We start from the raw sequence: 57,501 nt of genomic DNA, 5'->3' as shown, positions 1-57,501 counted from the left end.
CGAGCTACGCGCTTTAGCACAACTCAACCCAGAAATTGAAGCCTTCTACCAAAAACATTGGGACGAAGACATTCTCCTTGGTTGTATCCTTCCATGGAAACCAGAAGCCTTTGAGAAATTGAAAGCATACGGTGATGGTCGCGAAGAACTTATGACTGACGTTCGTGGTACTAGCTGTTTTGTCATCAAGTTTGGTAAAGCTGGTGAACAGTTGGCTGCCAAACTTTGGGAAGAAGGCAAGATGGTCTACGCCTCATCAGCCAACCCGTCTGGAAAAGGAAACCGTGGTAAGGTAGAAGGAATCGGAGAACGTATTGAAGGAGCGGTGGACCTTGTCATCGAAGCAGACGACTATGTGGCATCTATCCAACCGGACAAAACGATTGAAACTCGCTACGAGCAAGGTGTGATGGTGTCTATGGTTGATAAAGACGGCAAACTAATCCCAGAACAAGGAGGAGCACGTTCAACTTCACCAGCGCCAGTTGTGATCCGCAAAGGGCTTGACATTGATAAAATCATGATGCATTTGTCAGATAGCTTTAACTCATGGGACTACCGTCAGGGTGAGTATTATTAAGATAAAAAAAGAAGTCTAGTGTTATGAGATATTTAAGCTCCTAACACTGGGCTTTTTCTTTAGAAATTCTTTTCATTTTCTATAGGATATGATATTCTATATATGAAATATATAGTTTTTTATTCGAACATTATTATAAAAGGAGTAAGATTGATGGATAAAAGAAAGGTTAGCTTGGAAGATTTTTATGCTTGGTATCAAGAAAATAAAATAAGATTAAGAGAAGATGCATTTAAATATAGTGTTCACAATGAACAATTACGTGAAGAATTTCTTAAAGAATGGCCACTTGATAGAATTTTAACCATGTCTATCGATGAATACGTCATTGGGAAAGGTGCTAAAAGTAATTCTTTTTGCTATGCTCTTGAGATAGGAAAGTACCAATCATTATTTATGGGAATTGGTGGAGGAGGTTCTTCAAAATTTGGTATTTATTGGAATGAGAATACCAAAAGCTATAAAAATCAAGCAAATAAAATCATTCCAGAATCAGAACTAGAAGACCGATTTAACAAATTAAAATCGGATTTGTATGAGATCATCCAAGCTGGAAGAATGTTAGATTTCAATAACCCTATTTTTGACATAAAAAACTCAAAGAATGAATTTATTGGGCGTTCTGCGGTGGTAACAAAACTACTTTGTATTTATTCTGAGAATCCTTCTTTTTTAGGAGTAAATATGAATAGTCAGAATGAATTTTGGAATAGGTTGATTCCCCAAAGCAATCAAGGAGGGCCCTATCGTCAGAATCATGAGATTTGTAAACTGTTTTCTAAAACATATCCTGAACTAGAATCTTCAATGTTGGGTAGTATTTTATTTGAGTATTCAAAAGATTTTATAGACAATGATAATAAGCAAGGAGAGAAAGAAATGTCTGAACAAAATAGTATTCATCATCCCTTGAGTAATATCTTATTACAATCCAAAAACCTTATCCTCCGAGGTGCGCCTGGTACAGGAAAAACTTATCTTGCTAAAGAAATAGCGGCAGAGCTAACGGGTGGTAATGAAGATCAAATCGGCTTTGTACAGTTTCACCCATCTTATGATTATACGGATTTTGTAGAGGGTTTGAGACCGGTATCAAATGGGGATGGAGCTATTGAGTTTAGGCTACAGGACGGTATTTTTAAAGATTTTTGTCAGAAAGCAAAAGAAGCCCAATTGATTGGAGGACAAGATAATTTTGATGAGGCTTGGGATTCTTACTTAGAATATATAAATGTTGCTGAAGAAAAAGAATATATAACAAAAACATCTTACTTATCTGTTAATAGTAGACAAAATTTGTCAGTAAATTATGATAGTGGTGTTCCAGGATGGTCAATACCTCGCAAATATGTTTACGAGTTGTATAAAGATAAAAATTATAATAAGCAAGAATACTACAAAAGTGGTGGAAGAACTGTCCTAGAAACATTGACAAAGAGATTTGGTCTGAAAGACTACCTTTCTCCAACAGAGGTTGATACAGACAAGAAATTCGTCTTCATCATCGATGAAATCAACCGTGGTGAGATTTCTAAGATTTTTGGTGAACTCTTTTTCTCTATTGACCCTGGCTATCGTGGTGAAAAGGGAAGTGTTTCTACCCAATATGCCAATCTACACGAAACTGATGAAAAGTTTTATATCCCCGAAAATGTTTACCTCATCGGAACTATGAATGATATTGACCGATCGGTTGATACCTTTGATTTTGCTATGCGTCGTCGTTTCCGCTTTGTTGAAGTTACTGCTGAAAGCCAAGTTGCTATGTTGGATAAAGAACTGGGTATCCATGCAGAAGAATCAAAACTTCGTCTAAGAAACTTGAACGCTGCTATCGAAAACGGTCAGGAGCTAAATAGTCATTATCATATCGGACCAAGTTATTTCCTTAAGTTGAAGGATGTGGACTTTGACTATGAATTACTCTGGTCTGATTACCTTAAACCGCTTTTGGAAGATTACTTACGAGGTTCTTATGAAGAGGCCGAAACTCTGGATACATTGAAAAAAGCATTTGATCTGACAAATAACGAGCAAACAAATCAGCAAGAGACTGGTGATAATGATGCGGATCACTGATAATCAGCATAGAATTGCTAAAGAAGACTTTGTCGCTGAATATCCCAAACTAAGTCAAGCTCTTCTTGATAGAACACTGGATAACCTTTCTAGAGAGGACCGTATCTTTATATTTCCAAATGACCTGCAATATTCTCCTGACTTAGATAAGGACCAAAAGATTTTTGAAACAGTCAATCAGAAAATCAAGACAGGCAATGTGATTGGTTTTCTGGGGTGTGATCAGGAAAGATTGACGATTTCCTCTCGTTTTTCTGATGAAAGTAACGACCATTTTTTGCATTATCTTTTACAAATGGTTCTTCATATCAATCTCACTAGTTTAGATGTAGCTTTGTCGCGTGAAGATAAGCTCTATCAACTTTTGATTTACCTCTTTCCAAAATATCTGCAAGTCGCTCTCCGAAAAGGTCTTTATAAGGAATACCAGAGATTTTCTCATAACGATAGTCATGTAAAGGGAGTGATTGATGTAAGAAATCATCTCAAGAAAAACCTTCCTTTTATGGGAAATGTTGCCTACACAACGAGAGAGTTCACCTATGATAATCCACTCACGCAATTGATTCGTCACACTATTGAATACATTAAAAACCAGAAAGGCATTGGTCAAGGGGTATTTGATAATCTCTTAACTAGTCGTGAAAATGTATCTGAAATCGTGCGTGTAACGCCCTCTTATAAACTAGCTGATCGTGCCAAGATTATTCGGGGAAATCAATCTAAACCTATACGTCATGCATACTTTCACGAGTACAGAAAGTTGCAAGAGCTTTGCCTGATGATCCTAAACCAAGAAAAGCACGGTTTAGGATATCAAGAGCAAAAAATTCATGGTATTCTTTTTGATGTTGCCTGGCTTTGGGAAGAGTATGTTTACACCTTGTTGCCAAAAGGTTTTGTACATCCCAGAAATAAGGATAAGACGGACGGAATTTCAGTATTTTCTAATCGTGAAAGAAAAGTATTTCCAGATTTTTATCATAAAGAGTTAAAAGTAGTTCTAGATGCTAAATATAAAAAACTTGAAGATACTGAAAAAGGAATCAACCGTGAGGACTTATTCCAGCTGATTTCCTATTCTTATATTTTAAAAGCTGAGAAAGGTGGTCTTGTTTTTCCGAGCAAAGACAAGGTTGTTGATAATGAAATAGGAAAGCTAGCAGGTTATGGAGCTTTGTTGAAGAAATTGTCTATCCAAATCCCTCAAAAGGTTTCATCTTATAATGAATTTTGTGAAATGATGGAAAGCTCCGAAGAAATTTTTAAAAAGAATATTGATAAGGAAGTGGGGAGAAACTAGTCTCTCCACTTTTTATATTTAAATCATAAAAACCGAACGTTATTGTTTTATAATTGAAATTATTTGACAAAAACTGTACTTTGGTTTATAATAAATCAAGGAAACGTTGCAAAAAGGCGTAGGGATGCGCAAGCATAGTTAGGTCATCACAAAAGAAACGAGATATCGATATGTTAAATGAATTTCCGATTTTTGATTACGAAGATATTCAGTTGATCCCTAATAAATGTGTCATTAAAAGCCGTGCAGAAGCGGATACAAGTGTCACACTTGGAAATCACACTTTCAAACTACCTGTTGTACCAGCCAACATGCAGACGATTTTGGATGAGAATGTTGCAGAGAAACTGGCTGAAGGCGGATACTTCTACATTATGCACCGTTTTGATGAAGCGGGGCGCATTCCTTTTATCAAGCGCATGCACAACCAAGGGCTCATTGCTTCCATTTCTGTTGGTGTTAAGGATTACGAGTATGATTTCGTTAGCCAACTCAAGGCTGATGCTCCTGAGTATATCACGATTGATATTGCTCATGGTCATGCAGATAGCGTGATTTCTATGATTCAGCATATCAAGAAAGAATTGCCAGATACTTTTGTCATTGCTGGGAATGTGGGAACACCAGAAGCTGTGCGTGAATTGGAAAATGCTGGTGCAGATGCTACCAAGGTTGGAATCGGCCCTGGTAAGGTTTGTATCACCAAGGTCAAGACTGGTTTTGGTACAGGTGGTTGGCAGTTGGCAGCACTTCGCTGGTGTGCTAAGGCGGCTCGCAAACCGATTATTGCTGATGGTGGGATTCGTACTCATGGCGATATTGCCAAGTCTATCCGTTTCGGTGCTAGCATGGTCATGATTGGTTCTCTCTTTGCAGGACATATCGAAAGTCCAGGAAAGACGATTGAAGTTGATGGGGAACAGTTCAAAGAATACTATGGTTCAGCTTCACAATATCAAAAGGGTGCTTATAAAAACGTGGAAGGAAAACGCATCTTACTTCCTGCCAAAGGACACTTGCAAGACACCCTTACTGAGATGGAGCAGGATCTGCAAAGTGCCATTTCCTACGCAGGTGGACGAAAGGTTGCCGACCTCAAGCACGTTGATTATGTGATCGTGAAAAACTCTATCTGGAACGGGGATGCTTCCCACTAATGGACGCATACTCCACCCATAAAAAACTTGTTATTAGAGCAAATTTCTGTTATAATAAGACAAGTTTCCACCCTTAGTGTAATGGATATCACGTAAGATTCCGGTTCTTGAGATGGGGGTTCGATTCCCTCAGGGTGGATGTAATTAGCCTATGAAAGCCTTTAAATAAGGCTTTTTTATTTGTCTCTCCCCAAGTTTTCCCCTAAAATTGAAAAGTTTGTTCTAAAAAATGCTCAAATCCCCTCCAGTTCCGTTTTAAAGTGACTCAGGGGGCTTTTTTTGATATAATAAGAGGGACTGTTATCAGTTAGAAAGAGGTTGGTATGAAAGAATTACAAACTGTACTGAAAGACCGTTTTGCAATCGAATTTGCGGATAAAAAGCTACTGGAGACTGCCTTTACTCATACGAGTTATGCCAATGAGCACCGCCTCTTAAAAATTTCACACAATGAGCGCTTGGAATTTTTAGGAGACGCTGTTCTGCAATTATTGATTTCAGAATATCTTTATAAAAAATATCCTAGGAAACCAGAGGGAGATTTGTCTAAACTCCGTGCTATGATTGTCCGTGAGGAAAGTTTGGCTGGTTTTGCGCGTGATTGCCAGTTTGATCAGTTTATCAAGCTAGGAAAAGGGGAAGAAAAGTCTGGTGGGCGCAATCGTGACACCATTCTTGGTGATGCCTTTGAAGCCTTTCTGGGAGCTTTGCTTTTAGACAAGGATGTTGTTAGAGTAAAAGAATTTATCTATCAGGTCATGATTCCCAAGGTTGAAGCAGGTGACTTTGAAATGATTAAGGATTACAAGACACACCTGCAAGAGTTGCTCCAGGTTAATGGCGATGTGGATATTCGCTACCAAGTGACCTCTGAAACAGGGCCTGCTCATGATAAGATTTTTGATGTAGAAGTTCTGGTTGAAGGAAAGAGTATTGGAAAAGGCCAAGGTCGTTCTAAAAAATTAGCAGAGCAAGAGGCCGCCAAAAATGCAGTTGAGAAGGGGCTGGATTCATGTATTTAAAGGAAATTGAGATTCAGGGATTCAAGTCCTTTGCTGACAAGACTAAGGTAGTCTTTGACCAAGGTGTGACAGCTGTCGTTGGGCCCAATGGATCTGGAAAGTCAAATATCACAGAAAGTCTGCGATGGGCCTTGGGAGAGTCCAGTGTCAAGAGCCTTCGTGGTGGCAAGATGCCCGATGTCATTTTTGCTGGGACAGAAAGTCGCAAACCACTCAATTATGCTTCTGTTGTCGTGACCTTGGATAATGAAGATGGCTTCATCAAGGATGCAGGGCAAGTCATTAAGGTAGAACGCCATATCTATCGTAGTGGTGATAGCGAGTATCGAATTGATGGCAAAAAAGTCCGTCTGCGCGATGTACATGACCTTTTCTTGGATACTGGTTTGGGACGTGATTCCTTCTCTATTATTTCCCAAGGGAAGGTTGAGGAGATTTTCAACTCCAAACCTGAAGAACGCCGAGCTATTTTTGAAGAAGCTGCTGGAGTTTTAAAGTACAAAACTCGAAGAAAAGAAACAGAGAGCAAACTGCAACAAACTCAGGACAACCTAGACCGTCTAGAGGACATTATCTATGAGTTAGACAATCAAATCAAGCCCCTTGCAAAACAAGCCGAGAATGCTCGTAAGTTTCTAGACTTGGATGGTCAACGCAAGGCGATTTACTTGGATGTACTGGTTGCCCAAATCAAGGAAAACAAGGCTGAACTAGAGCTAACAGAAGAAGAACTAACTCAGGTTCAGGAATTTTTGACTAGTTATTATCAAAAGCGTCAAGAGTTAGAAGAGGAAAATCAGACTCTTAAAAAGAAACGTCAGGATCTGCAAGCTGAAATGGCTAAAGACCAAGGGAGCTTGATGGATTTGACTAGTTTGATCAGTGACTTAGAGCGAAAACTAGCCCTTTCAAAACTGGAGTCCGAGCAGGTAGCCCTCAATCAACAAGAAGCACAAGCCCGTTTGACTGCTTTGGAAGACAAGAGAAAGACTCTAAGTAAAGAGAAATCTGAAAAAGAAGTGAATTTGGCACAGTTAGAGGAAAATCTAGCTGAAAATAACAAGGAACTCAATCGTTTAGAAGCAGAATTGCTATCTTTTTCAGATGATCCTGACCAGATGATTGAGCTCTTGCGCGAACGCTTTGTCGCTCTTTTACAAGAAGAAGCGGATGTCTCAAACCAACTGACTCGCATCGAGAATGAACTAGAGAACAGCCGTCAGCTATCTCAAAAACAAGCAGATCAACTTAAGAAACTGAAAGAACAATTGGCTACAGCTAAAGAGAAAGCAAGTCAGCAAAAGACTGAGCTTGAAACTGCCAAGGAGCAGGTTCAGAAATTATTGGCTGACTACCAAGCTAGTGCCAAGGAGCAAGAGGAGAAGAAAGTTTCTTACCAAGCCCAGCAGAGCCAACTCTTTGACCGTCTGGATAGTCTCAAAAATAAGCAGGCTAGAGCCCAAAGTTTGGAAAACATCCTTAGGAATCATAGTAACTTTTACGCAGGTGTTAAGAGTGTTCTCCAAGAAAAAGACCGCTTAGGTGGGATTATTGGTGCAGTCAGTGAGCATTTGACTTTTGATGTTCATTATCAAACTGCCCTAGAAATTGCGCTTGGAGCAAGCAGTCAGCACATCATCGTAGAAGATGAGAACGCAGCGACTAAGGCTATTGATTACCTCAAGCGCAACAGAGCTGGTCGTGCAACCTTCCTTCCGTTGACAACTATCAAGGCTCGTACGATTTCTAGTCAGAATCAAGATGCTATCGTAGCAAGTCCAGGATTTCTGGGTATGGCAGATGAGTTGGTGTCGTTTGACAAGAGACTAGAAGCCATTTTCAAGAATTTGCTAGCAACGACAGCAATTTTTGATACTGTAGAACATGCGCGTACGGCAGCTCGCCAAGTTCGTTATCAGGTTCGTATGGTGACACTGGATGGGACAGAGTTGCGCACAGGTGGTTCCTACGCGGGTGGTGCCAATCGCCAAAATAACAGTATCTTCATCAAGCCAGAGCTGGAGCAATTACAAAAAGAAATTGCTGAGGAAGAAGCGAGCTTGCGTAAAGATGAAGAGAGTTTGAAGAACTTGCAAGACGAGATGGCTAGATTGACCGAATCATTAGAAGCCATCAAATCTCAAGGAGAACAAGCACGTATTCAGGAGCAGGGCTTGTCCCTCGCTTATCAGCAGACTTGTCAACAAGTCGAAGAATTAGAAACGCTTTGGAAACTTCAAGAAGAGGAATTAAATCGTCTTTCTCTAGGAGATTGGCAAGCGGATAAGGAAAAATGCCAGGAGCGCCTTGCTACCATTGCCAGTGAAAAGCAAAATCTGGAAGCTGAGATTGAAGAGATTAAGTCTAATAAAAACGCTATTCAAGAACGCTATCAAAACTTGCAGGAACAAGTAGCGCAAGCACGCTTGCTTAAGTCAGAACTGCAAGGACAAAAGCGGTACGAAGTGACTGATATTGAACGCCTAGGTAAGGAACTGGATAACCTCAATCTCGAACAAGAGGAAATTCAGCGTCTTCTCCAAGAAAAGGTCGATAATCTTGAGAAGGTTGATACGGATTTGCTAAGTCAACAAGCGGAAGAGGCCAAAACTCAGAAAACAAACCTCCAACAAGGTTTGATTCGCAAGCAGTTTGAGCTGGATGATATCGAAGGTCAGCTGGATGATATTGCCGGCCATTTGGATCAAGCTCGTCAGCAGAATGAGGAGTGGATTCGCAAACAAACACGTGCTGAAGCCAAGAAAGAAAAGGTCAGCGAACGCTTGCGCCATCTACAAGGTCAGTTAACAGACCAGTACCAGATTAGTTACACAGAGGCGCTAGAAAAGGCTCATGAACTGGAAAATCTCAATCTGGCGGAGCAAGAGGTTAAGGATTTAGAGAAGGCTATTCGCTCACTCGGTCCTGTCAATCTAGAAGCTATTGACCAGTACGAAGAAGTCCACAATCGTCTGGATTTCCTAAATAGTCAACGAGATGATATTTTGTCTGCGAAAAACTTGCTTCTTGAGACCATCACAGAGATGAATGATGAGGTTAAGGAACGCTTTAAATCAACCTTTGAAGCTATTCGTGAGTCCTTTAAAGTGACCTTTAGACAGATGTTTGGTGGAGGTCAGGCAGACTTGATATTAACTGAGGGTGACCTTTTAACAGCTGGTGTGGAGATTTCTGTTCAACCACCAGGTAAGAAAATCCAGTCTCTCAACCTCATGAGTGGCGGTGAAAAAGCCCTATCGGCCTTGGCCTTGTTGTTTTCTATCATTCGAGTCAAAACTATTCCTTTTGTTATCTTGGATGAGGTAGAGGCGGCACTAGACGAAGCCAATGTCAAACGTTTTGGGGATTACCTCAATCGCTTTGACAAGGATAGTCAGTTTATCGTCGTGACTCACCGAAAGGGGACGATGGCAGCAGCGGACTCTATCTATGGAGTTACCATGCAAGAATCAGGTGTTTCTAAGATTGTTTCGGTTAAGTTAAAAGATTTAGAAGAAACAGTAGATTAGTTACCAAACGATAGCATCTCTTAGGAGGTGCTATTTTTAAAATTCATACCTTAAATAGTCTATCAAGGTCAGTTCAGGCGCAAAAAACGACATTTGGGATTTCCTCTTAGCGAAAAGGCTTTCTCTATGATATAATAGTTTCATGATTACAACAGTACCTATTAAGAACGAAAAAGATATTGCAGTACCGGGTAAAACAGTCCTTGTACTAGGTTATTTTGATGGCATCCACAAGGGGCATCAGAAACTCTTTGAAGTGGCCAGTAAGGCTTCAATGAAGGACTATCTGCCAGTTGTCGTGATGACCTTTACAGAGTCGCCAAAACTTGCCTTACAACCTTACCAACCTGAGCTCATGCTCCATATCGTCAATCATGAGGAACGGGAGCACAAGATGAAGTGGCACGGAGTAGAGGCTCTTTTCTTACTGGACTTTAGTAGCAAATTTGCTAGTTTAACGGGTCAAGAATTCTTTGATACCTATGTTAGAGCTTTAAAACCAGCCATTATCGTAGCAGGATTTGATTACACCTTTGGCTCAGATAAGAAAACCGCGGTTGACCTGAAGGACTATTTTGATGGAGAGATTATCATTGTTCCTCCGGTCGAGGACGAGAAGGGCAAGATCAGTTCCACACGGATTCGCAAAGCTATTCTTGATGGAGATGTCAAGGAAGTCAACCATCTACTAGGCACACCTCTCCCAACCCGTGGCATGGTCGTTCACGGAAATGCGCGAGGGCGTACTATCGGATATCCAACAGCAAACTTAGTTTTACGAGATCGAACCTATATGCCGGCAGATGGTGTCTATGTAGTCGATGTCGAGGTGCAACGTCAAAGATATCGTGGCATGGCGAGCGTTGGCAAAAATGTTACTTTTGATGGAGAAGAACCGCGTTTTGAAGTCAATATTTTCGACTTTTCAGACGATATTTACGGTGAGACCGTCATGGTCTACTGGCTGGACCGTGTCCGAGATATGGTCAAATTTGACTCCATCGACGAGCTAGTAGACCAACTCCAGAAAGACGAAGAAATTGCTCGGAACTGGAAGGATGGAGAATAGAAGAGTTAAAAAAGTGAACCATATTTTGCGTTTGCTTTTTTATTTTTGAAAGAAATTTTTATAGAGAGAAACATAATTGAAGCTTGATTGAAAATCTGTTAAAATAGTGATATTCATAACTTTAAAAACCAAAGAAAAGAGACTAGTATGATTACAGGCGAATTAAAAAATAAAATTGATCAGCTGTGGGAAATGCTGTGGACTGAAGGAAATGCAAATCCTAAAAAATCACTTATGCAGGGGTATTTCGGTTAAGATTTGGGATGAGATAGCAGTTTTGCACTATCATTGTAATTACCGTAGTTATTTATTATAATACTTCAAAGGAGGAAATCAGATGGTCGTAAAAACAAGAAAACAAGGAAATTCAATCACCATTACGATTCCAAGCGAATTCAATATTCCAAGTGGTGTTAAATACGAAGCGAAATTGTTACAAAGCGGTGAAATTATCTTTACTCCTGAAGAATTGGACCATCAGGTCTCTTATGTCTCTGATGATGCCTTTGACTTAAAATTGGATACAATTTTTGATGAATACGATGATGTTTTCAAAGCTTTGGTGGAAAAATGATAATCTATTTAACAGAAAAGCAAATTGAAAAAATCAATGCTTTAGCAATTCAACGGTATTCTCCAAATGAGCAAATTCAAACAGTTAGTCCTTCAGCGTTAAATATGATTGTGAGGAAGAAGCGGTTGATATGTGTATGACTATAGCGGTAGAAACTTTAACTGATGAAAAAATGACAAGCTATTCTAAATGGGTTTCTCAACATTCTGTCATAGAAAATATCAAAAAGTAAGATAGTATTCTGGATTGAAATGAGCATAAGAAAAAAATGAAGAGACAATATTAGAATTCTGTAATGCAGAAACTCTGATATTGCCTCTTTTTATTAAAACACACGATAAACATAAGGATTTTCTGGTTTGTCTACTTTGGTGAAACTCTCAACTTCCAGTGTTGGGAGTTTTTGTTTGAGTTCTTTATGGTAGTGGAGGGTCAGGGTTCCCCTAGCGGTAATCCAGGTATTGTCAGGATACTGGCGTGAGTTTCCTTTGGTCAAGAGTCCATATACACCAGAGTCTGCGATACAGTGGATGATTCCAAAGCGAAAGAGGAACTGGCTATCTGGATGACTAGGATCGTTATAGACAAAGCCTGTAAACTCGATTTGCTTTCCTTCAAACTCTTGTGGATAGTCATAGAGAACTTCCATGACCTCCATATAGTTTTCATCTGTAACCTGAATGGTTGGCAGGGATAGGTATTTATCAGCTGTTGTCCTCATTTCCTTTTCATAAGCAGACTTGGAAAAATAGGTGCTGGTATCGGGTTTGAGGTATTGACTAGATGTACCTTCGCTTGCCTGAATAGCTGTGTCGATTCCCTCAGAGAGTGGGAAATGATAGCCTTTGGCAGATACGGTTCTTGAGTCCAAACTTACTGTCGGAAAGGCAACTCCAATCAACAGAGGTAGTGACAGTAACAGGATGCTGATTTGTCTAGCTTGACGACTTTCCATATGGCTGTGAGAGTTGATTTTTTTAATCCAGATGTAGAATTGGACCAGAGCCAACAGAAGAGAAAGGACCATTGAGATATGGACTAGATAGGAATAGTGGAGGTTGATGTAGTGGCTAAGCTTGCCAGATAGCTTCAGATAAAGAGTTAGGACAAAATAGCCCAGTAAAATGATAAATCGAATCATAGCATCACTCCTATCATGTAAGAATAAAGCAAGACAAACACTGTCACAATGCCCATGAATTGCCAGATGAAGTTGGCCTTTAAGTAGTGTTTCATCATGAGGAGATTTTTGATATCAAGCATGGGTCCGATGACCAGAAAGGCAAGGACTGGTGCTAGACCAAAGCTCGAGAGGAGAGAAGCTCCGATAAAGGCGTCCGCCTCGCTACAAAGAGAGAGGAGAAAAGCTAGAAACATGAGCAAGAGAATCGCAATTACTGGACTTGCGCTGATAGAGGTCAAGATCCGAGTCGGGACATAGACTTGCACGATAGCTGCAAAGAGACAGCAAAAGACCAGGTAACGCCCCATATCGAAAAACTCGTTAATAGCCTGTATAAAGACCTGAAACACTTTTCTAGCAGGTGTCAAGTGTGAAAAGTCATGTTCATGACAAGTAATAGGATTCTCTTTTTGAATGGGTTCCTTCCAGAAGAATCCTAGAAAAATTCCCAAAACCAAAGCAATCACAATGGCTCCCAGAGCTCGCAAGATGGTAATTTTTAAGGAATTGCCAAAGGCAGAATAGGTAGCGAAAAGAACGATAGGATTGATGATAGGAGCAGTCACCAGAAAGGGAAGAGCCGTGTAGCTGGGGACCTTCTTTTCCAAAAAACGATTGATAATCGGGACAATTCCACACTCACAAGAGGGAAAGAGAAAGCCGATGAAGGTACCAAAAAAGATCCTCCCCCAACGATTGCGAGGGAGAAACTCAGTGACTTTATCTGGTGTGATATAGACTTCAATCCAGCCCGAAATGAGACTCCCAATCAAAACAAAAGGAAGGGCTTCGATGATGATGGAGAGAAAAATAGCTCCCGCTTGTAATACACTAGGAGGAAGAGATTGGAAAAGTGTCATCTATTGTTTCTTCTCAACTTTTTCTTTTTTATCATTGTTATCTGGAAATGTAACCTGAGTTAAATCAGGAAGTTTAGCAAACTCTTCAAACATCTTGTCCAAGTTATCCGTTTTTGTAAATTTAACAGCCATGGGCCTACCTCTTTTCTAAATGTTACCTCTATTATACTATTATTTTGCGGAAAAGGGATTATTTTTATTTTGAGAATCAAAGAGGTAAAAACAGGTAAGGTGAAACAAGCTTTGTTCCTTATGGTATAATAGGTTTATGGATAACAAATATGAAAAAATCTCCCAAGATTTGGGTGTAACCTTAAAGCAAATCGATACTGTTCTAAGTTTGACGGCAGAAGGGGCGACGATTCCCTTCATCGCGCGTTACCGGAAGGACATGACTGGTAGTCTGGATGAAGTGGCGATTAAGGCTATTATCGACATGGATAAAAGCCTGACTAATCTCAATGACCGCAAGGAAGCTGTCTTGGCTAAGATTCAAGAACAAGGTAAGCTAACAAAGGAATTGGAAGAAGCTATCTTAGCTGCCGAAAAACTAGCAGACGTAGAAGAACTTTACCTACCCTACAAGGAAAAGCGTCGGACCAAAGCAACCATTGCCCGCGAAGCTGGACTCTTTCCTCTCGCACGCTTGATTTTACAAAATGTTGGGGATTTAGAGAAAGAGGCTGAGAAATTTGTCTGTGAAGGATTTGCGACTGGTCAAGAAGCCTTGGCTGGGGCAGTTGATATTTTGGTAGAAGCCCTATCCGAAGATGTCAATCTACGTGCTATGACCTATCAGGAAGTGCTGAGACACTCTAAAATCACTTCGCAGGTCAAGGATGAAAGTCTTGATGAAAAACAAGTTTTTCAGATTTATTATGATTTTTCAGAGACAGTTGGCAATATGCAGGGCTATCGAACCTTAGCCCTCAACCGTGGGGAAAAATTAGGAATCTTGAAAGTTGGATTTGAACATGCAACGGATCGTATCCTAGCTTTCTTTGCTGCTCGTTTCAAGGTGAAAAATGCCTATATTGATGAAGTTGTTCAACAGTCAGTTAAGAAAAAGGTCTTGCCTGCTATCGAGCGCCGCATTCGGACAGAATTAACCGAGAAGGCAGAAGAAGGGGCTATCCAACTCTTTTCGGATAATCTGCGCAATCTCCTCTTGGTTGCTCCGCTAAAAGGGCGCGTGGTTTTAGGCTTTGACCCTGCCTTTCGTACAGGTGCCAAGCTGGCAGTCGTTGATGCGACAGGGAAAATGCTGACGACTCAAGTCATCTATCCTGTTAAACCAGCCTCAGCTCGTCAGATTGAAGAAGCCAAGAAAGACTTGGCCGACCTGATCGGTCAATACGGTGTGGAAATCATTGCCATCGGAAACGGAACGGCCAGTCGGGAAAGTGAAGCCTTTGTTGCGGAAATTCTGAAAGATTTTCCAGAAGTCAGCTATGTTATCGTCAATGAAAGTGGAGCTTCTGTCTACTCTGCCAGCGAACTTGCCCGTCAGGAATTTCCAGAATTAACCGTTGAAAAACGATCGGCTATCTCTATCGCCCGTCGTTTGCAAGATCCCCTTGCTGAATTGGTAAAAATCGATCCCAAGTCAATCGGTGTTGGTCAATACCAGCACGATGTTAGTCAGAAGAAACTGTCTGAAAGTCTGGACTTTGTTGTCGATACGGTGGTTAACCAAGTCGGTGTCAATGTCAATACAGCCAGCCCAGCTCTTCTTTCCCACGTAGCTGGACTCAATAAAACCATCTCTGAAAATATTGTCAAATACCGTGAGGAAGAAGGAAAAATCACTTCACGCGCTCAAATCAAGAAGGTTCCCCGTCTGGGTGCCAAGGCCTTTGAGCAAGCTGCAGGTTTCCTCCGTATTCCTGAAAGTAGCAATATCCTCGATAATACAGGAGTTCATCCAGAAAATTATGCTGCGGTTAAGGAACTCTTCAAACGCTTGGATATCAAGGACTTGAATGAAGAAGCACAAAATAAGCTTAAGTCCCTTTCTGTCAAGGAAATGGCGCAAGAACTAGACCTCGGTCCAGAAACCCTTAAAGATATCATTGCTGACCTTCTCAAACCAGGTCGTGATTTCCGTGACTCTTTTGATGCACCTGTTCTCCGTCAAGATGTTCTGGATATCAAGGATCTTGTTGTCGGCCAGAAGCTGGAAGGTGTAGTGCGTAATGTCGTTGACTTCGGTGCCTTCGTTGATATCGGGATTCACGAGGACGGCTTGATTCATATTTCCCATATGAGTCGTAAATTTATTAAACATCCGAGCCAAGTGGTGTCAGTCGGAGATTTGGTAACGGTTTGGGTCAAGAAAATCGATACTGAACGTGAAAAAGTTAATCTGTCGCTCCTAGCTCCAGATGAAACTGACTGAGTACGTTCAGTCTGTTTCCCTCGAAGACTTTGGTAGACCTTTTACCCACCAAGCCCAGTGGAATTCTCGTCTGCGAACGACAGGTGGACGATTTTTCCCCAAGGATGGGCATTTGGACTTTAATCCCAAGGTTTATAATGAACTAGGTTTGGAAGTATTTCGAAAAACCGTGCGCCATGAACTCTGTCACTATCACCTTTATTTTCAGAAAAAGGGTTATCGACATAAGGACCGAGATTTTAAAGAACTGTTGAAAGAAGTGGATGGACTGCGCTATGTACCACGCTTGAAAACACAATCTCAAAGTGCCTACCTAGTCTATCAGTGCCAATCTTGCCAGCAAAGTTATCAGCGTAAGAGAAGGATTGATACCAAACGCTATCGCTGTGGAGTTTGTCGAGGTAAACTCGTCATCACAAATCGGCCTAAGGACTGATGTTCTTGGTTCCGTTTCATGCTATACTACTTGTAAGAATACCGAAAGAGGAAATAATCATGAATACAAAATTTTATAAAATGAGACGAAATCGTATGGTGTCAGGAGTTTTAGCTGGTCTATCAGACAAGTGGAATTTTGATGTAACCCTAGTCCGCTTTCTCTTTGCCATTTTTACCGTAGCAAATTTTGGAATTGGTGTGATTATTTACATCATCCTTGCCTCTATCCTACCAACTAAGGAAGAGATTGAAGCCGAAATGTACGGAACAGGACCACGCAAACGCAAGGAAGCCCAAGCCATTAATGACAATGATGGCTGGTTTTGGTGAGGTAAATCTACGATAACAAAAGTTTTGCTACATTACTACAAGAGAAGAGAAGGTATTAGCATGCTTAGAAAATACTTTAAAAACTATAAATGGACGGATGTGTTCTGGATTTTATTTATTTTGATTACTAGTTTTCTGTCAACCAATAATTACTTATACCACTTAACGAAACAGGATTTTTCAGAAGAAGGTTGTCTTTTAGCAATTCCTTTGTTTCTTTTTCATTTTCTCTTCATTGATAAATTCATCATTTCTAGACGAGATCAAAAAGATGAATAACTTTTAACCCTTGCATCCTCAAGGGTTTTCTTCTTGTTTACCATTTATGGTACAATACTTTTAGTGAAATTTCTAAATTTTTTTCTATCTTACAAAAATGTAAGATTAAAGTCTCTTTTGTAAGGTTAGGTTATGGCAGGCTGTCTTTTTTTGCGATAAACTAGATTCATAAAGAACAAAGGAGCAAAACAATGAAAAGAATTTTACAAAAGAAAAGAAGAAAACCAAGTCAAAAAGATATCGAGCGTGTTCAACTGGGATGCGCTATGATGCAAGCACAGTTTCAAATGATGGGATATTAAGAAGGAGAAAATCATGACACTTTTAGATGTAAAACACGTTCAAAAAATCTATAAAACACGTTTCCAAGGCAACCAAGTAGAAGCACTCAAAGATATTCACTTTACTGTAGAGAAGGGTGACTATGTTGCCATCATGGGGGAGTCTGGTTCTGGGAAATCAACCTTGCTCAACATTCTAGCTATGCTGGATAAACCAACTCGCGGGCAGGTTTACCTCAACGGAACAGACACAGCCACTATTAAGAATTCTCAGGCTTCGAGTTTTCGTCGTGAGAAGTTGGGCTTTGTCTTCCAAGATTTTAACTTGCTAGATACCCTGTCTGTCAAGGACAATATCTTGCTTCCGCTAGTTTTATCACGAAAACCTATCACAGAGATGATGAAGAAATTGGTAGTAACCGCTGAAAATTTGGGCATCAACCAATTGCAAGAGAAGTACCCTTACGAGATATCAGGTGGTCAAAAGCAGCGGGTAGCAGTAGCACGCGCTATTATCACCGAACCTGAAATTCTCCTTGCGGATGAGCCAACAGGAGCCCTTGATTCCAAGTCATCTGCAGCCTTACTCGATGTATTTGATGAAATCAATGAACGCGGTCAAACTATTCTTATGGTAACCCACTCAACGGCAGCAGCCAGCAGGGCCAAGCGAGTTCTCTTTATCAAGGACGGCATTCTTTACAACCAAATCTACCGTGGAGACAAGACAGAGCGTCAGATGTTCCAAGAAATCTCTGATACCTTGACTGTTATGGCAAGCGAGGTGAATTAGTATGTTTCGATTGACCAATAAGTTAGCGGTTTCGAACTTAATCAAAAACCGCAAACTCTACTATCCCTTTGCTTTAGCAGTTCTCTTAGCTGTGACCATCACTTATCTCTTTTACTCATTGACACTTAATCCTAATATTGGCAAGATTCGAGGAGGAGAGACTATCTCTATGACGCTCGGTCTTGGTATGGTGATTGTCACTATTGCCTCGGCTATCATCGTCTTTTATGCAAATAGTTTCGTCATGAAAAACCGTTCCAAAGAACTAGGGATTTATGGCATGTTAGGATTAGAAAAACGCCATTTGATCAGCATGGTCTTTAAGGAGCTTCTTATATTTGGCTCCCTAACCTTGACAGCTGGACTTGGCTTAGGAGCTCTCTTTGATAAGCTCATCTTTGCTCTGCTTCTGAAGCTAATGAATATGGAGGTGGAGCTCGTAGCGACCTTCCAACCAAGTGTCTTTATCCTAGTTACCCTTATTTTTGGAGCTATTTTCCTAGGTTTGGTTTTTATCAATGCCTTTCGGATTGCACGCATGAATGCCCTACAGCTCTCTCGTGAGAAGGCCAGTGGTGAGAAAAAAGGACGTTTCTTAAGCCTTCAGACCATTCTAGGTTTGATTAGTATGGGAGCTGGCTACTACCTAGCAGTGACAGTTGAAAATCCTTTAACTGCACTCATAATTTTCTTTGTAGCAGTCTTGCTGGTAATCTTTGGTACCTATCTCTTGTTTAATGCAGGGATTACAGTATTCCTACAAATCTTGAAGAAAAACAAGCGTTATTATTACCAACCCAACAACATGATTTCCGTATCCAATCTCATCTTCCGTATGAAGAAAAATGCGGTTGGTCTTGCGACGATTGCCATTCTTTCAACCATGGTCTTGGTGACCATGTCTGCTGCAACTAGTATCTTCAAGGCTTCAGAAACCTTCAAGAAATTCATGAATCCACATGATTTTGGAATTTCAGGGCGAAATGTTGATAAAGAAGATTTAGATAAACTTTTGAGTCAGTATGCTAGCGATAAGGGATTAACTGTCACCAAAAAAGAAGTCTTTCGTCACAGCAATTTTGGCATCGAGAGTCAAGATGGAACCAAACTCCGTATCTTTAAAAAGGGGAATAACTTTGTCCAACCGAAAACCATTTTCATGGTCTTTGATCAAAAAGACTATGAAATCATGACTGGTCAAAAACTCTCCCTTTCAGGCAATGAAGTCGGCTTGTTTACTAAGAATAAGGTGCTTGAAGGGCAGAAAGAACTCACTCTAAATGACCAGACTTACACTGTTAAAGAAGAAATTAAAAATGATTTCGTTCTGGAACATGTGCCAAATCAGTTTAACATTCTCACATCTGACTACAATTATCTTGTTGTGCCTAATCTGCAAGCTTTTATTGATCAATATCCGGATTCCTCTCTCTTTGATCAACTTTATGGCGGTATGAATGTAACAGCTAGTGAGGAAGAACAGCTCAAACTCGCTGATGATTTTTCAAAATTCCTTAATAACTTTAATAGAGAATTAAACAAAGAGGGAAGCTATGTATACGGAAGCAATCTGGCTGATAGCAGTGCACAAATCAGTGCCCTCTATGGAGGTGTCTTCTTCATCGGTATCTTCCTCTCTATCATCTTTATGGTTGGAACAGTCCTCGTTATCTATTACAAACAAATCTCTGAGGGCTATGAAGACCGTGAACGCTTTATCATTTTGCAAAAGGTCGGACTCGATCAAAAGCAAATCAAGCAAACGATTAACAAACAGGTTCTAACTGTTTTCTTCCTTCCATTGCTCTTTGCCTTTCTACACCTTGCTTTTGCCTATCATATGCTTAGCCTCATCCTAAAAGTCATTGGCGTGCTCGATGCAACCATGATGTTGACTGTTACACTTTCCATTTGTGCCATCTTCCTCATCGTTTACGTCTTAATCTTTATGATTACTTCAAGAAGCTATCGCAAGATTGTACAAATGTAAAAAAGATACCTCGAAATTCATCGAGGTATTTCTTTTATCTTAGATACTAAAGAGTTGTCCCAATAGGAAGGTTACGCCCATGGTGAGAAGTCCGATACAGAGGTTACGGATCATAGCAGTTTTCGTAGGAGCTTTTCCTAATTTAGCACTGGTATAGCCCGTAATAAGAAGGGAAAGGGCTACGATAAGAACAGTAGCAGGAATGCGATAGTCGCTTGGAAAGACGGTGATCGAAAGCATAGGAGGAAGACTTCCCAGTACAAAGGCGATAAAGCTAGAGATCGCAGCATGCCAAGGGTTGGTAAACTCTTCGTACTCGATTCCATACTTTTCTTCGACCAAGGCTTTAAGAGGATTTTTCAAAAAGGCTTTGTTGGTCAAGAGTTGGGCGGACGTTTCACACTCACCATTCTGAAGGTAAGCAGCATAGAGGGATTGTTTTGCAGATTCCATGTCTTTATTTAAGAGTAATTGCTCTCTAGCGACAGCGGCTTCTTCCGTATCTTTCTGAGTGGATACAGAGACATATTCGCCACCTGCCATAGAAAAAGCACCAGCGAGGATAGCGGCTAGTCCAGATAAAAAGATTATCCAGATATTGCTGGTCGCACTGGCAACTCCGATAACGACTCCAGCGATGGAAATAATCCCATCATTGGCACCGAGAACGCCCGCTCGTAGGATATTGAGTCGGCCTGCAAAGTTTGCATCAATTTCATGTTTTATTTCTGTCATAGTCATCTCCTTTCTTTTCATTATAGAGAAAAGAGTAGGGGAATACAAACTTTTTAAACTATCTGAAAAAAGTTCTACGATTCTAATTTTTAAGCCTTTTGAAGTTTCTCCGAAAAAGTAGTGCTATCCTACTGTACTGGACCTTTTTAAACTTATCTATGGTATAATAGGAGATAGATTTATCAATTGGAGTATGAAGGATTTTATGATTAAACTTGTAGCAACCGATATGGATGGAACCTTTCTGGATGGAGAGGGTCGGTTTGATATGGAACGCCTCAAAAACGTACTTGTTTCCTACAAGGAAAAGGGGATTTATTTTGCTGTGGCCTCGGGTCGTGGTATCTTGTCCCTTAAAAAGCTATTTGCGGATGTGCGTGACGAAGTGATTTTTATAGCTGAAAATGGCAGCTACGTTGAGTTTCATGGGGAAAATATGTACGAATCTACGATGTCTCGGGACTTTTACTTGAGCACTTTTGAAGCTTTAAAGAAATCACCCTATTTTGATGAAAGAAAAATGCTTCTGACAGGGAAAAAAGCTTGTTATGTTTTGGATACAGTGGATGAGACCTATCTGATGTTTAGCCGTCACTACAATGAAAATATTCAAAAAGTAGCGAGTTTAGAAGATATCACAGATGAGATTTTTAAATTCACTACTAACTTTACTGAAGAAACGATAGAAGCTGGAGAGGCCTGGGTCAACGAAAATGTTCCTGGTGTGAAAGCCATGACCACTGGTTTTGAATCCATTGATATTGTCTTGGACTATGTTGATAAGGGTGTGGCTATTGTTGAGCTAGCCAAAAAACTTGCTCTGACCATGGATCAGGTTATGGCTTTTGGCGACAATCTCAATGACCTTCACATGATGCAGGTTGTGGGACACCCAATCGCTCCTGAAAATGCGCGACCAGAGATTTTAGAATTAGCAGAAGCAGTGATTGGCCACCATAAGGACCAGTCAGTCATGGCTTATATGGAGGGCTTGTAATGGCAGATATTAAATTGATTGCACTCGATTTGGATGGTACCTTACTGACAACGGATAAAAAGCTGACAGATCGAACTAAGGCAGTCTTAAAAGCTGCGCGTGATCGTGGCATCAAGGTCGTACTGACAACAGGACGTCCTCTGAAGGCTATGGATTTCTTTCTCAAGGAGTTGGGAACAGATGGACATGAGGATGAGTACACCATAACTTTTAATGGAGGGCTTGTTCAGAAGAATACGGGCGAGATTCTCGATAAAACAGTTTTTTCAATCGACGATGTGGCACGATTGTACGAGGAAACTGAAAAACTAGGGTTGCCGTTAGATGCCATTTCAGAAGGAACAGTCTATCAAATCCAGTCGGACCAAGAAAGTCTCTATGCTAAGTTTAATCCATCCCTGACTTTCGTGCCAGTCGCTTTTGAAGAGCTATCTAGTCAGATAACTTATAATAAATGTGTGAGTGCCTTCCCCCAAGATCCCTTGGATGCGGCCATTCAAAAGATTTCTCCAGACTTATTTGATCAATATGAAATCTTCAAATCGCGTGAACTCTTATTGGAATGGTCGCCGAAAAACGTCCACAAGGCAACAGGGTTAGCGAAATTAATTAAACACTTGGGTATCGACCAAAGTCAAGTCATGGCTTGTGGGGACGAGGCCAATGACCTTTCTATGATTGAGTGGGCAGGTCTGGGAGTTGCCATGCAAAATGCAGTTCCAGCAGTTAAGGAAGTTGCTAATGTCGTTACTCCCATGACCAACGACGAGGAAGCCGTTGCCTGGGCTATTGAAGAATACGTGCTAAAGGAGAATTAGAATATGGGATTATTTGACCGTTTATTCGGGAAAAAAGAAGAGCCGAAAATCGAAGATATTGTGAAAGAAGCTCTGGAAAATATTGATTTGTCAGAAGAGATTGAAGAAAACCAAACGGTTATCGAAGTAACAAGTCAGGAAGAGATAACAAGGGAAAAAGTAGAAGAAACACTTGCTCAAGAAGAAATTCCTCAAGTCTCAACAGAAGAAGTTATTGAACCAGAAGCAGTCGAAGAAACTGCTCAGGAAGAGGTTGAGCTAGAAGTTGATGAGACAGAGCAAAGCCAAGAGCTTGAAGAATTTTTCGAAGAAGAGAGCCAAGAATCTCTAGAAGCTGGAGAAGAGCAAGCTTTTGAAGTGGTAGAAGAATATCTACGAGTTGAAGAAACGGTTCAGGAAAAATATGACCGCAGTCTCAAGAAAACGCGTACGGGATTCGGAGCACGCTTGAATGCCTTCTTTGCCAACTTCCGTTCTGTCGATGAAGACTTTTTTGAGGAATTAGAAGAACTGCTCATCATGAGTGACGTCGGTGTGCAAGTCGCTTCGAACCTAACCGAAGAGCTTCGCTATGAAGCCAAATTAGAAAATGCTAAGAAACCTGATGCACTTCGCCGTGTCATTATCGAGAAATTGGTTGAGCTCTACGAAAAGGATGGCAACTACGATGAACAAATCCATTTCCAAGATGGCTTGACAGTTATGCTCTTTGTTGGTGTTAACGGTGTTGGGAAAACAACTTCTATTGGAAAATTAGCTCATCGCTACAAACAAGCTGGCAAGAAAGTCATGCTGGTTGCTGCGGATACCTTCCGTGCTGGTGCCGTTGCCCAGCTAGCAGAATGGGGACGTCGTGTGGATGTTCCTGTTGTAACGGGGCCTGAAAAAGCGGATCCAGCAAGTGTGGTCTTTGATGGGATGGAACGTGCCGTAGCAGAAGGAATTGATATTCTCATGATTGATACAGCAGGCCGTCTGCAAAACAAGGACAACCTCATGGCCGAGTTGGAAAAGATTGGTCGCATTATCAAACGTGTCGTTCCAGAGGCACCCCATGAAACTTTCCTGGCACTCGATGCTTCAACTGGACAGAACGCCTTGGTACAAGCTAAGGAATTTTCTAAGATAACACCATTGACTGGAATTGTTTTGACAAAAATTGACGGAACTGCCCGAGGTGGTGTTGTTCTGGCTATCCGTGAAGAACTCAATATCCCAGTAAAATTGATTGGTTTTGGTGAAAAAATCGACGATATCGGGGAATTTAACTCAGAAAACTTTATGAAGGGTCTTTTAGAGGGCTTGATTTAATACAAAATAAATATCCTGCAAGTTAATCTTGCAGGATATTTTTGCTATTCTAAACGGCCATCTTCTCGATAGGCGATATCTGGTTGCCAGGTCCATTTGGCTCCATACTTCTCAAGTAAGTCAAAGCTAGCTTGTGGTCCCATGCTTCCAGACTTGTAGTCATGGAGTGGAACTCCATTTTGAGCCCAGAGCTCTTCGATACGGTCAATCAATTTCCAAGAAGCACTCACCTCATCCCAGTGGCTAAAGTTGGTAGAGTTATTGTTCAAGACATCGTAGATTAGCTTTTCGTATGGATCTGGAGAAGCCCCAGTAGCGGTAGCATCTGTACGATAATCTAAAGAGCTAGGCGCCAGGTTAAATTCTTCACCTACTTGTTTACCATTGAGGCTGAGAGAGAATCCCTCTGTTGGCTGGATGTAGATGGTCAAGATATTTGGTGCCAAAGGCTCACCAAAGATAGAGTCCATTTGCTTAAAGACGATATTGACATGAGTGCCTTTTTCTGTCAGGCGTTTACCAGTACGGAAGAAGAAAGGAACGCCACGGAAGCGATCGCTGTCTACAAAGAAAGCACCAGAGGCAAAGGTTTCTGTTGTAGATTCAGGGTTAACGTTTGGCTCGCTACGGTAGGAAATGTATTTCTTACCATCGATCTTTCCAGAACGGTATTGACCACGGATAAAGTGTTCTTTTAATTCTTCCTCACTTGGTTGGTGGAGATTTTTAAATACTTTAATCTTCTCAGCGCGAATCTCATCTTTTGTAAAGCTGGCAGGCTTGTCCATGGCTAAAAGTGATAAAAGCTGGAGAGTGTGGTTTTGAACCATGTCACGGAGGGCACCAGATTCATCATAGTAGCCACCACGTTCCTCAACTCCCAAGCGCTCAGCGAAGGTAATCTGCACATTATCAATGTGCTCACGGTTCCAAACATTTTCAAAGATCATATTGGCAAAACGAACAGCAAAGATACTCTGAATCATCTCTTTACCTAGGTAATGGTCGATACGGTAGATCTGTTCTTCATCAAATGTTGCTAGAAGATCCTCATTCAGCTTGCTTGCAGTTTCGTAGTCTGTACCAAAAGGTTTCTCGACAATCAAACGTTCAAAGCCTTTACCGTCAACGATGTTTTCAGACTTGAGGTGTTTGGCAATAGTACCAAAGAATTGAGGAGCCATTGATAGGAAGAAGAGTTTGTTGTGATCCGTTTGGTATTTCTCATCAAGCTCAGCCTGTAATTCACGTAAAGCGATGTAATTATCAGTATCATTTACATCATGGCTTTGATAGTAGAAATGACTAGCAAACTCTTGGGCTTGCTCGGTACTATCTGCCAAATCAAGGATGGACTCGACAACTACAGATTCAAAATATTCCTTACTCCAAGGTCTACGAGCTGTTCCGATAACAGCAAAATGCTCAGAGAGATTGCCTGATTTATAGAGTCTGAAAAGGGAAGGGTAGAGTTTGCGTTTAGCTAAATCTCCACTCGCACCGAAAATTGTAACAATAACCTTTGATGACATCTAGCTACCTAATTTCTATATTTTTTCCTAGTTGAACTAGGGATGAGATTTCCTCATTATCATAGTTTTTATTTTATCATAATTTTCAAAAAAACAAAAAATCCAATACGCAATTAAAAAACTGTAAGGAGAACCTTACAGTTTTGTTTTATACATTTAAGACCTTGTCCAAGAATTCTTTTAGACGAGGGTGTTGCGGGTTATCGAAGATTTGATCTGGAGTTCCATCTTCCAGGAATTCACCATCAGCCGTAAAGATAACACGGTTAGCCACCTGACGAGCAAATCCCATCTCATGGGTTACGATAATCATGGTCATGCCTTGTTCTGCCAATTCCTTCATAACATTCAGTACATCTCCAACCATTTCAGGGTCAAGAGCGGAAGTTGGCTCATCAAAGAGCATGATATCAGGATTCATGGCAAGTCCACGAGCGATAGCTACACGCTGTTTCTGACCACCTGAAAGGCTATCTGGATTAGCATTAGCTTTGTCTGCAAGACCGACTTTCTCCAGCAACTCCATCCCCAATTTTTCAGCTTCTTCTTTGGTCATCCGTTTGTGTTCAATAGGTGCAAAAGTGATATTTTCTAGGACGGACATGTGTGGGAAGAGGTTGAAGTGTTGGAAGACCATTCCCACGTTTTCGCGAACATGGTCGACATTGGTTGATTTTTCAGTCAAATCATAACCATTTACTGTGATGTGGCCACTCGTTACCTCCTCGAGAAGGTTAAGGCTACGGAGGAAAGTGGATTTACCAGAACCAGAAGGACCGATGATACAGACAACATCTCCTTCATAGAATTTAGTCGTAATACCTTTTAAAACTTCATTTTTTCCATAATACTTATGCAAATCATTTACATCAATTTTTAGTTTTGCCATTAACGAATCCTCTTTTCTAAGCGTTTCGCTAGTCTAGTTAAAAGCGTGATAATTACAAGATAGAAGATAGCAAGGATTGCATACATCTTGAAACTTTGGTAGTTACGGGCGATGATGATCTTACCAGTTTGGAAAAGTTCCACCAAACCGATAGCAGACACGATGGTTGTATCTTTAAGAGCGATAACGAATTGGTTGACAAAGTTTGGCAACATCAATTTAGTCGCTTGTGGTAAGATAATCTTACGCATGGTTTTTCCATAAGAGATACCAAGACTGCGGCTGGCCTCCATTTGCCCAACTGGAACAGCTTGAATCCCACCACGAACAATTTCAGCGATATAAGCTGCCGCATTAAGTGAGAGGGCAATAGTACCAGCTACAAAGTCATTGATTGGACTTTGTTGGCCTGTAATTGATTCGATGAAGTTTGGAATACCCCAGAAGATAAAGGCTGCAAGAATCATCAATGGAATTCCTCGAATAACGTCAACGAAAATCTCAGAGATTAGACGAAGAGATTTGTATGGGCTAACACTAAACATACCGAAGATAATCCCGATGACAATGGCAATTGCAAATGAAATAAGCGCTAAGGCAAGAGTGATTCCAAGTCCACTAAGAAGTTGTTTGTAGTTGTTTTGAAGCAAGCCCCAGATAGTTGTTTCGTCAACCGTACTTGTAGAGTCAGTTGAAGTTTCGCTAGCTAGATACTTGTCAAGAATCTTTTGGAATTCACCGTTAGCTTTGAGGTTCGCAAGTCCATTATTGAACATCTGGATCAATTCTGGGTTTGTTCCTTTTTTAACCGCAAAGGCTGTTTCTCCGATTGGAGTTCCAGCGATTGGCGTTTTCAATTTTTGACCTTGGCTGATAGAATATTTGAGAACTGGCTCATCATCCATCACGGCATCGATAGATCCAGTATTCAGACTGTCATACATTGATGCGCCATCTGCAAAGGTTTTAATCTTATAACCGTATTTGCTTTGGTTCTCGGTAAGGAAGGTTTGAGAAGCAGTCCCGTTTTTAACACCGACAGTTTTATCCTTGAGGTCTTCATAAGAAGCAATGGTGCTTGATTCTTTCACACCAAGAATCGTATTTGCTGTGTAGTATGATTCTGAGAAGTCGAAGGTTTCCTTACGGGCATCTGTTACAGACATACCAGCAATGATACCATCTGCTTGTCCTGCTTGAACAGCACTGATTGCTGCGTCAAATCCTGGGTTGGTAATTTCAATTTCAAAACCTTGATCTTTGGCAATGGCCTTGATGAGGTCCATATCAATACCGGTATATTGATTGCTTGAATTTTGAAAGACGAATGGGGCGAAAGATGAGTCGCTGGCAATAATGTACTTGCTTTTCACTGGAGTAGCTTTTTGTCCAGCAGCAGTAGTTGTCGTTGGGCTTGCCGTAGTTGTAGAAGCTGTCCATTTTTGGATGATTTGCTCCAAGCTACCATCTTTCTTCATTTGTGCTAGGGCTTCGTTAAACTCGGTAACCAAGTGTTCATACTTGCTCCCTTTCTTGACACCAAAGGCAAAGCTTCCAACAGCCTCACCATCCATATTGATGCTGAGATCTTGTCCTTGGTTAATCGCATACTCGATAACAGGTTTATCATCCATGATGGCATTTACAGCACCAGCACTTAGACTGTTATTCATCAAATCACCAGTATCAAAGGTTTTAATAGAGAAACCGTATTTATCTTTGATACTTTCGAGGAAACGTTGAGCGGCAGTTCCGTTCTTAACTCCAACTGTTTTCCCGCTAAGTTCCTCATATTTGGTGATTTTATTTGCCTTTGTGGTAGCAATGACAACTTTTGTATCATAATAGGTATCAGACATTGTAAAGACATTTTCACGTTCTTTTGTTTTTGTCATACCTGCCATAATAGCATCTGCTTGACCTGACTGCACTGCATTTACAGCTGCATCAAAGCCAGGATAAGACATTTGGATGTTCCATCCTTTGATTTCTGCGACTTTATTGATAATATCAACATCAATCCCTTTATAGGTTTGATCTGAATCTTTAAACTCAAAAGGTGCGTAAGCTGTATCAGACACAATCTTAACAGTATCAGCTTTTGCCATACCTAGTGAGAAAATGGGAAATAAAATGAGCAAACATGCTAGTATTTTTTTCTTCATTTTTAGTCTCCTTTTCCGAATATTTTCCCATTATATCAGAAAATGAATGAAAAGGCAAATTTTATGGATTTTATGTAAGGAAATGTAACATGAAATACTCACTCTTATCAACTTAGAGAGGAGTCTGAAAAGTAAATTTATGGTAAAATAGAAGGATAGAAAAATGCAGATGAGGCAATCATGATTAATCGAATTACAGATAATAAATTTAAACTAGTATCAAAATATGAACCTTCAGGAGACCAACCCCAAGCGATCGAGCAGTTGGTAGATAACATTGAGGGTGGAGAAAAAGCTCAGATTCTGATGGGGGCGACGGGTACAGGGAAGACCTATACCATGAGTCAGGTCATTTCCAAAGTAAATAAACCTACTTTGGTCATTGCTCATAACAAGACTCTTGCAGGTCAGCTCTATGGGGAGTTCAAGGAATTTTTCCCTGAAAATGCAGTCGAGTACTTCGTATCCTACTATGATTATTACCAACCAGAGGCCTATGTCCCTTCGAGCGATACCTACATTGAGAAGGATAGCTCGGTCAATGATGAGATTGACAAACTCCGCCACTCAGCGACTTCAGCACTTCTGGAGCGCAATGATGTCATCGTTGTGGCTTCAGTCTCTTGTATCTATGGTTTGGGTTCGCCTAAGGAATACTCTGATAGCGTGGTTAGTCTGCGTCCAGGTCTTGAGATTTCTCGTGATAAACTTTTGAATGACTTGGTTGATATTCAGTTTGAACGCAATGATATTGATTTCCAACGGGGAAGATTTCGTGTTCGTGGGGATGTGGTGGAGATTTTCCCAGCTTCCCGAGATGAACACGCTTTTCGAGTAGAATTTTTCGGGGATGAGATTGATCGTATCCGTGAGGTTGAGGCTTTGACAGGTCAGGTATTGGGAGAAGTAGATCATTTGGCGATTTTCCCAGCTACTCACTTTGTGACCAATGATGACCACATGGAGGTTGCTATTGCCAAGATTCAGGCGGAGTTGGAGGAGCAGTTAGCTGTCTTTGAAAGGGAAGGCAAACTGCTAGAAGCTCAGCGTTTGAAACAGCGGACAGAGTATGATATTGAAATGCTTCGCGAGATGGGTTATACCAACGGTGTTGAAAACTACTCACGCCACATGGATGGACGGAGCGAAGGAGAGCCTCCTTATACGCTTCTCGACTTCTTCCCAGATGATTTCTTGATTATGATTGATGAAAGTCACATGACCATGGGGCAGATTAAGGGCATGTACAATGGAGACCGTTCTCGTAAGGAAATGCTGGTTAATTATGGTTTCCGCTTGCCGTCTGCATTGGATAATCGTCCTCTTCGTCGTGAGGAGTTTGAAAGCCATGTGCATCAGATTGTATACGTTTCAGCAACACCAGGTGACTATGAAAATGAACAGACCGAGACAGTGATTGAGCAAATCATTCGTCCAACAGGGCTTCTAGACCCCGAAGTGGAAGTCCGTCCAACTATGGGACAGATTGATGACCTCCTAGGTGAAATCAATGCCCGTGTTGAAAAGAATGAACGAACCTTTATTACAACCTTGACCAAGAAAATGGCAGAAGACTTGACCGACTACTTCAAAGAAATGGGCATCAAGGTCAAGTACATGCACTCGGACATCAAAACCTTGGAGCGAACGGAGATTATCCGTGACCTACGCTTGGGTGTCTTTGATGTCTTGGTCGGAATCAACCTGCTCCGCGAAGGGATTGACGTTCCTGAGGTAAGCTTGGTTGCTATTCTCGATGCTGACAAGGAAGGATTCCTCCGTAACGAGCGTGGATTGATTCAGACCATTGGACGTGCTGCTCGTAATAGCGAAGGGCATGTCATCATGTATGCGGACACGATGACTCAGTCTATGCAACGTGCCATTGATGAAACGGCTCGCCGTCGGAAAATCCAGATGGCTTATAATGAAGAGCATGGTATCGTACCTCAAACCATTAAGAAAGAAATCCGTGACCTGATTGCTGTGACCAAGGCAGTTGCTAAGGAAGAGGACAAGGAAGTCGATATCAATAGCCTCAACAAACAAGAGCGCAAGGAACTCGTTAAAAAACTCGAAAAACAAATGCAAGAAGCCGTCGAAGTGCTTGACTTTGAACTCGCAGCTCAGATTCGTGATATGATGTTGGAAGTGAAGGCGTTGGATTAGATAGGAGAGAACGAATGAAAATTTTAGTCATCAATGGACATCCTGACAAGGGCAGTTTCTGTCAAGAAATTTTTCAAACGATTGTAGAAAATATTGACTCAAATCATCATGAGCTTGAATCTATTAATCTAAATGAGATAGATTTTGATCCCGTATTACGTTATGGTTATCGAAAACGTATGGAAGAGGACTCTTTCATACTTCGCTCTCAGGAATTAATCCAGTGGGCAGATCATTTCATTTTTGTTTATCCAATTTGGTGGAGTAGTATGCCTAGTTTATTGAAGGGTTGGATCGATCGTGTTTTCACGCCAGGAATTGCTTACTCTGCCAATAATAAAGGAAGTTTTATTTGGAACTACTTAAGAGGTCAGCAGTTTAAAAAGTTACTAAAAGGAAAAACAGCCAGTATTTACGCAACATCCATGGCACCAACATGGTGGTACAAAGTATTTTCAGGCTCTATCAATATTCCAGACAGTTATGGAATATCAGTATTAAAGAATGCTGTCCTAAATCACTGCGGTATTAAAACAAAGAAAGTTTCAATTTTGGGTGAGTTAGGGCGTGAGGTGAATACAAATTCTACAAGACAAAAATATCTGCAAAAAGTTGCTGAGGAAGTCAAGGCGTTGGATTAGGAAAAAGTATGGTTTATTTAAGAAAACTAATTGAAGGAGATTTGGTGTCTTTGTGGGAAATTGCTTATTCACAATCTAATCCAATTTGGAAGCAGTATGATGCTCCCTATTATGACGATTATCAGCATTTTCCTAATTTTCAAGAATTTAAACTACAAAAATCAGAATCTACTCTAAACAACTCAAATCGCCTTGGTATTTTTGTTGATGATAAACTTGTTGGGACTGTTTCGCGCTACTGGGTATGTAAACAAACAAGATGGATGGAATTGGGGATTTGTATTTATGATAACAAGTTTTGGAACTCTGGCATTGGAAAAGCTGCTATGCTACAGTGGATAGATCGGACATTTCAGGATTACTTGGAGTTGGAGCATCTTGGTTTGACAACTTGGTCAGGAAATTTTGGTATGATGAAATTGGCTGAAAAATTAAGAATGAAAAAAGAAGCTCATATTCCAAAAGTTCGTTATTACCAAGGCAAATATTTTGATAGTATTAAATATGGTATTTTGAGAGAAGAATGGAGTAAAATAAATGAACCTAACTATCAAACAAATGGAAACTCCTGAAGAGATAGAAGGTAAATCCTTCGTTCATTGGCAAACGTGGAGAGAGGCTTATGATGACCTTTTACCTGCAGAATTTCAGGAGACGATGACATTAGAAAGATGTCGATTCTTTAGTCAAAAATATCCAGAAAATACATTGATTGCGATGGATGGCATGAAGGTAGTTGGTTTTATCAGTTATGGAAACTTTCGTGATGTGGCTATTCAAGCTGGCGAAATTATTGCCTTATATGTTTTAAAAGACTATTATGGAAAAGGTATTGCTCAGAAGTTAATGAAGGAAGCTCTGACGACTCTTGAACAGTTCTCTGAAATATTCTTATGGGTATTAAAAGAGAATAAGCGAGCCATTGCTTTTTATCAAAAAATGGGTTTTACTTTTGATGGTCAAGAAAAAATACTTGAACTAGGAAAACCGATCACTGAAATTAGAATGGTATATAAGAAATCATCAGAATTTGAGAGTTAAATGCTGGGGCAATTGCGATTTTTTTCTGATTATACAATGAACAAACAATTACGTTTTAGAATATATTTTAAATAGAGGGAAGTTACTATGAATTTGAAAGAGAAAACTTATGAGAAATCATCAGGGTTAGATTCTGTTCGTTTTTGGTTACAAGGGCATCGATTTGTCAAATTTATGCTTGAGATGTTCTTTTATATCAGCTTGTTCCTAGTTATAGAATTTACAACATCACAGAACAAAAGCATTCCAGCTGATTTTCGGTACAGAGAACTCTTGTTTCCATTGCAATTGAATCTTTTTATCTTGGGTAATAGGTTCTATGCTCTCTTTTTGTCAGTGAAAACGGAAAAAGAAAGGACCCTTAAAAGATTTTGTGAACCCTTTATTTATATCAATGTCCTTAGCTTCATTTTTCAACTGATTGGTGTGAGAAAAAGAGGAAGAGTTGTTCTCTCACCTTTGTTTTCACTGGAGTCTTCCTATATCTGGTTTCCTATTGTCGTCTACCTTCTAGTCTTGATGTTAACTTTAGCAATCTTCTTTCTCTCTAAAGGTTCAAAAAAAGGAGTAGAAGAAAATGAAGATGAGTAGACAAATGAAGTACAAGACAAACGAAAAGTCTTCTTGGACTAAAAGGTTTTCTCTTTGGTTGGAAAGGCATCGAAAGATTGGTCAACTCTTGGATACGAGTGTGTTATTTGGATCTATGTTTGTGTCATTTCTCGCCGTCTCTTTCATTAGTTCTCCATTCCCAAACTTAAATTATCTTTCCCCCTTAAGTTTCAATCTTATCCTTCTGATCGTATCAACTTATATCCTAGTCCTTCGTTTTAGTAGTGATAAACTTCAGAAATGGCGTTACTTTTCATGGATATTTATTGGTTTCAATGGTCTTCTTTTTCCCATTCATCTCTTGGTAGGTCTGAATTGGCTAGGACGTCGCAAGACAACGAATTCCCCTCCTATAATTTCTATGGATCCAGCCTATGCCTGGTTTCCTATTGTAAGTTATCTCTTTTTCTTTTTCTTGGGGCTGGGCATTCTGCTTTTGATTATACGGATAGAAAAGAGAAGAAGGAGGCGTAAATGGAACGAAAGATTAAGAGACAAAAGAAGGTCAAACAACAGAACAGAAAAATGAGAAAAATCCAGAAAAAGTATTCTTTGGTAGCTCACGTCCAATTGTGGATGGAAAGGCATCCAAAGCTTGCTTCTTTAATGGATGGTGGCATAATATTATTTTCTATTTTTGGTATCATGTATGTGTTGTTCGGGACGTCACTTATCCCGAAACCATATCAAGAACTGTCCTATGTCTTGCCAATTATTATGAATTTTGTCTTTTTGATGAACACACTCTATCAAGGTATTTTTAGAGATGGTTTTAGCAATAAGGCTTCAGTAAAAGGATTTTTAAAAACTTTTCTATTCATAAACGGACCTATTTTTCTCCTCCACTTACTTGTTGGGGTGAAAGGGAGAAATGTTAAAAAAATTCCTTCTCTATTATCTGTCGATTATCGCTACATCTGGTTTCCAATTGCTACCTATCTAATCTTTTTCATCATTCCAGCGATATTGATGGTGATTTTGAAATATAAGGACAAAAAGAGGAAAAATCATGACAAAAGAAAATCTAACTAAGTTAATTTCGTTTAAGACACTTTATTTGGCTTTGCTGACCTTTGTGGTTCTTCATTTGGTGTTGTTGGTTTTTGGACTATCTTTTACGCCGATTTTGTGGAATAGTTGGTTTTTCATTCTTTGTTTGACCTTCTTAATTCATCCCTGGAGAATCTTTTATAGAACAAGAAATGCTAAATGGTATCACCTTATTTTTCAAATATTTAGTGGATTGGTGGCACTTTATCTTTGGTTTGCAGCATTTTTTGCTTTGTCAATTATCTCGGATCCAACCATTCCTATTAATATAGACTATCATATACAAGATAAAGAAATCATCATTTCTAGAGGTTTTTTGGCTCGTACTACTTATGAACATCACGAGTTGATTAATCCATTCATCATGAAATCTGATATCAAGTTCGAAAAAGGCATATAACAACTTAGAAAGCGAGCAAATCTATGTCCCGTGCGCAAGCAACCATTTTAACCAATATCTGTCTGATTGAAGACATTGAAACTAAGCGAGTAGTCATGCAATATCGCTCTCCTGAAAACAATCGCTGGTCTGGCTATGCCTTTCCAGGAGGTCATGTTGAGAATGGCGAGGCCTTTGCCGAGTCTGTCATTCGTGAGATTTATGAAGAAACAGGCCTAACGATTCAGAATCCACAACTAGTCGGCATTAAAAACTGGCCCTTAGATACAGGTGGGCGCTACATCGTCGTTTGCTATAAAGCGACAGAGTTTACTGGAAATCTCCAATCCTCAGAAGAAGGAGAAGTTTCTTGGGTGCAAAAAGACCAGATTCCAAATTTGGATCTGGCCTATGATATGTTGCCTTTGATGGAAATGATGGAAGCACCTGACAAGTCTGAGTTCTTCTATCGCCACCGTAAGGAGGACGGATGGGAGAAAGAAATTTTTTAGTTCTATGATTAGTTGATAGGTGTTATTCTTTAAAGGAAGGTACTGAAATATAGGCTAAGTATGGCGAAGTAAGCCAACTGATTATTTCTAAAATTCTTATTATTCTTTTCTATCTATATTTTGAACAATCTCCACCTTCCATTCTGAAATCGGAGATTGTTTTATTTTATGCTATAATCTTAAGATGTGAAAGGAAGTACCAGAAAATGGATGATAAAGTAATTGAACAATATGCAAAACAAGATAATCTTGATATTAGAGTAAACATACATAAGAAGTATTCAAAAAATAAATTAGGATTTAACAATTGGATATTTTCCAACTACCAAATCACTAATGAAGTAAAGGTTCTAGAATTGGGATGTGGTACAGGAGAACTGTGGAAAAGTAACAGTGATTCTATAGATAAAATGAAGCAGTTGGTTATTACAGATTTTTCTAAAGATATGGTAAAAACAACGAAGTCAGTGATTGGAAATAGAGACAATGTCGACTATGAAATAATGGATATTCAAAAGATTTCTTTTGAGAATGAAACATTTGATATTGTTATTGCAAATATGCTTCTACATCATGTAAATGATATTCCTAAAGCGCTCTCTGAGGTGAATAGAGTCTTAAAAACAGGCGGAATTTTTTACTGTGCTACATTTGGTGAAAATGGAGTTGTAGATTATTTGGCAGGCTTATTTAAAGATGAGGTTAATCAAGATTTGGAAAATAAAACTTTTACTTTACAAAATGGCGAAAGTTACCTAAGTAGGTACTTTAACTCTGTCGATATATTGCTCTATGATGATGAGTTACAGGTAACTAGTATAGATGACCTAGTTAAATACATCCAATCCTTTAAAGGAATTTCAGAAATAGGTTCGTTAGAAGAAGAAATAATACGTAAAAGATTGGAAAGTGAGTTTAATAATGGTATGTTGATCATTCCTAAAGAATATGGTATGTTTATCGCTCGAAAGTAAAATTAAGGGAACGAAATTGTAAAAAATTATTGAGAAGATTTTCAATGTAAAATTAAAGGGATAGTGTTTAGAGCATGTTACAGCTAATTCTCCATATATAAACCTCAAATTTTTAGATTTGAAGAAGTATCTTGGGTGCAAAAAGACCAGATTCCAAACTTGGAACTGGCCTATGATATGCTGCCTTTGATGGAAATGATGGAAGCACCTGACAAGTCAGAGTTCTTCTATCGCCACCGTACAGAGGACGGATGGGAAAAGAAAACCTTCTAGTCTTTTACTAAATAACCAAGTTTATCCAAGGCCTCCTCGATATAGTGGAGGTCTTGTTGTGTTTCGGCTTCAACAAGGTGGTAATGGGTGCCATCCGTCAATTCAGAAAGTGGTCTAAAGTCAGAGTTCTCGACTTGCTCTAAAAAATGTTGGACATCTCGACGACAGGTGAGTTTGAGTAGGGTCTCAATTTCTCCATAAACTGGATGGTCGATCAAAGTATTCTGAACACGTCCGCCATTATCTACAATAGCTAGAAGTTCTTGACCTATTTCTTCCATCTCATGTTTGACCTTAAATAGTTTGTGAACGTAAGGACTGGTATTATTTTCTTTATAGATATAGCCACGATTTGTGGATAGGATAGGAGCCCCATCAGCTCGAAGAATGGCTATGTCTTGTACAATGATCTGACGAGTGACATGAAAGTGTTCAGCCAAGGTTTGGCCATTGAGGGCTTTTGGTGCCTCTTTTAAGAGTTTGAGAAGTGCCTGTTTGCGATCTTTTGTCATAGTTTTCCCTTTTAGCGACGTTTTCGAAGCACTTTAAAGACAGCTAGTGCTAATGTATAGTCTACCATACTATGGATAATTGTACCAAAACCAACTAGAACAAAGAGAACATAAAACATATTTTCAACATTTGTCCCTGAAGTAGCATAGAAGATGATACAAGCTATTACTTCAGCGATAGCATGAACAACACCCAAAACAAAGTTAAAAATCCAAGATGTCTTTGGTTTATCCAAGGTTTCAGGGAATTTCTTTAAGTACAAAGCCCCCAAAGTACCAAAAACGATGTGAGAGAAGGCACGCAGGACGATAACCATGGGATAGCCTGCCATCAGGAAGCCAAGACTAGAAGCAATAATCACAAAAGCAGCCATCAAAGGCGAAAGAAACATGGCGATAAAGATGGGGATATGACTTCCCAATGTGTAAGAAGCCGGTGGGATAACGATTTTAAAAGGCATAATGATTGGAATCAAAATCGCTATTGCAGTGAGTAGGGCAGTCATGGTCATAAACTGCGTTTTTTTCCGTATATCCATAAGAACCTCCATTTATCTGTATATACAAAAGTATAGTACAATAAATAATCAGCCAAGTCAAGGTCCAATATTGATTTTTAAGACATATTTGGTTAAAATGTGGTAAAGAATAATAGGAACCGAGGAGAAATTGTGATGATACTTTTTGTTTACCTAATCGTGGTAATCGTGATGATGTCAAAGCAGAGAAAAGAAGGGAAAGTTGTCTCAGGTTGGACTCGTTTTATAGTTTATAGTTTATTGGTCCTTTCGTTAATCTCTCTATTAGCAGGCACCCTGGCTCTTTCACTTGTCTTTAATCCCTTAGTAGGATTTTACTATATGGAAGTTATAGGAATCATGTTAGAAATTGTTCATTTTGTCAATATGATGATTACTTTTGGTTTGATTTTATTGTCGTTAAGTATATACTTGGATAGTCAGAGAAACCAAGAACCAACTCCTCTTTCACATCACGTAGTGAGACTCGGTGTTCACATCCTTTTGATTATTCTCATGCTTTAAATATGAAAACTCCACCTTCAGTACGAAAGTGGAGTTGTTTTATTTTTTCAAGGTTTGTAAACGTGGGACAATTGCTACTGTTAGAACTGCAGAGATGACAAGCTCAGCAATTGAGTTGGTTGAAATAACGGTTGCTAGGAGTTTTTGGATATTTCCATCGAAGACACTTCCAAAAAGGAAGAAGATTCCCCCAAGTACAAAGACTGTATTTGTAAGTGAACCAAGAGCTCCGGCAATGATGAGACCCGTTCTGTTTTTTAATAATTTATAAACTAGATAAGGTGTCAGACCGATCAAAATACGAGGTAGGATGGCAATCATTGCTGAATAGATGTTTCCGTTCGGTACGAATGGAGAGAAGAGGTAGCTGGTTGGAAGGATTGTAATCGTGTTAACCGTCAAGCTGAGTAGCCCCATCAAGAAACCGAGTGTAACACCAACTCGTGGGCCGTAAATAATACTTGCAATAATAACAGGAACATGTACGATAGTTGGTTTAATTGGGAATGGGAATAGATTAAATAAGAGTGAGCTCAGAAAGTGAATGACCAACATGGTCGCAAAAAAGATAGCAATCGGAGCAATATTAGAGCGTTTTTTCATTGAGTGTTTCCTTTATTCTTTCTAAAATAATATCCAGGTCTGCCAAAGCTCCCCTTCCGTAGTCACCACATGCAAGTAAGGATTCTTTTGGAGAGATAAGCTTGTAACCATATGTTTCTAAAGTTTTAAGGTTTGTCTGAGTTGCCGGATGGTCATACATCTTTGTATTCATGGCTGGCGCTAAGAGTTTAGGGATGTGACTTGGTAGGGCAAGAGCCGTACTGGTCACCATATTATCCGCAAAACCGTGCGCAAGTTTGGCAATGGTATTGGCAGTAGCAGGGACAACGATAAAAAGGTCTGTTTCTTTTCCTCTTTCGATATGATTGACTTGATTAGGATAGGGTTCCTGCATGACATCAAGGTGAACTGGATTTTGTGAGAGTACCTGTAGTGTCAAAGGCTGGATAAACTCTCTTGCCGCCTCGGTCATTAAGACAGTGACATCATGGCCTTGTTTTTTCAAAGAACTGACTAGATCAGCTGCTTTATAGGAGGCAATGGAACCTGTCACTGCAATCAGAATGTTTGCCATAGCTTTCCTTTCTATGAATCGTATGTATGAATTTTATCAAGGAGGAGGTTCGCAATTTCTTCTTTGGTTTGAACGGTTTGAAGACGATCTTTCTCAACCAAAATTGCCCGATGCTGATATGCTGAGATTTGAGTAAGATCATTTGCTATGATCAAGTCTGCTTGGTTCTTGACAAGACTCTGTCTAGCAACTTCAATAAGATGATCCTCAGTAACATCAACCAACAGTTTGAAACCAATCAAATGAATAGAAGGATTCCACTCTTTGACTAGAGAGATAATCTTGGGTGTTTTTTTCAAAAACAAAACCTGCACCTCATCAGTTGAAGAAATCTTAGATTCTTTATTTTTCTTATCTAATAAATCTTCCAGATTAGAGCTCGTCTTAACTTCATCTAGTCCAGTCATATAAACAGGAGTGTAGTCAGAAACTGCCATCGAATGAATCAAGACCTGATAATCTTGAACACACTCTTTCATTTCTAAAAGAAGATCATTCGTATTTTTGATTTCTAGAATGGTTAGATGGGGATGAGGTTCTGGCTTAAGAGCACTAGGAGTAGTAATCAGACAAACCTCATGACCAGCAGCAAGTAGGGTTTCGGTGATGATTTTCCCCAAGCGACCAGTCGAGTGATTCGTGATAGAGCGGACGCTATCGATTGCTTCACTTGTACCGCCTGACGTAACTAAAATTTTCATAGGACTATTGTACAAAAAAATGAAATGCAAGTCAAAGAAAGCGTTTAAAATGGACTATATATTATTATTGACATTTATTGTAATAAATAAGATAATGAATCTAAGTAAATTAAAAGAGGTATTATTATGGATTTTTTTAAATTTGCAGACAACATTGCAAAGGAAGCTGGGAAAGTATTGAACGATGTCGGTTCTGCTACTAGCGAAGCCTTAAATGAAGCGAGTAAATTTACTGGAGAAGTTATTACAGAATCTGCAAAAACTATAGGTGAAGTATCAGGCCAAGTAGGTAATGTTGTCTCAGATGTCTCAGGGAAAGCCGTTGAAGTTGCTGGAGATGTAGCAAATCAGATATCAAATGTGACTTCTCAAACATTTAACGAAGCTGGGAAAATCGCGAATAATACAAAAGAACAAATTGAATCGGTAGACCTTTTTAATTCTAAACTAAGACAAGAAGCTGTTGATGGATATAATGAAGCTATTAGTTGTTATAATGAGGAAGCGGATAACTTGGCTAATAAATCAATAGAACTTTATCAGGTTAGGGATAAAGCTATCAAAGTTGTGAAAATTGTTGAAGAAAGAATTAACAAACTAGCAAATAAACCAAAAGAGTTTGAAACAAAATTAGAAGAAATTGATGTTGAAATTCAGAATTTTGAAGATAAGCAAATTGCTATTTCACAGTCAATTAAGGAAGCTGAATTAGCAAGTGGTAGTACTGCGGCTACAGCTTCTTTAAGTGCTTTAGGAGTCACAGTTGCAACTTTAGGTCCTACTGCGGCTATGGGAGTCGCAACTACTTTTGGTGTCGCATCAACAGGAACTGCTATTTCTACTCTTTCAGGTGCAGCTGCAGAAAGTGCAGCAATAGCTTGGTTAGGTGGTGGAAGCGTAGCAGCTGGTGGCGGTGGTATGGCAGCGGGAAAGGCATTTTTAGCATTGGCTGGTCCCGTTGGTTGGGGAATTGCAGGAGTTATGTTGACCGCTTCTGTAAGCGCTGGTGTATTAGCTAATAGGAAAAATGAAGAAGTTGCAAAAGAGGCTATAGAGGAACAAAAAAAGATAGAATTATTGGCTAGACAACTTAAAGAAAGAGTAATAGAAGTTACGAAATTAATAGAACTAACCGAAAAACAAACAGAAGGAATTTATTTAGCTAATTTATCTTTAACTGGGATGGACTATAGCTTATTTACTGATGACGAAAAATATCAAGCAGGTGCTTTAGTGAATTCAACTCTATCATTGACTGCTATGGTAAATAAGGAAATTAGAATAAATGAGTAATCAAATTTTTAATCAGGCTTTTAACCAAGGTATTGGTGCATATGTCAATTGTTTAAATCATTTAAGGATTCAAGACTTACAAATTGCTATGAAAATCATAGAGGATGAAGCAGGCAAAGTCATCTTAAACAAGGATAATGCCTCAAAAATCATAAACTATACTAGAGACAATATTGAAGACGTTATTCTAAAGAAGCGTGGAGGAGACTACGGTAGTCACGGGTTTATAGCTGAATTTGCAGAAGCAGGAATTGTAAATGCAAGGAGAGCTCTTGAAGGGTTAAATCCTATTGTAAAAGTATTGAATGACAATGGACCTGCCGATTTATTAATTGGTAGAAATACCATTCAAATGAAGTTTTACAATAATTTACGTGATGAACTAGATCAATCATTTCTTTACAGTGCAAAAATGAAAATGATGTTTCCAAAAGATCACGTACTAGTATTTGAAAAAATAATGGCTGGTGCAAAAGAAGTAGAATTGAATGGTAAAAGATTGTCTGTTAAACAAATTACGGATATACGACAAAAAATCAATGATATTACCAAAAGCAAGGGACTTACTTCGTATAAATCATGGATGAAAGCCTCTGTTCTAGATTATAAAGATGCACAAAAAAATTCAATTCATTCTCTTTTAGATTCTGAAGAGAAGAATATTCGTAAAACAGTTAGACTGAAACAACAGGAATTAAATGAAAGACGATTAGTAGCGCAAAAACACGCATTACCGAATTTAAAAGAAGCTACCAAAGTTGCAAGAAACGCAGCATTTTTACAGGGTGGTTTAGCTTTATTGTCAAGTGTGTATGGAAAATGTAAAGAAGGAAAAAGTATTTTTGAATTCGAACAATCAGATTGGTTAGATTGTGGATTGAATTCATTATATGGAGTTGCAAGTGGAGCGATATCAGGATATTCAATATACGGATTAACAAATATTTTGGGTATTAGCGCTCCAAATGCCAGTGCTTTAGTAATGGCTACTTATGGGATGATAGATGTTATTTTGAGATTCAGATCTTCTGAAATAACTCAAGATGAATTTATGAATCTCTTGACATTAAATGTAATAGATTCTTCCTTTGCTACAATTGGTGCTTGTGTTGGTCAGATCATGATTCCAATACCTGTTCTAGGTTCTGTAGTAGGTTCAATATCCTCTTCAATAATTTGGGAGATAGGTAAGGGAATATTAAATGAAAGAGAACAAAGAATAATTCAAGATTACAGGGAAAATCTGAATAGTTACATAAAATCTTTAGACGAAAATTATCTTGTCATTTACAACGAAATCATAGAAAAGTATAAAAAATTGGGTGAAATACAAGCATATTCGTTTGATTTGTCAATAAATACTAAACTTAGGTTTGAGTACTCTATTGAGATGGCAGAAAGTTTAGAAATTGAAGATAATAAAATTCTCCACGATTTGTCTGAAATTGATAATTATTTTCTTGACTAGATTATTTTCAGATTCTTTATAGTCTAAAACTATAAAAGCATATAAAAATTTAAAAATCGCTATTATATACCCTAAAATATTGATATTTACGAACATTAGCAAGCAAGATGGGTGTTAAAAATCTCATTTTGTGTTATAATGAGTTATCATATTAGATGTTAGAGGAGTTTGCTATGAAAACAGATATTGAAATCGCACAGAGTATTGAGTTGAAGCCAATTGTGGATGTTGTGGAGAAACTTGGTATTTCTTACGATGATTTGGAATTGTACGGAAAGTACAAGGCTAAGCTTAGTTTTGATAAAATTCGTGCGGTTGAGAACAATCCAGTTGGTAAATTAATCTTGGTTACTGCTATTAACCCAACACCAGCGGGTGAAGGAAAGTCAACCATTACCATCGGTCTTGCAGATGCCTTAAACAAAATTGGCAAGAAAACCATGATTGCTATCCGCGAACCGTCTCTTGGTCCAGTAATGGGGATTAAAGGTGGTGCCGCTGGTGGTGGTTATGCGCAAGTTCTTCCAATGGAAGACATCAACCTCCACTTCACTGGGGATATGCATGCCATTACAACTGCTAACAATGCCCTTTCTGCATTGATTGACAACCACTTGCACCAAGGAAATGAACTGGGAATTGACCAACGTCGTATTATTTGGAAGCGTGTTGTGGACTTGAACGATCGTGCTCTGCGCCATGTGACCGTTGGTCTTGGTGGTCCTCTAAATGGTATTCCACGTGAGGATGGTTTTGATATTACAGTTGCTTCTGAAATCATGGCGATTTTGTGCTTGGCGACGGACATCGAGGACTTGAAACGCCGTTTGGCGAATATCGTTATTGGCTATCGCTATGACCGTACCCCTGTTTCTGTAGGTGATTTGAAGGTTGAAGGTGCCTTGGCTCTAATCTTGAAGGATGCTATTAAACCGAACTTGGTTCAGACAATTTATGGTACACCTGCCTTTGTACATGGTGGTCCATTTGCCAATATCGCTCATGGATGTAACTCTGTCTTGGCAACAACAACAGCCCTTCACTTGGCTGATTATACAGTCACTGAAGCTGGTTTTGGTGCGGACCTTGGAGCTGAGAAATTCCTTGATATCAAGACACCAAACTTGCCAACTTCTCCAGATGCGGTAGTCATTGTTGCAACCCTCCGTGCCCTTAAGATGAATGGTGGGGTGGCTAAAGATGCTTTGACAGAAGAAAATGTTGAAGCGGTCCGTGCAGGTTTTGCTAACTTGAAACGCCACGTTGAGAACATCCGTAAATTTGGAGTGCCTGCAGTCGTCGCTATTAACGAATTTATTTCTGATACAGAAGCTGAAATCGCAGCCTTGAAAGAACTCTGTGCTTCTATTGATGTGCCAGTTGAACTAGCAAGTGTCTGGGCCAATGGCGCGGAAGGTGGAGTAGCGCTTGCCGAAACGGTTGTTCAGACTATTGCTGAAAATCCATCCAACTATACTCGCCTTTATGACAACGACCTTTCTGTCCAAGAAAAGATCGAAAAGATTGTTACTGAAATCTATCGCGGTAGCAAAGTGAACTTTGAGAAGAAAGCTCAAACACAAATCGCTCAAATCGTTCAAAATGGTTGGGATAAATTGCCAATCTGTATGGCGAAAACTCAATACAGTTTCTCAGACAATCCAAATGCACTTGGAGCGCCAGAGAACTTTGAAATTACCATTCGTGAATTGGTACCAAAATTAGGGGCTGGCTTTATCGTTGCCCTTACTGGTGATGTCATGACCATGCCAGGACTTCCAAAACGACCTGCAGCTCTCAATATGGATGTTGAAAGCGACGGAACCGTTCTAGGCTTGTTCTAAGATTTAGATGATATTAAAAGAGTTTGGAAATGCTATCCAAGCTCTTTTTCCTGTCAAAGAATAACCTCAACTTCATTTGAAAAATACATGTTTTGTAAGCACTGATGAAAATTTTGCTTGTCAAAGTGCTCTCTGTAAAGTTTCTATTTTACTTGAATTCTGATATAATAGAAACATTGACTTCAAGAGTAAGGAAGAGAAAATGAACGCATTATTGAATGGAATGAATGACCGTCAGGCTGAGGCGGTGCAAACGACTGAAGGCCCCTTGTTAATCATGGCGGGGGCTGGTTCAGGAAAGACCCGAGTTTTGACTCACCGTATTGCTTATCTGATTGATGAAAAGATGGTCAATCCTTGGAATATCTTGGCCATTACCTTTACCAACAAGGCTGCGCGTGAGATGAAAGAGCGTGCTTATGGTCTTAATCCAGCTACTCAGGACTGTCTGATTGCGACTTTTCACTCCATGTGTGTTCGTATTCTGCGTCATGATGCAGATCATATTGGATACAATCGTAATTTCACTATTGTAGATCCTGGTGAACAGCGAACCCTCATGAAACGAATCCTCAAGCAATTAAACTTGGACCCTAAAAAATGGAATGAACGAACCATTTTGGGGACTATTTCCAATGCTAAGAATGACTTGATTGATGATGTGGCTTATGCTGCCCAAGCTGGAGATATGTACACGCAAATCGTGGCCCAGTGTTACACAGCCTATCAGAAAGAGCTTCGTCAGTCTGAGTCCGTTGACTTTGATGATTTAATCATGTTGACCCTGCGTCTCTTTGATCAAAATCCTGATGTCTTGACCTACTATCAGCAGAAGTTCCAATACATCCACGTAGATGAGTATCAAGATACCAACCATGCCCAGTACCAATTGGTCAAACTCTTGGCATCTCGCTTTAAAAATATCTGTGTAGTTGGAGATGCGGACCAGTCCATCTACGGTTGGCGAGGAGCTGATATGCAGAATATCTTGGATTTCGAAAAAGATTACCCTCAAGCCAAGGTAGTTTTGTTAGAAGAAAATTATCGTTCAACCAAAACCATTCTTCAAGCCGCCAATGATGTCATTAAAAATAATAAAAATCGTCGTCCTAAGAATCTCTGGACCCAGAATGCTGATGGGGAGCAGATTATTTATTATCGTGCAAATGACGAACAAGATGAAGCTGTTTTTGTAGCCAAAACCATCGATGAACTTGGTCGTAGCCAAAACTTTCTTCACAAAGACTTTGCAGTGCTTTACCGTACTAACGCTCAATCCCGTACTATTGAGGAGGCCCTCCTCAAGTCTAATATCCCTTATACTATGGTTGGTGGTACCAAGTTCTACAGCCGTAAGGAAATCCGTGACATTATCGCTTATCTTAACCTCATTGCCAATCTGAGTGATAATATCAGTTTTGAGCGCATTATCAACGAGCCGAAACGTGGAATTGGGCCAGGTACTGTTGAGAAAATTCGCGACTTTGCTAACCTACAAGAGATGTCCATGCTAGACGCTTCAGCCAATATCATGCTGTCCGGCATCAAAGGAAAAGCAGCCCAGTCTATCTGGGATTTTGCCAATATGATTTTGGATTTGCGGGAGCAACTGGATCAATTAAGCATTACAGAGTTGGTTGAAGCAGTTCTTGAAAAAACAGGTTATGTCGAAATTCTTAATGCCCAAGCGACGTTAGAAAGCAAGGCTCGGGTTGAGAATATCGAAGAGTTCCTATCTGTTACTAAGAATTTTGACGACAATCCTGATAGTCAAGAAGAGGAAACAGGTTTAGATAAACTCAGTCGTTTCTTGAATGACCTAGCCTTGATTGCTGATACGGACTCTGGTAGTCAGGAGACATCAGAAGTGACCTTGATGACCTTGCACGCTGCTAAGGGACTCGAGTTCCCAGTCGTCTTTATCATCGGGATGGAGGAGAATGTCTTTCCGCTTAGCCGTGCAGCTGAGGATCCTGATGAGCTAGAAGAAGAGCGCCGTTTGGCCTATGTCGGTATCACGCGCGCTGAAAAAATCCTCTATTTGACCAATGCTAACTCACGATTGCTTTTCGGTCGTACAAGCTATAACCGTCCAACACGTTTCATCAATGAAATCAGTTCGGACTTGCTTGAATATCAAGGCTTGGCTCGTCCTGCTAATACCAGTTTCAAGGCTTCTTATAGCAGTGGTGGGATTGCTTTCGGTCAAGGAATGAGTTTGGCTCAGGCGCTTCAAGAAAGAAAACGCAAGGCTGCACCAAGCTCTATCCAGTCAAGTAGTCTCCCGTTTGGACAATTTACAGCTGGAAATAAAACTGATACGAGCGATACCAACTGGTCTATCGGGGATATTGCCCTTCACAAGAAGTGGGGAGAGGGAACGGTCCTTGAAGTTTCAGGTAGTGGCGATACGCAGGAACTGAAAATCAATTTCCCAGAAGTCGGCCTGAAAAAACTCCTAGCCAGTGTGGCACCAATTGAGAAAAAAATCTAATTTTCCATCCTTCTCACGAATAATATAGTGAGGAGGATTTTTATGTACAGCATTTCATTCCAAGAAGATTCACTTTTGCCTAGAGAAAGACTGGTTAAAGAAGGAGTAGAGGCACTGAGCAATCAAGAATTGCTAGCTATACTACTCAGAACCGGAACGCGTAAGGCTAATGTTTTTGAAATTGCCCAAAAAGTGTTGAATAGTCTCAACAGTATAACTGATTTGAAAAAAATGACCCTGCAGGAATTGCAGAGTCTGTCTGGTATTGGACGCATTAAAGCTATTGAACTACAAGCAGTGATTGAACTAGGAAATCGTGTTCACAAGCATGAAACTCTTGAGATGGAAAGTATTCTCAGCAGTCAAAAGCTAGCTAAAAAAATGCAACAGGAACTTGGCGACAAAAAACAAGAGCACCTAGTGGCGCTCTATCTCAATACTCAAAATCAAATCATTCATCAGCAGACCATCTTTATCGGATCCGCGACACGTAGCATTGCTGAACCGAGGGAAATCCTTCACTATGCCATCAAGCATATGGCGACTTCTGTTATTTTAGTCCACAATCATCCTTCAGGCGCAGTAGCACCTAGCCGAAATGATGACCATGTAACCAAGTTAGTCAAGGAAGCCTGTGAACTAATGGGACTGGTGTTTCTGGATCATCTGATTGTCTCTCATTCTGATTACTTTAGTTACCGTGAAAAGACTGATCTGATTTAAAGTTCATTAACAACATAGTCAAATAGTGTTTTATCCTTAGGGCGATTTTCAAATAGAAATTCTGGATGCCATTGGACGCCGAGAAATGGGATGTCATCTGTTGTTACGACTGCCTCGATAATCCTATCCTTGGGATCATAGGCCACAACCTTTAAATTTGGAGCCAAATCCTTGATACTCTGATGGTGGAAGGAGTTAATATGAGAGATTTCTCCGTAAATTTCTCTGAGAACAGTATCTGGTTCGGTAAGAAGTCGCTGGGTAGTGTATTCGGCTGAACAATCCTGCCAGTGGTCTTCGATATCTTGGTGAAGCGTGCCTCCCATGGCAACATTAAAAAGCTGGGTACCACGACAAACAGAAAAAATCGGTTTTTTCTGCTGGATAGCTTCTTTGATAAGAGCTAGTTCAAAGATATCCCTTTGTAAATGGTAGTCATCGCTGTCAATTATTTTTGGCTCACCATAGAATTTTGGATCGACATTTTGCCCACCAGTTAGGATGAGTTTATCAATCATGCTAATATAGTGATGTGCCATTTCTTGGTCACCAATCGGAAGGATAATGGGAATTCCGCCAGCGTCCTTGACTCCTTCAACAAAGCCTTTTGCTGCATAGCTCATCATGATGTCATCATCTGGATGAGCTTTTTCATTTCCTGTAATCCCAATAACTGGTTTATTCATAAATGCTTTCGCTTTCTAATCCTCTTTCCGCATAAAATAGAGGAGGGTTTGGAGTTCACTTGTCAAATCAACGTACTGAACGACCACATCTTTTGGAAGGTGCAGGTGGACAGGAGAAAAACTGAGAATACCTTTTACACCAGCATCTACCAAGAGGTTGGCTACTTCTTGGGATTTGACACTTGGAACAGTTAGGATAGCAGTTTTAACATCTGCGTCCTTAATCTTTTCCTTGATTTGAGATATACCATAGATGGGAATCCCATCAGCAGTCTCAGTACCAACTTCAGGATGGTCATCCAGGTCAAAGGCCATGATAATCTTCATCTTGTTGCGCTCGTGGAAGCGGTAGTGGAGAAGGGCATGCCCCATATTACCAATCCCAACCAACATAACATTGGTGATGGAGTTATCATTTAGGAGGTCAGCAAAAAATGTCATGAGTTTTTTAACATCATAACCAAATCCACGTCTTCCTAGTTCACCAAAGTAGGAAAAATCACGACGGACAGTCGCCGAATCGATACCGATAGCCTCTGCAATTTGTTTAGAGTTGGCACGTTCGATTTTTTCTGCATGAAATCTCTTGAAAATTCGATAGTAAAGTGAGAGTCTTTTTGCTGTTGCTTTTGGAATAGCAGACTGTTTTTCTTTCACAAAATCACAACCTTTCTATTCTTCTATTTTATAGAAACATTGTGAAAAAATCAACAAAAATAAGAAAAAACTAAGAAAATTCTTAGTTTTTATCTAAAAAATGAACTTGTGATAGAAATCGATAGAGATCTCCGACTAAACCTTGGTAGATCACTTTACCGTTAAGGGTTAATGAGGTGACCAGAAATGTATCTGGTAGAGTCACGCATCCTGATAAGGATAACATGAGCTCATCGTAGTCGGTATATTCAAGTATGCGCTCAATTTGGTAACTATCTAGGTAGGTGAGACGATACATGAGGCCTTATCTTTCCTCTTTAGTGAAAATCCCACGTTCTACAAGACTATCCATGAGGAAGTAGAATTTTTCTTGGTGGATATGGTGTTCCTCTGATTTAAAGATATCTACCAAACGAAGACCGGATTTATCAGTAATGTTGAGTTTAACACCTGTAAGGTCTTTATTGATGATGATTTTTAGTTTGAAACCTTCACCACTGTTGGGCACTTTCTCAAGTAGACGAGTCAGTTCGTAGTTTCCTACTTTTGTTTCAAAGAAAGTATTGTCTTTTAGTGTGAACTTTTTAACAGTTGGACTAAGTGTGTAGTTGTAGCGACAGTTTTGTAGTTTAATGGTTTTTTCGAATGCCATTAGTTTAATCTCCAATAATATTTTTTAAGGTTTGTGCGAGTTGTTTCAGTTCTTCCTCAGTATTAAGAGGAGAGAGACTGATACGGACAGATTCTTTTAAACGAGGCGAATCGGGTCCATAGAAAGCTTCGAGTACATGACTGGTTTGCACAATACCAGCAGTACAAGCGGAACCAGTTGAAATTGAAATTCCCTCAAGGTCTAACCGAAGTAAAAGCAAATCATTTTTCTGACCAGGAAAACCAATATTTAAAACATAAGGCAGTTGGTCTTGACTTTCATTGAGATAGTAGTCTAAATCGGCAATCTCTTCTAAAAAAGTAGCTTTAAGTTTGCTTAGTTTTTGGTAATGATCAACTTGATAATCCAGATCTTCTTTGAGAGCAGCAACCATGCCTACAATGGCAGCGAGGTTTTCTGTTCCAGCCCGTTTTTTTTGCTCTTGGTCCCCACCGTGAAGGTAGGAATCAAAGTTCATAGATGAAGCGTAGAGGAAACCAACTCCTTTTGGACCATGGAACTTGTGAGCAGAAGCGCTAAGGAAATCAATTCCTAATTCTTCGGGATGGATAGGAATTTTCCCGATAGCTTGAACAGCATCTACATGATAAGCAGCAGGGTGGTCTTTTAAAATATGTCCAATCTCAGCAATAGGCAAGAGATTCCCAGTTTCATTATTTGCATACATGGTTGAAACGAGGATGGTATCGTCACGTAAAGCTTCTTGAATCTGTTGGGCAGTGATTTCTTGATTTACTGGTTGGATAACTGTCGCTTCAAAGCCAAAATGTTGAACCAGATAATCAATGGTCTCAAGGACAGAATGGTGTTCAATAGCTGTAGTGATGATATGTTTGCCACGTTCCTGATGACGGAGACAATAGCCAATGATAGCTGTATTGTTACTTTCTGTACCACCAGACGTGAAAAAGATATGTTGAGGTTTGGTTCCAAGTAAGTGAGCCAAGTCCTGACGAGCTTCACGGAGCATTTTACCAGCATGACGACCATGACTGTGAATACTTGAAGGATTACCATGGGTTTCTTGCATAACCTTGGTCATTTCTGCGATAGCTACAGCTGACATAGGCGTAGTTGCAGCATTGTCCAAATAAATCAAAGAATCACCTTATTTCTTTTTGTTGTAGGCAAAGAGTGGGCTGACTGGTTTTCTTTCATGAATACGGATGATAGCATCACCAAGCAATTCGCTAGCAGTAATGTAACATACATTTTTAGGAGTTCTTTCTTTTGTTGCTACAGAGTCCGTTACAAGGATTTCTTTAATGTTAGTTGCGTCTAGAAGTTCAGCAGCACCTTCTACAAAGAGGCCGTGACTAGAGACCGCATAGATTTCAGTTGCCCCTTCGCGTTCAACGATTTTTGCTGCTTCAGAGAAAGTACGACCAGTATTTAGGATATCGTCAATCAGGATGGCTTTCTTACCTTCAACATCCCCAATGATATAGCCCTCACTTCGTTCTGAGTCATCTTGTGCATAGTCTATGATAGCGATTGGAGCATCCAAGTATTCAGCTAAGCTACGAGCGCGTTTAACACCAGAGTTCTTTGGACTAACCACAACGACATCAGAACCAAGAAGGCCTTTGTCACAGTAGTGTTTAGCAAATAGAGGAATTGTATAAAGATTGTCCACAGGAATGTCGAAGAAACCTTGTACCTGTACAGCATGGAGATCGAGAGTTAGAACACGATCAACCCCAGCTTTTACTAACATATTTGAAACCAATTTAGCTGTCAGTGGTTCACGTGAAGAAGCGATACGATCCTGACGCGCATAGCCAAAGTAAGGAAGGACGACGTTGATACTATGAGCACTGGCGCGAACACAGGCATCAACCATAATCAATAATTCCATCAAGTGGTTGCTAACTGGATAGCTTGTTGATTGAATGATATAGACGTCATACCCACGAACACTCTCTTCGATATTGACTTGGATCTCACCATCAGAAAATTGACGTGAAGATAATTTTCCAAGAGGGACACCAACAGTATCAGCAATCTTTTGAGCGATTTCTGGGTTAGAGTTTAGGGTGAAAAGTTTCATGTTGTTTCTATCTGACATTATAGACCGTCCTCTGTAAACTTTGTGAATCTTCTTTGGAAAAGTTTCTTTTTCTTAATGAAGATTCTATTATTTTTATCTTTTCTATTTTACCAAAAAAAGGAGATTATTTCAGCTTTTTTTCATGTTTTTAATGAATCGAATTAATTTTGATGGAGCCTTCTGGTAAGTTATGTGATTTTCATCTAAAAATTGCTGAAAATCGACTTTTCCTTGTTCAAAATCAGTGACTTCAAGTTCCAGTTCGTAGTCGGTTTGACCAAAGTAATGGCTTTGATCTAAGGCCATCAAACCGATATCGGTTTCCATTTCGTAACGAATCGTTTCAAGACAACCTAGAATAAGCCAGTTATGGCTTTCAATACCAATCTCAGTAAGTTTCTCCATAACCATCCCTTGAGGTAGGATTTGTTTTTCTAAATAATATTCAGCTTCTGGAAGAGTCATTTTTTGATTGTATTCCATATTGCCAATAGTTTGAGGAACTTTCAAGGTTAATTCAGCGCAATCTGAAAGGGCGCGAATGCGCATGGCAACCTTTTTTTCGCGCAACTGGAAATCAGGCGTGTCAATGTAGTAGTTTTTTTGGTGAACAGGAGCTATATGGGCAAACTGTTTTTTTAAATGATTGTAGTCATCTTTTTTCAGTAGTGTTTTCAGTTCAATTTCTAATTGTTTCATTTTTCTAACCTTTTCTTTATCTTTGAAAGCGGATTTATGGTATAATGTACAATGTATTTATTGTATAAGATTGTAGTGAAAAAATCAAAAATTTTTAACTGCACAATCTCATACTAAAAGGGAGAAAATATGACCATAGAATGGGAAGAATTTTTAGATCCTTACATTCAAGCTGTTGGTGAATTGAAGATTAAACTTCGTGGGATTCGCAAACAGTACCGTAAGCAAAACAAGCATTCTCCGATTGAGTTTGTAACTGGTCGGGTAAAACCGATTGAAAGTATCAAAGAAAAAATGGCTCGTCGAGGAATTACTTATGCAACTCTGGAAAATGACTTGCAAGATATCGCAGGGCTACGTGTCATGGTTCAGTTTGTTGACGACGTGGAAGAAGTTGTTGCAATTCTACGTAAACGTCACGATATGAGAGTCGTTCAGGAACGAGATTATATCAACCATCGTAAGGCGTCGGGTTATCGTTCTTATCATGTTGTTGTCGAATATACTGTAGATACGATAAATGGGGCTAAGACCATTCTCGCCGAGATTCAAATACGGACTTTGGCTATGAACTTTTGGGCTACCATTGAGCATTCGCTCAATTATAAGTACCAGGGGGACTTTCCAGAGGAAATAAAAGAAAGACTGGAAATCACTGCCAAAATAGCTCATCAGCTAGATGAAGAAATGGGCAAGATTCGAGATGACATTCAGGAAGCTCAGGCACTCTTTGATCCTTTGAGTAGAAAACTAAACGACGGTGTAGGAAATAGTGACGATACAGATGAAGAATACAGGTAAGCGAGTTGACCTCATAGCTAATAGAAAGCCGCAGAGTCAGAAAGTTTTACATAAACTGAGGGAAAAACTCAAAAAACAGCATTTTATAATTAATGATACCAATCCCGATATCGTTATTTCGATTGGTGGAGATGGGATGCTTTTGTCTGCTTTTCACAAGTACGAGAACCAGTTAGACAAGGTTCGATTTGTAGGTGTACATACAGGACACTTGGGATTTTACACGGATTACCGTGACTTTGAGTTGGACCAGTTGGTTGCCAATCTCCAACTGGATTCTGGAGCCAAGGTTTCTTATCCAGTCCTGAATGTCAAAGTGACACTTGAAAACGGTGATGTAAAAACCTTCCGTGCTCTAAATGAAGCGAGCATCCGTCGATCAGACCGCACCATGGTTGCAGATATCATCATTAACCATGTTCCATTCGAGCGCTTTCGTGGAGATGGTGTGACTGTCTCAACGCCAACAGGGAGCACCGCCTACAACAAGTCCTTGGGTGGAGCTGTTTTGCATCCTACCATTGAAGCCTTACAGTTGACGGAAATAGCAAGTCTTAACAACCGAGTCTATCGCACTTTGGGTTCATCAATCATTATTCCCAAAAAAGATAAGATTGAACTCTTACCGACACGCAATGATTACCACACGCTATCTGTTGACAATAGTACCTATTCTTTCCGAAATATTGAACGAATTGAATATCAAATCGACCATCACAAGATTCATTTCGTAGCGACACCAAGCCACACTAGTTTCTGGAATCGTGTCAAAGATGCCTTCATCGGCGAGGTGGACGAATGAGGTTCGAATTTATCGCAGATGAACATGTCAAGGTCAAAACCTTTCTGAAGAAACACGAGGTTTCTAAAGGACTGTTGGCTAAGATAAAGTTTCGAGGTGGGGCTATCCTAGTCAATGATCAACCTCAGAATGCGACTTATCTCTTAGATATTGGAGATAGGGTTACCATTGATATTCCAGCAGAGGAAGGCTTTGAAACCCTTGAAGCCATTGACCGTCCTTTAGATATCTTGTTTGAGGATGACCACTTTTTGGTTTTGAATAAACCTTATGGAGTAGCCTCTATTCCCAGTGTCAATCATTCCAATACCATTGCGAATTTTATCAAAGGCTACTATGTTAAGCAGGAATACGAAAACCAGCAGGTTCATATCGTGACCAGACTGGATCGGGATACATCTGGTTTGATGCTCTTTGCCAAGCACGGTTATGCTCATGCACGATTAGACAAGCAACTGCAACGAAAGTCTATCGAAAAACGTTACTTTGCCTTGGTTAAGGGCAATGGGGATTTGGAACCAGAAGGGGAGATTATTGCCCCGATTGCGCGTGATGTGGACTCCATTATCACGAGAAGGGTTGCCAAGGGTGGAAAATACGCCCATACCTCTTACAAAGTTGTCGCGTCTTATGGAGATATTCACCTGATCGATATTCGATTGCATACTGGGAGAACCCATCAGATCAGAGTGCATTTTTCTCATATCGGTTTTCCCTTGTTGGGAGACGATCTCTATGGAGGCAGCCTAGACGATGGGATTCAACGACAGGCCTTGCATTGCCATTTCTTATCATTTTATCATCCCTTCTTGGAGCGTCAGCTAGAGCTGGAAAGCCCCTTGCCAGATGATTTTAACAATCTTATTACTCAGTTATCAACTAATACTCTTTAAAATCTATTTTGAGTATAATTTAATTTCTTAAAGGAGAAAACTCATGGAAGTTTTTGAAAATCTCAAAGCCAACCTAGTTGGCAAAAATGCTCGTATTGTTCTCCCTGAAGGGGAAGAACCTCGTATTCTTCAGGCAACCAAACGCTTGGTAAAAGAAACAGAAGTTGTTCCGGTTTTGCTTGGGAACCCAGAAAAAATCAAAATTTATCTTGAAATCGAAGGGGTTATGGACGGCTATGAAGTGATTGACCCTCAACACTATCCTCAATTCGAAGAAATGGTTACTACCTTAGTTGAACGTCGTAAAGGTAAAATGAGTGAAGAAGGTGCTCGTAAGATTTTGCTTGAAGATGTCAACTACTTTGGTGTTATGCTCGTTCACATGGGCTATGTTGATGGAATGGTATCAGGTGCTACTCACTCAACAGCTGCAACAGTTCGTCCTGCACTCCAAATCATTAAAACTCGTCCAAATGTATCCCGCACTTCAGGTGCCTTTCTCATGGTTCGTGGGACAGAACGTTACCTATTTGGTGACTGTGCCATTAACATCAATCCAGATGCAGAAGCTTTGGCAGAGATTGCTATCAACTCAGCTATTACAGCTAAAATGTTTGGCATCGAACCTAAAATTGCCATGCTAAGCTATTCTACTAAAGGTTCAGGATTTGGTGAAAGTGTTGATAAGGTAGTGGAAGCTACTAAAATTGCTCATGACTTGCGTCCTGACCTTGAAATCGATGGAGAATTGCAATTTGATGCAGCCTTCCACCCTGAAACTGCAGCATTGAAAGCTCCAGGAAGTAACGTTGCTGGGCAAGCAACTGTCTTTATCTTCCCTGGTATCGAAGCAGGAAATATTGGCTATAAGATTGCAGAACGTCTTGGTGGCTTCGCGGCTGTAGGTCCTGTATTGCAAGGTTTGAATAAACCAGTAAACGACCTTTCTCGTGGATGTAACTCTGACGATGTTTACAAGTTGACCCTTATCACTGCTGCCCAAGCGGTTCATCAATAAGAAATAGGCCTCTTTCCTTTAGGAAGAGGCTTTTTAGCGCTAAGAAAAGGACAGTTAGAAGCTTCTATGTTATACTAGATATATGTTAGATTTGAAAGAATACGGTGTTGAGATGTGGCCAGAGGAGAAGATTTTCTCTTTCCGTGAGAAACTCCTCAACTGGTACGATGAAAACAAACGGGATTTACCCTGGCGAAGAAGTAAAAATCCTTATCACATCTGGGTTTCTGAAATCATGCTACAGCAGACTAGGGTAGATACGGTTATTCCCTACTATGAACGATTTTTGGACTGGTTTCCAACTGTTGAAAGTTTGGCAAATGCGCCTGAGGAGCGTTTACTGAAAGCTTGGGAGGGGTTGGGCTATTATTCTCGCGTACGCAATATGCAGGCTGCGGCTCAGCAGATTATGACAGACTTTGAAGGGAAATTTCCAAACACTTACGAAGGGATTTCTAGCTTGAAAGGGATTGGCCCTTACACTGCGGGAGCTATTTCCAGTATCGCTTTTAATTTGCCTGAGCCAGCGGTTGATGGCAATGTCATGCGAGTTTTAGCGCGCTTGTTTGAGGTAAATTATGATATCGGAGTTCCTAGCAATCGCAAGATTTTCCAAGCTATGATGGAAATCTTGATTGATCCAGAACGGCCGGGAGACTTTAACCAAGCTCTGATGGACTTGGGCTCTGATATAGAGTCTCCTGTTAACCCTCGACCAGAAGAAAGTCCTGTTAAGGAATTTAGCGCAGCCTATCAGAATGGAACCATGGATCGATATCCGATCAAAGAACCCAAGAAAAAGCCTCTTCCAATCTATCTCAAGGCTTTGGTTGTGCGCAATGACCGAGGGCAATATTTACTAGAGAAAAACGAAAGCGAGAAACTGCTAGCTGGATTTTGGCATTTCCCCTTGATTGAGGTCGAAGAATTTTCTAGAGAAGATGATCAGCTAGATCTTTTTTCTCAAGTCAAGGAGGAAAGCAGAGCATTTGGACCAAGCCCCCAAGAAAGTTTTGAGCAGGATTATGATTTGGAGGTTGATTGGTCCCATCAAACTTTTGAACAAGTCAAGCATGTCTTTAGTCATCGTAAATGGCATATTCAAATCCTATCAGGTCAGGTGACAGGATTAAAACAGTTTTCAGACAGAGAAATTCGCTGGGTTTCTCCTCAGGAGTTTTCTGATTATCCACTTGCGAAACCTCAACAAAAAATTTGGCAGGCTTATAAAAACAACTCTTGAAGATGAAGGCTTACAGTAGCCATTTGTGCCTTCTTTGCATTTTTTTGTTATAATAGATAGAGAAAATGGTGATAAAATGAAAAAAATATTAATTGTAGATGATGAGAAACCAATCTCAGATATTATTAAGTTCAATATGACCAAAGAAGGCTACGAAGTTGTAACAGCCTTCAACGGTCGCGAGGCAATCGAGCTATTTGAAGCCGAGCAACCCGACATTATTATCCTCGACTTGATGCTTCCTGAAATTGATGGTTTAGAAGTAGCCAAAGCCATTCGCAAGACCAGTAGTGTTCCTATCATTATGCTCTCAGCTAAAGATAGCGAGTTTGATAAGGTTATCGGTTTGGAACTAGGTGCAGATGATTATGTCACAAAGCCCTTCTCAAATCGTGAGTTGCAGGCGCGTGTCAAGGCTTTACTTCGCCGTACCGACTTGGTTTCAGTTGATAGTCAAGAGTCTGATGAGAAGAAATCCCAGCCACTTCAGATTGGCGATTTGGAAATTGTCCCAGACGCTTACGTGGCCAAAAAATACGGTGAGGAATTAGATTTGACTCACCGTGAGTTTGAGCTTTTATATCACTTGGCCTCCCATATTGGACAAGTGATTACGCGTGAACACTTGCTTGAGACTGTTTGGGGTTATGATTATTTTGGTGATGTTCGTACAGTGGACGTGACCATTAGACGTTTGCGTGAAAAAATTGAAGATACTCCAAGCCGTCCAGAGTACATTCTCACACGTCGTGGTGTTGGATACTATATGAGAAATAATGATTGAAGATATTAGACAAAC

General features: G+C 39.9%; 57 protein-coding genes, 1 tRNA gene and 2 pseudogenes (2 of these 60 only partly in view). 41 read left to right on the top strand and 19 right to left on the bottom strand.

Annotated elements, in window-relative coordinates; translation table 11 throughout:
- From HMPREF8571_RS07735 to HMPREF8571_RS11115, 10 genes and pseudogenes are all read left to right on the top strand, one after another.
- A protein-coding gene (locus HMPREF8571_RS07735) for an L-threonylcarbamoyladenylate synthase (protein WP_000160504.1) crosses the window boundary here: on the top strand, positions 1-580 show its 3' portion. 200 nt of this gene lie to the left of the window's left edge; only the last 580 of its 780 coding nucleotides appear in the window; its start codon lies off the left edge, out of view; its stop codon occupies positions 578-580.
- A gap of 153 nt (positions 581-733) precedes the next feature.
- Positions 734-2,659 (top strand): McrB family protein, encoded by a 1,926-nt coding sequence (locus HMPREF8571_RS07730; RefSeq protein WP_000361338.1) that lies wholly within the window; start codon positions 734-736, stop codon positions 2,657-2,659.
- Positions 2,643-3,962 (top strand): McrC family protein, encoded by a 1,320-nt coding sequence (locus tag HMPREF8571_RS07725; RefSeq protein WP_000984612.1) that lies wholly within the window; start codon positions 2,643-2,645, stop codon positions 3,960-3,962. The genes HMPREF8571_RS07730 and HMPREF8571_RS07725 overlap by 17 nt, the downstream gene beginning before the upstream one ends.
- A gap of 170 nt (positions 3,963-4,132) precedes the next feature.
- Positions 4,133-5,119, top strand: coding sequence for a GMP reductase (locus HMPREF8571_RS07720; protein ID WP_000931150.1), 987 nt, complete (start codon positions 4,133-4,135; stop codon positions 5,117-5,119).
- A gap of 67 nt (positions 5,120-5,186) precedes the next feature.
- Positions 5,187-5,258, top strand: a tRNA-Arg gene (locus HMPREF8571_RS07715).
- A gap of 184 nt (positions 5,259-5,442) precedes the next feature.
- Positions 5,443-6,141, top strand: a complete 699-nt coding sequence (gene rnc, locus HMPREF8571_RS07710) for a ribonuclease III (RefSeq protein WP_000661466.1) — start codon at positions 5,443-5,445, stop codon at positions 6,139-6,141.
- Positions 6,132-9,671 (top strand): chromosome segregation protein SMC, encoded by a 3,540-nt coding sequence (gene smc, locus HMPREF8571_RS07705; protein ID WP_000280906.1) that lies wholly within the window; start codon positions 6,132-6,134, stop codon positions 9,669-9,671. The genes rnc and smc overlap by 10 nt, the downstream gene beginning before the upstream one ends.
- A 142-nt stretch (positions 9,672-9,813) precedes the next feature.
- Positions 9,814-10,740, top strand: a complete 927-nt coding sequence (locus tag HMPREF8571_RS07700; RefSeq protein WP_000633646.1) for a bifunctional riboflavin kinase/FAD synthetase — start codon at positions 9,814-9,816, stop codon at positions 10,738-10,740.
- Positions 10,741-11,077: 337 nt separating this feature from the next.
- Positions 11,078-11,314, top strand: a complete 237-nt coding sequence (locus tag HMPREF8571_RS07695; protein WP_000260608.1) for a hypothetical protein — start codon at positions 11,078-11,080, stop codon at positions 11,312-11,314.
- Positions 11,311-11,546, top strand: a pseudogene (locus HMPREF8571_RS11115) (hypothetical protein). The gene HMPREF8571_RS07695 and the pseudogene HMPREF8571_RS11115 overlap by 4 nt, the downstream one beginning before the upstream one ends.
- Positions 11,547-11,639: 93 nt before the next feature.
- Here the strand turns inward: HMPREF8571_RS11115 and HMPREF8571_RS07690 are convergent.
- From HMPREF8571_RS07690 to HMPREF8571_RS11500, 3 genes are read right to left on the bottom strand one after another with little or no spacing between them, the layout of a single operon-like run.
- Entirely contained in the window at positions 11,640-12,455 is an 816-nt protein-coding gene (locus HMPREF8571_RS07690; protein WP_000617759.1) for a TIGR03943 family putative permease subunit, read from the bottom strand.
- The gene (locus HMPREF8571_RS07685; protein WP_000171952.1) at positions 12,452-13,357 is read right to left on the bottom strand and encodes a permease; all 906 of its coding nucleotides are present in this window, start codon (positions 13,355-13,357) and stop codon (positions 12,452-12,454) included. Before HMPREF8571_RS07685 ends, HMPREF8571_RS07690 begins: the two co-directional genes overlap by 4 nt.
- Positions 13,358-13,489 carry an SPJ_0845 family protein gene (locus HMPREF8571_RS11500; protein WP_000268702.1) on the bottom strand — a complete coding sequence of 44 codons (132 nt, stop codon included), beginning with the start codon at positions 13,487-13,489 and terminating at the stop codon, positions 13,358-13,360.
- A 136-nt stretch (positions 13,490-13,625) separates the two neighbouring features.
- Between HMPREF8571_RS11500 and HMPREF8571_RS07675 the strand changes: the two genes are divergently transcribed.
- The 5 genes from HMPREF8571_RS07675 (at position 13,626) to HMPREF8571_RS07650 (ending at position 19,866) form a co-directional block, all read left to right on the top strand.
- The gene (locus tag HMPREF8571_RS07675; RefSeq protein ID WP_000369220.1) at positions 13,626-15,755 is read left to right on the top strand and encodes a Tex family protein; all 2,130 of its coding nucleotides are present in this window, start codon (positions 13,626-13,628) and stop codon (positions 15,753-15,755) included.
- Entirely contained in the window at positions 15,742-16,191 is a 450-nt protein-coding gene (locus HMPREF8571_RS07670; RefSeq protein WP_000778615.1) for a SprT family protein, read from the top strand. Before HMPREF8571_RS07675 ends, HMPREF8571_RS07670 begins: the two co-directional genes overlap by 14 nt.
- Before the next feature lie 59 nt (positions 16,192-16,250).
- Positions 16,251-16,523, top strand: a complete 273-nt coding sequence (locus HMPREF8571_RS07665) for a PspC domain-containing protein (protein WP_001092798.1) — start codon at positions 16,251-16,253, stop codon at positions 16,521-16,523.
- A gap of 594 nt (positions 16,524-17,117) precedes the next feature.
- Complete coding sequence (locus HMPREF8571_RS07655) at positions 17,118-17,876, top strand: ABC transporter ATP-binding protein (protein WP_000173369.1); 759 nt, start codon at positions 17,118-17,120, stop codon at positions 17,874-17,876.
- Between the two features lies 1 nt (position 17,877).
- The gene (locus tag HMPREF8571_RS07650; RefSeq protein ID WP_000489363.1) at positions 17,878-19,866 is read left to right on the top strand and encodes an FtsX-like permease family protein; all 1,989 of its coding nucleotides are present in this window, start codon (positions 17,878-17,880) and stop codon (positions 19,864-19,866) included.
- 39 nt (positions 19,867-19,905) lie between these two features.
- On the opposite strand, the gene HMPREF8571_RS07645 is transcribed toward HMPREF8571_RS07650, so the two are convergent.
- Positions 19,906-20,601, bottom strand: coding sequence for a VIT1/CCC1 transporter family protein (locus HMPREF8571_RS07645; protein ID WP_000136044.1), 696 nt, complete (start codon positions 20,599-20,601; stop codon positions 19,906-19,908).
- 205 nt (positions 20,602-20,806) lie between these two features.
- On the opposite strand from HMPREF8571_RS07645, the gene HMPREF8571_RS07640 reads away from it, so the two are divergent.
- From HMPREF8571_RS07640 to ftsY, 3 genes are read left to right on the top strand one after another with little or no spacing between them, the layout of a single operon-like run.
- Positions 20,807-21,598, top strand: a complete 792-nt coding sequence (locus HMPREF8571_RS07640) for a Cof-type HAD-IIB family hydrolase (RefSeq protein ID WP_025168455.1) — start codon at positions 20,807-20,809, stop codon at positions 21,596-21,598.
- Entirely contained in the window at positions 21,598-22,416 is an 819-nt protein-coding gene (locus tag HMPREF8571_RS07635; RefSeq protein ID WP_000763421.1) for a Cof-type HAD-IIB family hydrolase, read from the top strand. Before HMPREF8571_RS07640 ends, HMPREF8571_RS07635 begins: the two co-directional genes overlap by 1 nt.
- A gap of 3 nt (positions 22,417-22,419) precedes the next feature.
- On the top strand, positions 22,420-23,727 hold the full coding sequence (gene ftsY, locus HMPREF8571_RS07630; RefSeq protein WP_000522274.1) for a signal recognition particle-docking protein FtsY: 1,308 nt from the start codon (positions 22,420-22,422) through the stop codon (positions 23,725-23,727).
- Between the two features lie 44 nt (positions 23,728-23,771).
- Here the strand turns inward: ftsY and zwf are convergent, their stop codons facing one another.
- From zwf to HMPREF8571_RS07615, 3 genes are all read right to left on the bottom strand, one after another.
- A complete protein-coding gene (gene zwf / locus HMPREF8571_RS07625; RefSeq protein WP_000096098.1) occupies positions 23,772-25,259 on the bottom strand; it encodes a glucose-6-phosphate dehydrogenase in 1,488 nt (495 codons plus the stop codon).
- Positions 25,260-25,407: 148 nt separating this feature from the next.
- Positions 25,408-26,148: an amino acid ABC transporter ATP-binding protein gene (locus tag HMPREF8571_RS07620; RefSeq protein ID WP_001096337.1), complete on the bottom strand. Its 741-nt coding sequence runs from the start codon at positions 26,146-26,148 to the stop codon at positions 25,408-25,410.
- Positions 26,148-28,313: an ABC transporter substrate-binding protein/permease gene (locus tag HMPREF8571_RS07615; protein WP_000726964.1), complete on the bottom strand. Its 2,166-nt coding sequence runs from the start codon at positions 28,311-28,313 to the stop codon at positions 26,148-26,150. Before HMPREF8571_RS07615 ends, HMPREF8571_RS07620 begins: the two co-directional genes overlap by 1 nt.
- A 180-nt stretch (positions 28,314-28,493) precedes the next feature.
- Here HMPREF8571_RS07615 and uvrB point away from each other — a divergent pair, with 180 nt between their 5' ends.
- From uvrB to HMPREF8571_RS11110, 10 genes and pseudogenes are all read left to right on the top strand, one after another.
- Positions 28,494-30,482: an excinuclease ABC subunit UvrB gene (uvrB, locus tag HMPREF8571_RS07610; RefSeq protein ID WP_000610404.1), complete on the top strand. Its 1,989-nt coding sequence runs from the start codon at positions 28,494-28,496 to the stop codon at positions 30,480-30,482.
- A 14-nt stretch (positions 30,483-30,496) separates the two neighbouring features.
- The gene (locus HMPREF8571_RS07605; protein ID WP_000699275.1) at positions 30,497-31,123 is read left to right on the top strand and encodes an NAD(P)H-dependent oxidoreductase; all 627 of its coding nucleotides are present in this window, start codon (positions 30,497-30,499) and stop codon (positions 31,121-31,123) included.
- An 8-nt stretch (positions 31,124-31,131) separates the two neighbouring features.
- Positions 31,132-31,695, top strand: coding sequence for a GNAT family N-acetyltransferase (locus tag HMPREF8571_RS07600; RefSeq protein ID WP_000262763.1), 564 nt, complete (start codon positions 31,132-31,134; stop codon positions 31,693-31,695).
- Entirely contained in the window at positions 31,661-32,164 is a 504-nt protein-coding gene (locus HMPREF8571_RS07595; RefSeq protein ID WP_001054581.1) for a GNAT family N-acetyltransferase, read from the top strand. Before HMPREF8571_RS07600 ends, HMPREF8571_RS07595 begins: the two co-directional genes overlap by 35 nt.
- 87 nt (positions 32,165-32,251) lie before the next feature.
- Positions 32,252-32,755: a hypothetical protein gene (locus HMPREF8571_RS07590; protein WP_001049378.1), complete on the top strand. Its 504-nt coding sequence runs from the start codon at positions 32,252-32,254 to the stop codon at positions 32,753-32,755.
- Between the two features lie 495 nt (positions 32,756-33,250).
- Complete coding sequence (locus HMPREF8571_RS07580; RefSeq protein WP_000439992.1) at positions 33,251-33,808, top strand: hypothetical protein; 558 nt, start codon at positions 33,251-33,253, stop codon at positions 33,806-33,808.
- Entirely contained in the window at positions 33,786-34,226 is a 441-nt protein-coding gene (locus HMPREF8571_RS07575) for a hypothetical protein (protein WP_000159692.1), read from the top strand. The genes HMPREF8571_RS07580 and HMPREF8571_RS07575 overlap by 23 nt, the downstream gene beginning before the upstream one ends.
- A 23-nt stretch (positions 34,227-34,249) precedes the next feature.
- Positions 34,250-34,717 carry an 8-oxo-dGTP diphosphatase gene (locus HMPREF8571_RS07570; RefSeq protein ID WP_000085287.1) on the top strand — a complete coding sequence of 156 codons (468 nt, stop codon included), beginning with the start codon at positions 34,250-34,252 and terminating at the stop codon, positions 34,715-34,717.
- A gap of 206 nt (positions 34,718-34,923) precedes the next feature.
- Positions 34,924-35,691, top strand: coding sequence for a class I SAM-dependent methyltransferase (locus HMPREF8571_RS07565; protein WP_000342212.1), 768 nt, complete (start codon positions 34,924-34,926; stop codon positions 35,689-35,691).
- Positions 35,692-35,814: 123 nt separating this feature from the next.
- Positions 35,815-35,964, top strand: a pseudogene (locus HMPREF8571_RS11110) (NUDIX hydrolase); the annotation flags it as partial.
- Here HMPREF8571_RS11110 and HMPREF8571_RS07560 read toward each other — a convergent pair.
- Positions 35,961-36,476 carry a transcription repressor NadR gene (locus HMPREF8571_RS07560; protein WP_000159157.1) on the bottom strand — a complete coding sequence of 172 codons (516 nt, stop codon included), beginning with the start codon at positions 36,474-36,476 and terminating at the stop codon, positions 35,961-35,963. The pseudogene HMPREF8571_RS11110 and the gene HMPREF8571_RS07560 sit on opposite strands and share 4 nt — an antisense overlap.
- Positions 36,477-36,487: 11 nt before the next feature.
- Positions 36,488-37,015, bottom strand: coding sequence for an ECF transporter S component (locus HMPREF8571_RS07555; protein WP_000354642.1), 528 nt, complete (start codon positions 37,013-37,015; stop codon positions 36,488-36,490).
- 135 nt (positions 37,016-37,150) lie between these two features.
- Here HMPREF8571_RS07555 and HMPREF8571_RS07550 point away from each other — a divergent pair, with 135 nt between their 5' ends.
- A complete protein-coding gene (locus HMPREF8571_RS07550) occupies positions 37,151-37,519 on the top strand; it encodes a hypothetical protein (protein WP_000600209.1) in 369 nt (122 codons plus the stop codon).
- Positions 37,520-37,558: 39 nt separating this feature from the next.
- Here the strand turns inward: HMPREF8571_RS07550 and HMPREF8571_RS07545 are convergent, their stop codons facing one another.
- Genes HMPREF8571_RS07545 through coaB form a run of 3 tightly spaced genes read right to left on the bottom strand, consistent with a single transcriptional unit; the run spans position 37,559 to position 39,358 of the window.
- Positions 37,559-38,122 (bottom strand): ECF transporter S component, encoded by a 564-nt coding sequence (locus tag HMPREF8571_RS07545; RefSeq protein WP_000747417.1) that lies wholly within the window; start codon positions 38,120-38,122, stop codon positions 37,559-37,561.
- Positions 38,106-38,657, bottom strand: coding sequence for a phosphopantothenoylcysteine decarboxylase (coaC, locus tag HMPREF8571_RS07540; protein ID WP_001274050.1), 552 nt, complete (start codon positions 38,655-38,657; stop codon positions 38,106-38,108). Before coaC ends, HMPREF8571_RS07545 begins: the two co-directional genes overlap by 17 nt.
- Positions 38,658-38,668: 11 nt before the next feature.
- Positions 38,669-39,358, bottom strand: a complete 690-nt coding sequence (coaB, locus tag HMPREF8571_RS07535) for a phosphopantothenate--cysteine ligase (RefSeq protein ID WP_000699523.1) — start codon at positions 39,356-39,358, stop codon at positions 38,669-38,671.
- Between the two features lie 126 nt (positions 39,359-39,484).
- Here coaB and HMPREF8571_RS07530 point away from each other — a divergent pair, with 126 nt between their 5' ends.
- From HMPREF8571_RS07530 to radC, 5 genes are all read left to right on the top strand, one after another.
- Positions 39,485-40,651: a hypothetical protein gene (locus HMPREF8571_RS07530; RefSeq protein ID WP_000345294.1), complete on the top strand. Its 1,167-nt coding sequence runs from the start codon at positions 39,485-39,487 to the stop codon at positions 40,649-40,651.
- The gene (locus tag HMPREF8571_RS07525; protein ID WP_000070713.1) at positions 40,644-42,119 is read left to right on the top strand and encodes a hypothetical protein; all 1,476 of its coding nucleotides are present in this window, start codon (positions 40,644-40,646) and stop codon (positions 42,117-42,119) included. The genes HMPREF8571_RS07530 and HMPREF8571_RS07525 overlap by 8 nt, the downstream gene beginning before the upstream one ends.
- A gap of 173 nt (positions 42,120-42,292) precedes the next feature.
- On the top strand, positions 42,293-43,963 hold the full coding sequence (locus tag HMPREF8571_RS07520; RefSeq protein WP_000845244.1) for a formate--tetrahydrofolate ligase: 1,671 nt from the start codon (positions 42,293-42,295) through the stop codon (positions 43,961-43,963).
- Between the two features lie 202 nt (positions 43,964-44,165).
- Positions 44,166-46,457 carry a DNA helicase PcrA gene (gene pcrA / locus HMPREF8571_RS07515; RefSeq protein ID WP_000992890.1) on the top strand — a complete coding sequence of 764 codons (2,292 nt, stop codon included), beginning with the start codon at positions 44,166-44,168 and terminating at the stop codon, positions 46,455-46,457.
- A 42-nt stretch (positions 46,458-46,499) separates the two neighbouring features.
- On the top strand, positions 46,500-47,180 hold the full coding sequence (gene radC, locus HMPREF8571_RS07510; RefSeq protein WP_000286936.1) for a RadC family protein: 681 nt from the start codon (positions 46,500-46,502) through the stop codon (positions 47,178-47,180).
- Here the strand turns inward: radC and HMPREF8571_RS07505 are convergent.
- From HMPREF8571_RS07505 to HMPREF8571_RS07475, 7 genes are all read right to left on the bottom strand, one after another.
- On the bottom strand, positions 47,177-47,866 hold the full coding sequence (locus HMPREF8571_RS07505; protein WP_001040040.1) for a gamma-glutamyl-gamma-aminobutyrate hydrolase family protein: 690 nt from the start codon (positions 47,864-47,866) through the stop codon (positions 47,177-47,179). The two genes, radC and HMPREF8571_RS07505, sit on opposite strands and share 4 nt — an antisense overlap.
- Positions 47,867-47,881: 15 nt before the next feature.
- On the bottom strand, positions 47,882-48,523 hold the full coding sequence (locus HMPREF8571_RS07500; RefSeq protein WP_000660646.1) for a redox-sensing transcriptional repressor Rex: 642 nt from the start codon (positions 48,521-48,523) through the stop codon (positions 47,882-47,884).
- Positions 48,524-48,605: 82 nt separating this feature from the next.
- Positions 48,606-48,821: a DUF4649 family protein gene (locus HMPREF8571_RS07495; protein WP_004240172.1), complete on the bottom strand. Its 216-nt coding sequence runs from the start codon at positions 48,819-48,821 to the stop codon at positions 48,606-48,608.
- A gap of 6 nt (positions 48,822-48,827) precedes the next feature.
- Positions 48,828-49,175: a DUF1831 domain-containing protein gene (locus HMPREF8571_RS07490; RefSeq protein WP_000863530.1), complete on the bottom strand. Its 348-nt coding sequence runs from the start codon at positions 49,173-49,175 to the stop codon at positions 48,828-48,830.
- 4 nt (positions 49,176-49,179) lie between these two features.
- On the bottom strand, positions 49,180-50,295 hold the full coding sequence (locus tag HMPREF8571_RS07485; protein WP_000639643.1) for a cysteine desulfurase family protein: 1,116 nt from the start codon (positions 50,293-50,295) through the stop codon (positions 49,180-49,182).
- Between the two features lie 9 nt (positions 50,296-50,304).
- The gene (locus HMPREF8571_RS07480; RefSeq protein ID WP_001283848.1) at positions 50,305-51,264 is read right to left on the bottom strand and encodes a ribose-phosphate diphosphokinase; all 960 of its coding nucleotides are present in this window, start codon (positions 51,262-51,264) and stop codon (positions 50,305-50,307) included.
- Positions 51,265-51,375: 111 nt separating this feature from the next.
- Positions 51,376-51,945: a CYTH domain-containing protein gene (locus HMPREF8571_RS07475; protein ID WP_000811125.1), complete on the bottom strand. Its 570-nt coding sequence runs from the start codon at positions 51,943-51,945 to the stop codon at positions 51,376-51,378.
- A gap of 129 nt (positions 51,946-52,074) precedes the next feature.
- Here HMPREF8571_RS07475 and HMPREF8571_RS07470 point away from each other — a divergent pair, with 129 nt between their 5' ends.
- From HMPREF8571_RS07470 to vicK, 7 genes are all read left to right on the top strand, one after another.
- On the top strand, positions 52,075-52,746 hold the full coding sequence (locus tag HMPREF8571_RS07470) for a GTP pyrophosphokinase (RefSeq protein ID WP_000151560.1): 672 nt from the start codon (positions 52,075-52,077) through the stop codon (positions 52,744-52,746).
- Positions 52,730-53,548, top strand: coding sequence for an NAD kinase (locus tag HMPREF8571_RS07465; protein ID WP_000799067.1), 819 nt, complete (start codon positions 52,730-52,732; stop codon positions 53,546-53,548). Before HMPREF8571_RS07470 ends, HMPREF8571_RS07465 begins: the two co-directional genes overlap by 17 nt.
- Complete coding sequence (locus HMPREF8571_RS07460; RefSeq protein ID WP_001209988.1) at positions 53,545-54,441, top strand: RluA family pseudouridine synthase; 897 nt, start codon at positions 53,545-53,547, stop codon at positions 54,439-54,441. Before HMPREF8571_RS07465 ends, HMPREF8571_RS07460 begins: the two co-directional genes overlap by 4 nt.
- A 43-nt stretch (positions 54,442-54,484) precedes the next feature.
- Positions 54,485-55,459 carry a phosphate acetyltransferase gene (gene pta, locus HMPREF8571_RS07455; protein ID WP_000451565.1) on the top strand — a complete coding sequence of 325 codons (975 nt, stop codon included), beginning with the start codon at positions 54,485-54,487 and terminating at the stop codon, positions 55,457-55,459.
- Positions 55,460-55,541: 82 nt separating this feature from the next.
- A complete protein-coding gene (gene mutY, locus HMPREF8571_RS07450; protein ID WP_000886166.1) occupies positions 55,542-56,702 on the top strand; it encodes an A/G-specific adenine glycosylase in 1,161 nt (386 codons plus the stop codon).
- A 76-nt stretch (positions 56,703-56,778) separates the two neighbouring features.
- On the top strand, positions 56,779-57,486 hold the full coding sequence (gene yycF, locus HMPREF8571_RS07445) for a response regulator YycF (protein ID WP_000722063.1): 708 nt from the start codon (positions 56,779-56,781) through the stop codon (positions 57,484-57,486).
- Positions 57,479-57,501: the start of a cell wall metabolism sensor histidine kinase VicK gene (vicK, locus tag HMPREF8571_RS07440; protein ID WP_000568713.1), read on the top strand. 1,327 nt of this gene lie beyond the right edge of the window; only the first 23 of its 1,350 coding nucleotides appear in the window; its start codon is at positions 57,479-57,481; its stop codon lies off the right edge, out of view. The genes yycF and vicK overlap by 8 nt, the downstream gene beginning before the upstream one ends.

It is taken from the genome of Streptococcus mitis ATCC 6249 (genome assembly GCF_000146585.1).
Classification (GTDB): Bacteria; Bacillota; Bacilli; order Lactobacillales; family Streptococcaceae; genus Streptococcus; species Streptococcus mitis_AZ.
This window is presented reverse-complemented; position numbering and strand designations above follow the sequence as displayed.

Coding starts and splice junctions, on each gene's coding strand:
- HMPREF8571_RS07730 (WP_000361338.1), top strand. CDS start 734: ATGGATAAAAGAAAGGTTAGCTTGGAAGATTTTTATGCTTGGTATCAA.
- HMPREF8571_RS07725 (WP_000984612.1), top strand. CDS start 2,643: ATGATGCGGATCACTGATAATCAGCATAGAATTGCTAAAGAAGACTTT.
- HMPREF8571_RS07720 (WP_000931150.1), top strand. CDS start 4,133: ATGTTAAATGAATTTCCGATTTTTGATTACGAAGATATTCAGTTGATC.
- rnc (WP_000661466.1), top strand. CDS start 5,443: ATGAAAGAATTACAAACTGTACTGAAAGACCGTTTTGCAATCGAATTT.
- smc (WP_000280906.1), top strand. CDS start 6,132: ATGTATTTAAAGGAAATTGAGATTCAGGGATTCAAGTCCTTTGCTGAC.
- HMPREF8571_RS07700 (WP_000633646.1), top strand. CDS start 9,814: ATGATTACAACAGTACCTATTAAGAACGAAAAAGATATTGCAGTACCG.
- HMPREF8571_RS07695 (WP_000260608.1), top strand. CDS start 11,078: ATGGTCGTAAAAACAAGAAAACAAGGAAATTCAATCACCATTACGATT.
- HMPREF8571_RS07690 (WP_000617759.1), bottom strand. CDS start 12,455: ATGATTCGATTTATCATTTTACTGGGCTATTTTGTCCTAACTCTTTAT.
- HMPREF8571_RS07685 (WP_000171952.1), bottom strand. CDS start 13,357: ATGACACTTTTCCAATCTCTTCCTCCTAGTGTATTACAAGCGGGAGCT.
- HMPREF8571_RS11500 (WP_000268702.1), bottom strand. CDS start 13,489: ATGGCTGTTAAATTTACAAAAACGGATAACTTGGACAAGATGTTTGAA.
- HMPREF8571_RS07675 (WP_000369220.1), top strand. CDS start 13,626: ATGGATAACAAATATGAAAAAATCTCCCAAGATTTGGGTGTAACCTTA.
- HMPREF8571_RS07670 (WP_000778615.1), top strand. CDS start 15,742: ATGAAACTGACTGAGTACGTTCAGTCTGTTTCCCTCGAAGACTTTGGT.
- HMPREF8571_RS07665 (WP_001092798.1), top strand. CDS start 16,251: ATGAATACAAAATTTTATAAAATGAGACGAAATCGTATGGTGTCAGGA.
- HMPREF8571_RS07655 (WP_000173369.1), top strand. CDS start 17,118: ATGACACTTTTAGATGTAAAACACGTTCAAAAAATCTATAAAACACGT.
- HMPREF8571_RS07650 (WP_000489363.1), top strand. CDS start 17,878: ATGTTTCGATTGACCAATAAGTTAGCGGTTTCGAACTTAATCAAAAAC.
- HMPREF8571_RS07645 (WP_000136044.1), bottom strand. CDS start 20,601: ATGACAGAAATAAAACATGAAATTGATGCAAACTTTGCAGGCCGACTC.
- HMPREF8571_RS07640 (WP_025168455.1), top strand. CDS start 20,807: ATGATTAAACTTGTAGCAACCGATATGGATGGAACCTTTCTGGATGGA.
- HMPREF8571_RS07635 (WP_000763421.1), top strand. CDS start 21,598: ATGGCAGATATTAAATTGATTGCACTCGATTTGGATGGTACCTTACTG.
- ftsY (WP_000522274.1), top strand. CDS start 22,420: ATGGGATTATTTGACCGTTTATTCGGGAAAAAAGAAGAGCCGAAAATC.
- zwf (WP_000096098.1), bottom strand. CDS start 25,259: ATGTCATCAAAGGTTATTGTTACAATTTTCGGTGCGAGTGGAGATTTA.
- HMPREF8571_RS07620 (WP_001096337.1), bottom strand. CDS start 26,148: ATGGCAAAACTAAAAATTGATGTAAATGATTTGCATAAGTATTATGGA.
- HMPREF8571_RS07615 (WP_000726964.1), bottom strand. CDS start 28,313: ATGAAGAAAAAAATACTAGCATGTTTGCTCATTTTATTTCCCATTTTC.
- uvrB (WP_000610404.1), top strand. CDS start 28,494: ATGATTAATCGAATTACAGATAATAAATTTAAACTAGTATCAAAATAT.
- HMPREF8571_RS07605 (WP_000699275.1), top strand. CDS start 30,497: ATGAAAATTTTAGTCATCAATGGACATCCTGACAAGGGCAGTTTCTGT.
- HMPREF8571_RS07600 (WP_000262763.1), top strand. CDS start 31,132: ATGGTTTATTTAAGAAAACTAATTGAAGGAGATTTGGTGTCTTTGTGG.
- HMPREF8571_RS07595 (WP_001054581.1), top strand. CDS start 31,661: ATGAACCTAACTATCAAACAAATGGAAACTCCTGAAGAGATAGAAGGT.
- HMPREF8571_RS07590 (WP_001049378.1), top strand. CDS start 32,252: ATGAATTTGAAAGAGAAAACTTATGAGAAATCATCAGGGTTAGATTCT.
- HMPREF8571_RS07580 (WP_000439992.1), top strand. CDS start 33,251: ATGGAACGAAAGATTAAGAGACAAAAGAAGGTCAAACAACAGAACAGA.
- HMPREF8571_RS07575 (WP_000159692.1), top strand. CDS start 33,786: ATGACAAAAGAAAATCTAACTAAGTTAATTTCGTTTAAGACACTTTAT.
- HMPREF8571_RS07570 (WP_000085287.1), top strand. CDS start 34,250: ATGTCCCGTGCGCAAGCAACCATTTTAACCAATATCTGTCTGATTGAA.
- HMPREF8571_RS07565 (WP_000342212.1), top strand. CDS start 34,924: ATGGATGATAAAGTAATTGAACAATATGCAAAACAAGATAATCTTGAT.
- HMPREF8571_RS07560 (WP_000159157.1), bottom strand. CDS start 36,476: ATGACAAAAGATCGCAAACAGGCACTTCTCAAACTCTTAAAAGAGGCA.
- HMPREF8571_RS07555 (WP_000354642.1), bottom strand. CDS start 37,015: ATGGATATACGGAAAAAAACGCAGTTTATGACCATGACTGCCCTACTC.
- HMPREF8571_RS07550 (WP_000600209.1), top strand. CDS start 37,151: ATGATACTTTTTGTTTACCTAATCGTGGTAATCGTGATGATGTCAAAG.
- HMPREF8571_RS07545 (WP_000747417.1), bottom strand. CDS start 38,122: ATGAAAAAACGCTCTAATATTGCTCCGATTGCTATCTTTTTTGCGACC.
- coaC (WP_001274050.1), bottom strand. CDS start 38,657: ATGGCAAACATTCTGATTGCAGTGACAGGTTCCATTGCCTCCTATAAA.
- coaB (WP_000699523.1), bottom strand. CDS start 39,358: ATGAAAATTTTAGTTACGTCAGGCGGTACAAGTGAAGCAATCGATAGC.
- HMPREF8571_RS07530 (WP_000345294.1), top strand. CDS start 39,485: ATGGATTTTTTTAAATTTGCAGACAACATTGCAAAGGAAGCTGGGAAA.
- HMPREF8571_RS07525 (WP_000070713.1), top strand. CDS start 40,644: ATGAGTAATCAAATTTTTAATCAGGCTTTTAACCAAGGTATTGGTGCA.
- HMPREF8571_RS07520 (WP_000845244.1), top strand. CDS start 42,293: ATGAAAACAGATATTGAAATCGCACAGAGTATTGAGTTGAAGCCAATT.
- pcrA (WP_000992890.1), top strand. CDS start 44,166: ATGAACGCATTATTGAATGGAATGAATGACCGTCAGGCTGAGGCGGTG.
- radC (WP_000286936.1), top strand. CDS start 46,500: ATGTACAGCATTTCATTCCAAGAAGATTCACTTTTGCCTAGAGAAAGA.
- HMPREF8571_RS07505 (WP_001040040.1), bottom strand. CDS start 47,866: ATGAATAAACCAGTTATTGGGATTACAGGAAATGAAAAAGCTCATCCA.
- HMPREF8571_RS07495 (WP_004240172.1), bottom strand. CDS start 48,821: ATGTATCGTCTCACCTACCTAGATAGTTACCAAATTGAGCGCATACTT.
- HMPREF8571_RS07490 (WP_000863530.1), bottom strand. CDS start 49,175: ATGGCATTCGAAAAAACCATTAAACTACAAAACTGTCGCTACAACTAC.
- HMPREF8571_RS07480 (WP_001283848.1), bottom strand. CDS start 51,264: ATGTCAGATAGAAACAACATGAAACTTTTCACCCTAAACTCTAACCCA.
- HMPREF8571_RS07475 (WP_000811125.1), bottom strand. CDS start 51,945: ATGAAACAATTAGAAATTGAACTGAAAACACTACTGAAAAAAGATGAC.
- HMPREF8571_RS07470 (WP_000151560.1), top strand. CDS start 52,075: ATGACCATAGAATGGGAAGAATTTTTAGATCCTTACATTCAAGCTGTT.
- HMPREF8571_RS07465 (WP_000799067.1), top strand. CDS start 52,730: ATGAAGAATACAGGTAAGCGAGTTGACCTCATAGCTAATAGAAAGCCG.
- HMPREF8571_RS07460 (WP_001209988.1), top strand. CDS start 53,545: ATGAGGTTCGAATTTATCGCAGATGAACATGTCAAGGTCAAAACCTTT.
- pta (WP_000451565.1), top strand. CDS start 54,485: ATGGAAGTTTTTGAAAATCTCAAAGCCAACCTAGTTGGCAAAAATGCT.
- mutY (WP_000886166.1), top strand. CDS start 55,542: ATGTTAGATTTGAAAGAATACGGTGTTGAGATGTGGCCAGAGGAGAAG.
- yycF (WP_000722063.1), top strand. CDS start 56,779: ATGAAAAAAATATTAATTGTAGATGATGAGAAACCAATCTCAGATATT.